Source organism: Actinomyces radicidentis, from assembly GCF_001553565.1.
Lineage (GTDB): Bacteria > Actinomycetota > Actinomycetes > Actinomycetales > Actinomycetaceae > Actinomyces > Actinomyces radicidentis.
In genome coordinates, this window is sequence record NZ_CP014228.1 from 1207862 (window position 1) to 1264125 (window position 56264).

Here is a 56264-nt window from a genome sequence, read left to right on the forward strand (position 1 = left end):
ACACCCCCCAAGGCCGCCTCGACCTCGACCCACGGGCTCGGCTGGCGCGTGAGCCCGCCGAAGGGCGACACCTACTGGTACTTCAGCTGGGGGCCGTCCCGCACGGCGATCGGGCACACGGGCTGGACCGGCACCCTCACCGTCATCGACCCGCAGCGCGACCTCACCGTCACCCTCCTCACCAACCAGCGCCACTCACCGGTGCGGACCCCGGGGGAGAACGACTTCGAGGCCGCCGAGATGGAGCTGAGCGACTACGTGCCGGTCGTCGGCCGCGTCTACCAGGCGCTGCGAAGCGCCTGACGCCCGTACCCTGGGCCCATGAGCGAGTACTTCGTGGGACGCGGCGAGAACGGGAACGACGCGGGCGGCGACCCCCTCGAGCCCCCGGTCCCCGGCCTGCCCCCCGAGGCCGATGACGCCGCCGTGGCGGGAGCCGCCGGTCCCGCCGAGCCCGAGCACGTCCGCTTCGGCATTCCCTTCAACGGCGTGGTCCCCGTCTGGCACGACGGCACCGAGATCACCTGGCACCGCCCCGCCGACGGCACCGACCCCGCGAACCTCCTCGGCCTCGGCGACGTCGAGACCGAGCCCGGCCCCTCGCCGACACCGGAGGGCTGGTCCGAGCGCGTCGAGACCGGCACCCTCGTCCCCGCCGGGTGGGCGGACGACCCCGCCGCCGCGGGCCTCAACTCGGCCACGGATGGCCCCGTCCTGCGCCTCCACCCCGCCCAGCCGACGGGCCGGCGCGCCGGTGCCGTCGAGCGCGGGGCGGGTGCCGTCCTCCCGCTGGGGCCCGCCGTCAGCGTCGAGGAGGCCATGGGCGCCACCGCCGGCGACTTCGACATCATCGGCTTCTCCGTGCACGTCGCCCGCCTCATGCTGCGCGCCGCCCGCGACGGAGCGATCCTCCTGCTCACCCTGCGCGCCCCCCGTGACCCCGAGGCGCACCACCTGCTCTCCGCACCGAGCGAGGTCGACGCCGAGGGCGTCATGCGCTTCCACCTGGGCACGCTCCTCGAGGTGGAGACCGGCGCCTGGTCGCAGGCCACCCACCGCGACGGCATGGCCCTGCTCGACCTCGAGGTCCCCTACGACTCGCTCCTCACCGGCGCGGGGCCGGCCGCCGAGCAGGGGCTCGACGTCGAGAGGCTCGTCGCCCTGGCCCAGCCGGTCGTCGACGCCGTGCTCGCCCCCGGCTTCCCCTTCGCGCTCGGCGCCTCCTTCATCCTGCCGACGCGCTGAGCCGCCGTCGCCGTCGGCGACCGACCCCGGGGAGGAGCCCGCCCGCCGCAGGTGGGACCAAGGGCCCAGTGGGTGCGTGCTCGTGGGCGGAGAGCGGTGTGGACCGCGCCCGGTCCGGTGCGGCGTCGTAACCTGCGACAGGACGTGCACACCACCACGGCGCATGATCACCCCATGCTCTCCGTGACCCAGACGCTCGTCGCGCAGGAGGCCTCCTCGGTCGCCCGCTCCGGCGGCATGCGCCGTCCCCTCCCTTACGTCGTCTCCTCCATGCTCGCCGGCGCCTACATCGGCATCGGCGGCACCTTCATGCTCGCCGCGGCCGGCCCCTTCAAGGCGGCCTCCAGCCCCGCCACCCCGATGGTCTCCGGCGTCGCCTTCTCCATCGGCCTGCTCCTGTGCGTCTTCGGCGGCGCCGAGCTCGGCACGAGCGCCATGATGACCTTCGCCGTCGGCGGCTTCCGCAAGGTCACCGGCTGGGGCAAGGGCCTGGCCGCGCTCGTCGTCATGCTGCTGGGCAACCTCGCCGGCGCGATCCTCCTCTCCGCGATCCTGCGCGGCACCAACATCCTGGCCGCCGACACCGCAGCGGGGAAGATGCTCGCCGGCGTCGTCACCACCAAGGGCGGCCTGCCCGTGGGGACGATCTTCTTCCGCGGCATCATGTGCAACGTCCTCGTCTGCCTCACCATCTGGTGCACCACCCGCCTCGAGAACGAGGTCGCCAAGGCCGTCGCCGTCTTCTCCTTCATCGGCGCCTTCGTCGCCTGCGGCTTCGAGCACGTCGTCGCCAACATGACCTTCTTCGGCCTCGGCCTCATGTACCACGTCGACGGCGCCACCATCGGCCTCGCCGCCCGCAACCTCCTGTGGTCGGGCCTGGGCAACCTGGTGGGCGGCGCGATCTTCGTGGCCGGCGCCTACGTCCTCGCCCACCGCACCGAGGAGGGCTCCGCCGAGGAGAAGGCCGCCCTCGAGGCCGCCGCCCCGGCCCGCGTCCACTGACCCGATCGGGCTAGCCGGACGGGGCCGCCGCCGGCCCCGCCCGACCGGCCCGAACCCCGACCACCGCGCCCCGGCGCGGGAGCTCCGAGAGCCCTGCGCCGGGGCGCCGTCGTGCTCGGAGCGACGGTGGTGGGATCTGCATCTCGTGACGTGCGCTTGAAAGTGCTCCGTCGCAACTTCGCCACCGGTATGTGGACTGGTTCGTGTGCTCCGGCCACCGTGCCCATTTCGTTTCTGCTGGGCAACTTGCTGGGGGTCCGTGCTGGGCACCTGCCCTGCAGGTGGGACCGTCAATATGAGAGGTCGCGGGTCTGCAAGAAACAGTATTGACAATGCCTCGATCCTGATGGTGTCGATATAGTGGCCTGTGGGGTCGGCGGTCCGACATTGGGGCTTGAAACGTGACCTGACCCGGGCCCATTCACGTCAGACCGTCATGGCATCCTTCAGACACGCGCTTGGCGCCGAAGTTGAGCGGCTCTTCACAATTCGGGGTGTATGTGTGGTCTGAATCCGCCGGCTTCGAGGAGTGCGCGGGCGATGTAGTTGGTGAGGTTGCGGAAGCCCAGGGCCAGGCCACGCAGGTGCTCGAGGCGACCGTTCACGGCTTCGGTAGGTCCGTTGCTCGTGCGCGGCCGGTCGAAGTATGCCAGGACGTCGCAGGCGCGTCTGGTCAGGGTGGGGCCGAGCTTGCGCAGTTCTACCAACGCCTCAGGCACACCCTCGGCGAGGGCGTCGATCACGGGACTCATCTCCACGCGGCCAGCTGCCCTGTCGGGGTGACGGTAGGCGCAGATCATGGGCTGGTAGATCCCCCAGGTGCACTCGACTTGCACGTGCCGGTCCCCAGCGAAGAGCTTGTCAAGGCGCTCGTGCTGGCGGTCGGTGAGCAGGTCAGCCCCGGTGCGCAGGGTCGGCCGCGCGGTGTAGAGCGGGTCGCCCTTGCGTCCGCGGTGTCCGTGCAGTTCCTGCTGGACCCGGCGGCGGCACTCATCGAGAGCGTCCCCGGCCAACCGGATGACGTGGAAGGGATCCATAACCGTCACGGCGTGCGCCAGCTCCTCGGTGGTGGCGGTCTTGAAGCCCGCGAACCCATCCATGGCCACGACCTCGATCCCATCGCGCCAAGCCTGGTCCCGCTCGGCCAGCCAGTCCTTGAACGCCTTCTTCGACCGGCCTTCGACCACGTCCAGCAGGCGTGCCGGGCCGGTGTCATCCCTGATCGGGGTGAGGTCGATGATCACGGTGACGTACTTGTCACCGCCCCGGGTGTGCCGCCACACGTGCTCATCGACCCCGACGACCTTGACACCGTCCAGGCGGGTCGGGTCCTCGATGAGCACACGCCGGCCCTCAGCCAGGACCGCGTCGTTGGCGGTGTTCCACGCCACGCCCAGTCCTTGGGCAACTCGGGCCATCGTCAGGTGGCCGACGACGATCCCGACCAGCCCCCACCACAGGCCGGCGCGGGAGATCTTGGCCCGCGGCGGCGCCGCGGCGGTGGTGTCCTGAGGCCACACGTGCGAGCACTCCTTGCAGCGGTAGCGGCGCGCGGTGAGCACCAGCGTGGTAGGGCGCCACCCGAACGGCTCGTGCGCCAACTGCCTGCTCACCGTGTCACGGGGCACGCCCTGGCAGCCGCACCGCCTGCACCAGTCGTCCGGCTCCACGACCCGGCACGTCAGCACGGACCGGTCAGGCTCGAGCAGCTGGCCGGTGACCTCCACACCGAGGCCGTCGAGGCGGGTGAAGGTAGTCAGGTGGGGCGCGTGAAGGTAGCGTCAGGCACGTCGAGGTCTTCCGGACGGGTTGTGTGAGAACTCCCATCATCGGAAGACCTCGACCCTCACCCCGACACCGACGCGCCGCCCCAGGTCGCACCACAGTTACACCCTCATCTGTGAAGAGCCGGGAAACGTGCACCCCGCGTGAGCGGGGATGATCCGGTTAAGCCCCCGCCCATTCGTGACACACCCCAGTGCACCCCGCGTGAGCGGGGATGATCCGCGTCACCGGTGGTCGGGTTGTCGATGTGCCACGTGCACCCCGCGTGAGCGGGGATGATCCGTCGATCTGAATGGAGGCCTCGCGCACCTTCGGGTGGCTGTGTCAAGCTAACCCGGCCCCGGAATGACGGCCTCAATTGGCTCCACCCCGTTACGTGCGGACAGGATCCGTTCGGGATCGGATAGCGGACACCTACCCGCCCGGTTTCGAAGCGAGCCAGCAGGCCCGTGGCACGCGCGTGGGGTTGCGTGCCATGGGGTTGGTGTCAGTGCTGGGGCGGAAAGCGCCTCTTGACGACCCCGCGGGTCACGCCCTTCCAGTCGGTGTTGTCGGTGGCGATGGTGCCCCGTGTGGTGTCCCTGTAGCCGGCCTCGTCGATGTGGGTGGCCTGGCGCGTGGTGTAGTTCCACGGCGCGCCGCTGGCTTCGGAGGTTCGCGTGGCAGCCGCTTCGGGGGCGGGCTCTTGGCGCTCGGGCTGGACGGCCGACGCTTCGGCCTTGGGCTGGACGGCGGGCGCGGGGGTCTGCGGGGTGAACGGGCTGCGTCCTGTGTCGATGGTGTAGCCGTCGACGGAGGTGTAGCCGCGCATGGTTCCTTCCTGGGTTGATCGTTCTAGCGAATGGGTTGGGGTTGGACGTTCGCGGGGGCGGTCGCCCGGGGTCGTGTGGTTGGCCGGGTCACTGGGTGGGTGGTGTGGTGATGGGCGCTCCTGTGGGGGTGAGAAGGCTGGTCAGTGCTGGCTGTCGACGGGGTAGTGTTTGCGCAGCCAGAGGCTGATGTAGACGAGTCCGATGAGTGCCGGGACCTCGATCAGGGGGCCGACGACGCCGGCGAGGGCTTGGCCGGAGGTGACACCGAAGGTGGAGATGGCGACGGCGATGGCGAGTTCGAAGTTGTTGCCGGCGGCGGTGAAGGCGAGGGTGGTGGTGCGTTCGTAGCCCAGGTGCAGACTCCGTCCGAGCAGGTGGCCGATGCCCCACATGACCGCGAAGTAGACCAGGAGCGGCAGGGCGATGCGGACGACGTCGAGGGGGCGGCTGGTGATCTGTTCGCCCTGCAGGGCGAACAGCACGACGACGGTGAACAGAAGCCCGTACAGCGCCCAGGGGCCGATCTTCGGCAGGAAGCTGTGCTCGTAGGTTTCGCGGCCCCAGGCGTTCTCGCCCAGGGTGCGGGTCAGGTATCCGGCGACCAGCGGGATGCCGAGGAAGATCAGGACGCTCTTGGCGATCTGCCAGGCGGAGACGTTCAGGCTGGTCTGCTCGAGGCCGAGCCAGGAGGGCAGGGCGGACAGGTAGAACCAGCCGAGCGCGGCGAAGGCGACGACTTGGAAGATCGAGTTGATCGCGACGAGCACGGCGGCCGCTTCGCGGTCACCGCAGGCCAGGTCGTTCCAGATGATGACCATGGCGATGCAGCGCGCGAGCCCGACGATGATCAGGCCGGTGCGGTAGGTGGGCAGGTCGGCGAGGAAGGTCCATGCCAGCGTGAACATCACCAAGGGACCGACGACCCAGTTCAGCAGCAGGCTGGAGACCAGCATGCGCCGGTCGTGGGTGACGGTCCCGAGCCGGTCGTATCGGACCTTGGCGAGCACCGGGTACATCATCACGAGCAGCCCGATGCTGATGGGCAGCGAGACGCCGTCCACCTCGACGGCGGCCAGCGCCGTGCCGATGCCGGGGACGACACGGCCCAGCAGGAGCCCGACGACCATGGCCGCGAGGATCCACACGGGCAGGTAGCGATCGAGCGTGGACAGCTGCTGCGCCACGGGCGTCCGGGTCGGTGTGGACGGTGGTTCGGTGGTGTTTACGGCCATGACTACCTCACATTGACGATCATCGATATGAACGTCCCTCATCATATAGACAACCGTCAATATGGCAAGTCACGGGGTGTTCGTCGTCGAGATTCAACCCTTTCGGGTGCGTCGGGGTGCGGCCATGGGCTAGGCCGGGTGGAGGTCACCTGTCATGGCGGGGGTGGGGATGGCTTGGCGGCGGCGTGCTGACGATTGGCCCGTCGGGGGTGTGGGCGGGTGGTGAGCGCGCGCTGAGGAACGCCCCCGGGGTTCACGCTCGGCGGGGGCGCTCATTACTGCAGGGGGTCAGGGTTGGGTGCGAGTGCTCGCTGGCTGGTGCTGGGTCACCCATGCCTGCGCGGCGATCTGGATGGCGTCCCAGGGCGAGCCCAGCGGCGGTGTGTAGGCGAGGTCGAGGTCATTGATGCCGGCCACGTCCATGCCGTGGAAGAGCGCGGTGGCGTAGGTGTCGACCCGCTTGGCGGTCCCGGTGGTCAGGTGCCCGACGAGCTGGGCACCTAGCAGCCTGCCGGTGGCGCGGTCGCCGGTGATGCGGATGGTGATGGGGTGGGATCCCGGGTAGTAGGCCTTGTGGTCGTCGGGCGCCGAGGTGGTGCTGGCGGGGTCGAACCCGGCGGCGATGGCTTCGTGCTCCCGCAGCCCGGTGCGGGCTGCGACCAGGTCGAACACCTTGAGCACCTGGGTGCCGATGCTGCCCGCGAATCGGGCGTTGCCGCCCAGCGCGTTCTCGCCGGCGACCCGTCCCTGTTTGTGGGAGGTGGTGCCCAGTGGGAGGTAGGTGGTGCCGAGCAGGCGATGGTGGGTGGCGACGCAGTCGCCGGCGGCCCACACGTGTGGCAGGCCGGTGGCCATCGTCTCGTCGACGAGCACCGCACCGCGGGGCCCGGTCTGGGCTCCAGATCGGACGAGCAGGTCGGTCTCGGGGGTGACACCGACCACGACCAGAACGAGGTCCACATCCCACGACAGGGCTTCGCCGTCTCTGGCCTGACCGGTCACGTGCAGGCCGTCAGCACCCTTGGCTATGCCGGTGACGCTCGTACCGGTGTGGATATCGACCCCGTGCCGCACGAGTTCGGCATGGACGAGGGTACCGAGTTCGGGGTCGAGGGTGGACAGTACCTCTGGGGCGGCCTCGACCTGGGTGACGTGGATGCCGCGGGTGGTGAGGCCTTCGGCCATCTCCAGGCCGATGTAGCCGGCGCCGACAACCAAGGCGGTGCGCGGCTGCAGCTTCTCGAGGGAGTCGCCCAGGGCGAAGGTGTCGCCCATGGAGTGCAACAGGTGGACGCCGTCGGCGGCGCCGAGGGTGTCGAGTCCGGTGATCGGGGGACGCACGGGCCGGGCGCCGGTGCCGACCACCAGCGCGTCGTAGTCGACCAGGGCGGGGGTGTCGTCGGGTCCGATGGCCTCGAGCTGACGGGCGTCGACGTCGATGCGGGTGGCGCGCGTGTCGAGCAGCAGGTGCAGGCCCGCGGCCTCCAGGTCGGCGCGGGTGCGGTGTGCCAGGTGGTGCCAGTCTCCGACCTCGCCGGAGATGTAGTAGGGGATCCCGCAGATGGAGAAGTTCGGGTAGGCGTCGGCCACCACGACGGTGACCTCGGTCGACGGGTCGAGTTCGCGGGCACGTAGCCCCGCGGAGATGCCGGCATCGCTGCCGCCGACGCACACAACGTGCATGGGGTTGTCCTTTCGGGTCGCCGGGCCTCAGCCCAGCATGGCGAGGTACTCGTGCAACGCGGCCAGCCCTTCGGGTCGCGGGGTGAAGTGCGCCCACTTGCCGCGCATTTCCTTGTCCACCAGCCCGGCCTCGACCAGCTTCTTCAGGTGGTGTGACAGCGTCGGCTGGGTCACGCCGAACACCTCGGGCATGTGACACGCGCACACGCTGGAGCACCGGCTGGCCGCGATGTGGTGCAGGATCCGCAGCCGCACCGGGTCAGCGAGCGCCTTGACGACGAGCGCAACCCGTTCCGCCTGCTCCATCGAGATCGTGCCGCCACCCGGCGCGCAGGCCTCGGCGGCGGCCATCGGGGCTTCCAGCAGTTCGGTCATGCAGACATGCTACCCGCTCATATTGACACCTGTCGATATGTGTGCCACGCTCACTCATATCGACGGTCATCAATGCGTGATGGTCGTCCTCCACCCGAGTCGGAGGTTTCCCATGCCCGTCATCCGTGTCTTCGAACCTGCACTGTGTTGCAACACCGGGGTCTGCGGCCCCGACCTCGACCAGGAGCTGGTCGACTTCACCGCCGCGGTCAACGCCCTCAAGGCGCAGGGGGTGGATGTCCACCGCGCCAATCTGGCCAGCGAGCCGGCGCAGTTCGCGGAGCACCCCGTGGTCGTCAAGTTCCTGCAGGCCGCCGGCTCCGAGGGGCTACCCCTGACGCTGGTCGACGACGTCACCGTGCTGGCCGGCCGCTACCCGCGCCGCGACGAGCTGGAGCGCTACGCCGGCCTGAACCCGACGAAGGACGCCCAGCCCCAGGGCGGATGCTGCGGCCCGCAGCAGGAAGCCCCCGCCGCGTCCACTGGCTGCTGTGGGCAGCCCGCCACTACCAGCACCGTGTCCGGCTGCTGCTGACCCCGACTCGAGCTTTCAGGAGATTGTGGTGACCCAGTTTCTCGACAACCCGCCCCGGCACTTTTTCTTCACTGGCAAGGGCGGTGTCGGCAAGACCAGCATCGCGTGCGCCACGGCCGTGCACCTCGCCCACCAGGGCAAGCGGGTGCTGCTGGTCAGCACCGACCCGGCGAGCAACATCGCCCAGGTGTTCGGTGCCACCATCGGCAACAAGATCACCCCGATTCCGCAGGTGCCCGGCCTCGACGCGCTGGAGATTGACCCCGACGAGGCCGCTGAGGCCTACCGCAACAAGATCCTGGAACCGGTGCGCGCGGTCCTGCCCATCAAGGAGATCGAGGCCATCACCGAGCAGCTGTCGGGCTCCTGCACCACCGAGATCGCCTCGTTCAACGAGTTCACCGACCTGCTCGCCGACACCCAGGCCACCGCCGGCTACGACCACGTCATCTTCGACACCGCCCCCACCGGCCACACCATCCGCCTGCTGCAGCTGCCCGGCAACTGGACCAGTTACCTTGACAACGGCAAGGGCGACGCGTCCTGTCTGGGGCCCATGAGCGGGCTCGAGAAGAACCGCGCCACCTACCGCGCCGCCGTCGAGGCTCTCACCGACCCCACCAGCACCCGCCTGGTGCTCGTCGCCCGGGCCCAGCAGTCCACGCTGCGCGAGGTCGCCCGCACCCTGGACGAGCTCGCCGAGCTCGACATCCACGCCGCCAACCTGGTCGTCAACGGCGTCTTGCCCGCCGCGGCCGCCACCGACGACCTGTCCCGCGCCATCCACGACCGCGAACAGGCCGCGCTCGCTGCCATGCCTGCCGCCCTGGCAGCCCTGCCGCGCGACACGGTGAGCCTCAAGAGCGTCAACATGGTCGGCCTGGAGGCGCTCGCCACCCTGTTCCACGACGAGGACGCCCCGCAGGCCGACGCGCAGGACACCGGCGGGCAGGGCATCGGCCAGCAGCCGTACCTTGCCGGCCTGGTCGACCAGCTCGCCGAGGCCGACCATGGGCTCGTGATGACGATGGGCAAGGGCGGTGTCGGCAAGACCACCGTCGCAGCCGCCATCGCCATCGCCCTGGTGCAGCGCGGCAAGAAGGTCCTGCTCACCACCACCGATCCCGCCGCGCACCTGTCGACCACCCTCGGCAACGACGTCGACGGGCTCGAGGTCAGCGCCATCGACCCTGAGAAGGCCATCCAGGAGTACCGCGACCACGTCATGGCCTCCAAGGGCGCCAAGCTCGACGACGCCGGCCGCGCCGCCCTCGCCGAGGACCTCATGAGCCCCTGCACCGAGGAGATCGCCGTCTTCCAGCAGTTCAGCCGCGCCGTGAACAAGGCCCGCGACCAGTTCGTCATCATGGACACCGCCCCCACCGGCCACACCCTGCTCCTGATGGACGCCACCGGTTCCTACCACCGCGACATCACCCGCCACCTCGACGACGACCAGCGCGGCCACGTCACCACCCCGCTGATGCGGCTCCAAGACCCCGACCACACCAAGATCATCGTGGTCACCCTGCCCGAGACCACCCCCGTCACCGAGGCGCAGGCCCTGGCCAGCGACCTGGAACGCGCCAACATCCACCCGTGGGCGTGGGTCGTGAACAACTCCCTCGCGGCAGCCCACCCCAACAGCCCACTGCTCGCCACCCGCGCACGCTCCGAGCAACAGCAGCTGGACGCGGTGGCCGCCACCACCAACCGCATGGCCGTCATCCCCACCCAGACCCGCGAACCCGTCGGCACGCAACAGCTCACCGCTCTCAGCAACTGACTCAGGGAGTGACGCCTACCCGCCGGACCCAACTGGTGGATCCGGCGGTAGGCGACTGCCTCTTTGCAGGGTGCCACCCGGCCTGTCGGGCTCGGGTGTGGGCGAGGCGGTAGGAGTTGGTGCCGGTTTCGATGATGGTGGCGTTGTAGGTGAGGCGGTCGACGATTGCTGCGCACAGGCGGGGGTCGGTGAAGGTGTCGGTCCAGGCGGAGAAGGACTGGTTGGAGGCGATCGCGATGGCGTTCTTCTCCTCGTGTTCGGTGAGGACCTGGAACAGAAGTTCGGCGCCTCGCCGGTGGAGTTCCATGTAGCCGAGCTCGTCAATGACGAGGAGGTCGACGCGGCCGTAGCGGTTGATGGTCTTGGTGAGTTGTTTCTCGTCGGCGGCTTCGACGAGCTCGTTCACGAGCCGGGTGGCGAGGGTGTATCGGACGCGGTAGCCCTGTTCGGCGGCGGCGGTGCCGAGCGCGATGAGCAGGTGGGACTTGCCGGTGCCGGAGTCCCCGATCAGGCACAGGGGGTCGCCGGGGCGGGGTCGGGTTGGCGTCGGCGCAGGAGTTCGTCGTAGGCGGTGACGGTGGGCAGGGGCCGGGGGTCTTCGGGCAGGTGCGCGATGACGTGGTGCGGGTTGGTGGGGCGTCGGGGTGGCAGGTTCACGACCGTCTCGCCCCTGGTCGGGCTGGCTGGGGCGGGTGTGTGGCCGGTGGCATGGCGGCGGGCTTCGACGGCGACGACGTCGGGGCTGATCGCGCCCACCGACAGGGCCGAGGTGATGCCGGCGATCACCGCGTGGGACGGGAGGGATCGGTGGAGCAGGAGCGCGTCGATCAACGCTTGGGTCCCGGCCACGTCGCCGCTGGTCTTGCGGGCTGCGGCCCAGAACGCGTCGTGGGCCGCGGTGAATGCTCCGGCGGCGCGGGCCTGCGCGAGGGCGGTGGAACCGGGGAACGCGCCGGGCTTGTGCCGCAGCACTTCGAGGTAGTGGTCCAGCTCGACCCGGGTCACGCCACGGGTGCCGAGGCGAGGGTGGGTGGCGAGGACGGTGCGGCCCTCGAACACGACCACGCACGAGGCCCGCGGGGACACGCGGACGCGTTGGCCGATGAGGTGCGCGGGGACGGAGTACTTGACCATGCGGACGGTGATCAGGGCGGAGCGGTCGACGCGGGGGTGCAGGATCAGGCCGGGGTCGAAGTCGTCGGCCGGCAACGGTGCCAGGTGGGGCAGCTCGGCGTGGTGGTCCTGCCCGATCGTGCTCGCGTGCCCGGTGATGCGGCGGGTGTTGTCGTCGTGCTCCCAGGCGCGGATCTTGTCGTTGAGATCGTCCAGGGTGGCGACTTCGGGCATGGGGGTGAGGTGGTTGCGGCGGAACCATCCGACCTCGCCCTCGACGCCGCCCTTCTCGTGGACGCCGTCGATGCCGGGCTGGCAGTAGAACGCGTCGAAGCCGTAGTGGGAGCGGAACAGCACCCAGCGTTCGTTCTCGTCGCGTAGCCGGTCGCCGCCGTGGATGACCTGGACGACGGCGGAGGTGAGGTTGTCGTAGCGGATGTGGCGGGTGGAGATGCCGCCCAGGGCATGGAAGGCCTCGATGTGTCCTTCGAGGAAGGCCTCCTGTCCGCCGGTCGGGTAGACGCGGTGGATGGCCTTGCCGGAGCGGGACAGGCGGTAGACGAACATGTGGCACTTGGTCTTGACGCCGTCCAGGATGACGTAGACCTCGCCGAAGTCGACCTCGGCCTCCGCGCCGGGGGCGTGGTCCTGCGGCACCATCGCCTCCACCCGGCGCCCGGCCTCCAGATCGATCTGCGCGCGCCTGACCCGGACGTAGTCGCGCACCGTGGAGTAGGACAGGTCGGTGGCGCCGTGCTCGTCGCGCAGCCGGGCCAGGATCCTGGTCGCGGTATGGCGCTGCTTGCGCGGCGCGGTCAGGTCATAGGTGAGCGATCTCGTCGATCGCCGGCTTGTACGGGTCCAGGCGCGGTGCTGTGCGGACCGGTTTCTTGCGGGGTGGGGGTTCGGCGGCGGCGAGGGCCTGGCGGACGGTGCGGCGGTGGACTCCGTGTTTGCGGGCGAGCTCGCGGATGGACAGGCCATCGACTCGCGCGTCGTGGCGGATGTCGGCGTACAGCGGCACTCGTGATCCCATCTTGGCTCCCTTGCCCCTGGCGACTGGTTCCCAGTGATGGGGACCAGCGTGAAGGGGTGGGGCCAGTTCAGACCGTCAACACCCCGGCAAGTCGCACGCAGGGCCAGATCAGGCCGTCACAACGGGGCCGAACCAAGCTGGCACAACCATTCGGGTGCACCCCGCGTGAGCGGGGATGATCCCGTGCGGCCCGCGCCGGTGGGCATGGTGGGGCCATGCCCCCCAGCGTAGGCGGGTGTGCCCTAGCTATCGGCACAGACGGGGTCGACGCTTGGAGCCCAATCTGGGCTTCGGCCGAAGCCTCTGACTGAGTGAGTCGCGCTTGCGACGCTGGTAGGTCAGCCCTGTTCCATCGTCTGCGGACGAGGGCGCAATCGCTCGTGGGATAGCGACCGTCAGAGAGAATGCCTGTATGACCCAGATCCGCGACCTGTCCCAGCCCACCACCCCTGACGACGCCGTCCAGCGCCTCATGGCCCAGGAGACCGAGGAGCGACGCGCCACCGCCGCCCCGCCCGAGGCCCTCGGCGAGAGCCAGGGCGCCGACGCTGCCCTGCGCGAGCGCCTCGGTGCCGCCGTCGCGGCGCTGCGCGGCGAGATCCTCGAGCTCTCCCACGACGTCCACGACCACCCTGAGGTCGGCTACACCGAGCACCACGCCATGGCCGCCGTCGCCTCCCTCCTCGAGCGCCACGGCGTCGCCTTCGAGCAGGGCGTCTACGGCATGGAGACCGCGCTGCGCGCGCAGATCGGCTCCGCCGACGCCGGTGCCCCGACGATCGCGATCCTGTGCGAGTACGACGCGCTGCCCGGCATCGGTCACGGCTGCGGTCACAACGTCATGTGCGCTAACTCCGTGGGCGCCTTCCTCGCCCTCGCCGAGCTCGAGGCGGCCGCCCCCGGCACCCTGCCCGGCCGCGTCATCCTCCAGACCACCCCCGCCGAGGAGTCCGACACCGCTAAGGAGCGCCTTGCCCTGGCCGGCATGCTCGACGGCGTCGACGCCGCCATCCAGACCCACTCCTACGCCCGTGACGTCGTCCACCAGACCTGGCTCGGGGTGCGCCGGATGCGCGCCGTCTTCACCGGCGTCCCCTCCCACGCCTCCTCCCAGCCCTTCATGGGCCGCAACGCGCTCGACGCCGCCACCCTCGCCCTCACCGGCATCGGCCTGCTGCGCCAGCAGATCCTCCCGATGGACCGCGTCCACGCGATCGTCGTCGACGGAGGCCAGGTCCCCAACATCATCCCGGAGCGCACCGAGCTGTCCCTCTTCGTGCGCTCCAAGCACCTCGAGACCCTTAAGGACCTCGTGGGTCGGGTCGAGGACGTCCTGCGCGGCGCCGCCCTCATGACCGGCACGGGCCTGGAGATCCTCACGCCCGACTACTCCAGCGAGATGCCGGTGCGCCCCAATGGCCCCCTGTCGGCCGCCTGGACCCGTTCCCAGCGCGAGCGCGGCCGCGACCCGCTGCCCTTCGGCGTCCTGTCCGAGACGGTCGCCGCGGGGACGGACTTCGGCAACGTCTCCCAGCGCGTGCCCGGCATCCACCCGCTCATCGGCGTCACCTCCGGGCCCGCCGTCGCCCTCCACACCCGCGAGATGACGGCGGCCGCCGGCTCCGGGACGGGGGACGCCGCGGCCGTCGACGGCGCCTACGGGCTCGCCGCCGTCGCCCTGGACTGGCTCGTGGACCCCGCGCTGCGCGAGGCCGTCCGCGCCGACTTCGAGGCGAGCGGCGGCGCCGTCGACGTCGCCCGCTTCTGGGACAACTGACGCGGTCCCAGGATCTGCGGCCGGGGCCGCCCCGCCCGGTGGCATACGCAAAACCGGCGCTCTTGGCCCCGATCTGCGGGTCTTCTCCGCAGGTCGGGGCCAAAAGCGCCGGTTCGGCTCGGGTTGCGGCAGATGCTCGGGCGTCTGCGTCCCGTCGCACCCCGCCCCGCGTCAGCCCTGCGCCGGCACGAGCGCGTCGCGCATGACGTCCAGGCCCACGCTGCCCAGCGACAGGGCCCGCGTGTGGAAGCTCTTGAGGGACTCCCCGCGCGCCAGGCACGCGTCGCGCGTCTGCTCCCACAGGCGCTGCCCGACGGCGTAGGACGGCGCCTGCCCCGGCCAGCCGAGGTAGCGGTCCAGCTCGAAGCGCAGGAAGCCCTCGCTCATCGCCACGTTGTGCCGCAGGAAGGCCCACGCGGAGTCGTGGTCCCACGCGCCCTCACCGACCCCTGGCAGGGACGCCAGCTCGGCCGGACGCTCCTTGCCCAGGTGCACGCCGATGTCGAGGACGACGCGCGCCGCCCTCAGCCGCTGCGAGTCGAGGACGCCCATGCGGTCCCCGTCCTCGTCCTGGAAGCCGAGGTCCGCCATGAGCTGCTCGGCGTACAGGGCCCAGCCCTCGCCGTGGCCGCTCACCCAGCAGGCCAGGCGCCGCCAGGAGTTGAGCCGGTCGCGCAGGTAGGTCTGGATGCCGAGCTGGAGGTGGTGTCCGGGCACGCCCTCGTGGAAGACGGTCGTCTTCTCCTGCCAGGTCGCGAAGTCCGTCGTCCCCGCGGGCACGGACCACCACATGCGGCCCGGCCGGGAGAAGTCGTCGGACGGGCCCGTGTAGTAGATCCCGCCGGTCTGGCTCGGGGCGATGCGGCACTCGATGGTGCGCACCGGCTCCGGGATGTCGAAGTGCGTGCCGTCCAGCGCGGCCATGGCGCCGTCGGCGGCCTCCTGCATCCAGGCCTGGAGGGCGTCGGTGCCGTGGAGCTGCCGGGCCGGGTCCGCGTCGAGGCGGTCGAGGGCCTCGCGCACGCTCACCCCGGGACCGTAGAGCCGCTCGGCGATGCCGCGCTGCTCGGCGTCGATGGCGGCGAGGCGCTCGCGGCCCCACTCGTAGGTCTCGTCGAGGTCGACGACGGCCCCCAGGAAGCGGCGGCTGGCGCGCTCGTAGCGCTCGCGGCCCACGCCGTCGGCCTCCCCGGCCAGCGGCAGGATCTCCCGCTCGAGCACCTCGGCGACCTCCGCGTAGCCGGCGCGGGCGACGGCGGCCGCCTCGGCGAGCTCGTCGGTGAGCGCGGTGGGCAGGGCCTCGCCGTCGGCGGTGACGGCGGTGCGCAGGAGGTTGGTGAAGGAGGACGCGGACTCCCCGGCCTGGTCGCGGGCCTGGCCGATGACGGCGCGGACCTGGCGGGCGGCGGCGACGTCGCCGCGGGAGGCGGCCAGGCGCAGCGACTCGGCGTAGCCGGTGAGCGCGCGCGGCACGTCGCGCAGGCAGGAGGCGAAGTCCTCCCAGTCGCCGGTGGTGGCGGTGGGCAGGTTGTCGAAGCCGTCGCGGATCGTCTGGACGGGGGAGGTGAGGACGTTGAGGTAGCTGAGGTCGTCGCCGGCCTCGGAGTCCTCGAGGTCGATGCCGAGGCGCTCGCGCATCGCGGCCACGGTGACGGCGTCGACGTCGTCGGTCGGGGTGACGCCGTCGAGGGCGCTCAGGGTGCGGCGGGCGAGGTCGTCGCGGGCGGCGAGGCCGGCGGGGGAGTAGTCGTCGAGCGCGCCGCGGTGGCCGGGCAGCCCGGTGGCGACGGCGAACTCGGGGGAGAGGGTGGCGAGGCGGTCGACGTGGTCCTCGGCGACGGCGTCCACGGCGGTGGGGGTGCGGGGTCCCTCGGGCAGGGCGGGGTTGGTCATGGGCAGAGCGTAGGTGAGGGGCGTGGAACGGGACGGACCGCGGCCCGGGGCGCGGTGCCGCACGGCCGTGGGGAGGCGCCCCGGAGGTCGCACGGTCGGCCCCGGGGTCGGCGCCCGGCCGTGTGACCGAGGTCGCGAGGCCGTTCGCGCGACGTTGGCGGGGCGTTCGGGCGTCGTTGCCCGTCCGTTGGGTCCCGGTTGAGAACCTCGGGGCATGAGCGAGACCCTGGTACGCGTGTCAGCCACCATCACTCCCTCCGACTTGCCCGAGCCCCTCCGCACCGACGGCCCCTACCGGGTCGCCATGGTCTGCACGGGCAACATCTGCCGCTCCGCCATGGCGGAGGTGGTCCTCGCAGGCCGCCTCGCCGGCGACGGCGTCCCGGACCGCGGCCCCGACGGCGTCGCGGTGACCTCCTCGGGCGTCTCCGACGAGGAGCTCGGCAACCCCATCGACCGCCGCGCCCTGCGGACCCTCGCGGCCGCCGGCTACGGCGAGGGCGACGACGCCGCGGCCGCCGCGGCCGCCCGCGCCATCAGCACCCACCGCGCCCACCGCGTCAGCGACGAGGAGCTGCGCGGAAGCGACCTCCTCCTCGCCATGACCTCGAACCACCTGCGCGAGCTCACCCGCCGCGCCGAGCGCCTCGGCGTCGACACGGACCGGATCCGCATGTTCCGCTCCTACGACCCGGCGGCGCTGGCCGAGCGCCAGGTCATCGCGGACGGCTCGCGCGCTCGCTACTCCCTGGACGTGCCGGACCCCTGGTACGGGACCCAGGCCGACTTCGAGGACACCCTCGAGGTCGTCGAGCGGGTCGTCGGCGCCCTCGAGCCGGCCCTGGCCGAGGTCGCCCGAACCCGCCGCTGACGGCGCAGCACGACGACGGCGGGCCGTCCCGGGGTCTCCCGGGACGGCCCGCCGTGCCGTGGGCGCCGCCGGTGGCGCCGTGCTCGGCCGTGACGGCGCGACTCAGTCGCAGCCGAAGATCCGGCAGTAGTAGTACTCGCCGATGCCGCGGCCGCCCGTCGGGTTGCCGGTGTTGGTCGTCGGCGTCGGAGCCGCCGTCGGCTCGGTCGTGGCCGGGGCGGTCGGCTCCGGCGCCGGGGTCGTGCCGGCGACCGAGGCGACGGCCGCGGCGGCGTCGATGATGCCGGTGCCGCAGGTGCCGGCACCCGTGTCGCAGCTGGCGAGCGGGTAGCTCGTGTCCTGAAGGATCCGCGTGGCCTCCGCCGTCGTGAGCGAGGGCTTGATCTGGGCCATGAGCGCGATGGTGCCCGCGACGTGCGGGGTGGCCCGGCTCGTGCCCTGCATGTAGCCGTAGTCGGCCCCCTGCGGCGTGGTGGTGCCGGAGTCGACGGTGGAGAGGATGCCCTCGCCGGACTTCATGTCGCCGCCGGGAGCGGAGACCTCGACGGTGCTGCCGTAGTTCGAGTAGTAGGCGCGGGCGCCCTGGTCGCCGGTGGAGCCGACGGTGATGACGCTGTCGCAGTTGGCGGGGGTGTCGTCGGCGGCGTCGTCGTCCTCGTTGCCGGCGGCGATGACGATGATCGAGCCGCGCTCGGTCGCTGCGTCGATGGTCTCCTGGTAGTAGCTCGGGCAGTAGCTGGCCGAGCCGCCCAGGCTCATGTTGATGACCTTGGCGGGGTTGTCGTTGTCGGGCACGCCGTTGACGTGGCCGCCGGAGGCCCAGGTGATGCCGTCGACGATGTCCGAGGAGGAGCCGCCGCACAGGCCGAGCACGCGGACGGGCTCGATCCTGGCGTTCGGGGCGACGCCGGCGGTGCCGGTGAAGTTGCTGGTCTGCGCGGCGACTGTGCCGGCGACGGTGACGCCCTCGCCGGTGGCCCTGGACCAGGCGGCGGTCGCGTTCATGCCCCAGCTCGAGGCCGGGCCGAGGTCCCACTGCTTGGAGAACTAGGTGTCGTTCGGCGTGCTGAGGACGGCGAGCGCCGTCATGACGATGTCGGGCTGGACGTACTCGACGGAGGGGTCCGAGCTCAGCGAGCTGACGAAGGCCTGGGCGTCCGCCTCGTCCAGGGTGCTGGAGAGCTGGACGGAGGCGAGGTCGCCGGAGTGGGCGGTGACGGCCTCGACGTCGACGTCGGCGCTCGTGGCGTCGGCGGCCTCGTCGATGGCGGTCGTCGTGGCCGCGGGCAGCTCGCCCTCGACGTCCGTCCCGGCGGACTGGGCGGTGAGGACGTCGGCGGGCTCCGAGTCCGCCTTGTGCTTGACGATGTAGGCGTTCGAGGTCGCCGCGTCGTCCGTGGTGCTCACGGCGGTGCTCGTCGTGTCGACGGGGTCCGTGGCGGGGGCGGCGGTCGCCTGGCCGGCGATCGCGGGAGCGGCGGCGGACAGGGCTCCGGCCGCGAGGAGCCCTGCCGAGGCGGCGGAGAGCAGCGTGCGCGCCCTCCTCGGTGCGAGTGTTCTCATTGGATTTCCTCCTGAGGGGATGGCCCGGGGTGGGCCCGACGGCGGGTCGAGGGAGCCCGCGGGACCAGATCGGTCACGAAAAGGTAACGACACCGATCCATATGTGGCCATAGGGAAAACCAAGAATTTGATAAGTTGCTAAATGGGGTGTGGCGGGACCTCGCCACGCGCCGCTCCCGCGGGCGGTCCCCACGCTCCGACGACGCCCGTGCGCGTCAGGGACCGGGTGCGGGTGCGCCTCGCTGGGGGCTTCGTCGCCGGTTGCCGGCGCGGCCGGCCCTGGAGCCCGCGTCGCCCGGCTCGCCCGTCATCGCGCGACGACGGCCATGCTCCCCGCAGGCTCGCGCGGCCCATGCGCACAGGTGCCGCCCAGCGCCCTCGCGGACGCCGCCCGGCGCACGCACGTCGCGCGCACGGGCCGTGCAGGAGGGGTCGGCCGGGCCCGGGCGCCGGCAGGAGCCCGTCTCAGCCGAGGCGCGCCCGCAGCCAGCCCGTGAGCGCGGCGAGGTAGTCGCTGCGCGCCGGCTCGGGGGAGAGGACCAGGTCGTGGACCCCGCCCGGTACCTGCCGCAGGGTGACGTCGTCGCCCAGGTAGGGCGCGCGCGCGATCATCTGGTCCACGTGCAGGACCACGTCGCTGCACAGCGCGTCCTCGCGCGTCGGGTGGTCCCCGCCCGACGTCGTCGAGCAGCACAGGAGCACCGGCACCGTGATCCCCAGCCCGTGGTGGACGTCGCGCTGGAGACGACGGATCCCCGCCATGAAGCCCGCCCGCGCCGGGAAGGAGGGGGAGGGCTTGAGCGTGAGGTCCCAGTCCCACTCCCCGCCCCACCGCTGGTGCAGGACGCGGGCGTAGAGGTCGTCCTCGACGTCGCCGAGCGCGGCGCCCGCGGCCCAGTCCGTGCCCGCGCCCTCGCCGAGGACCTCGTCGCGCCGGCCGGCCAGCTCGGTGTCGCGCTGCGCGGCCAGCGGCGAGTCGACGATGATCCGGTCCGGGTCGCGGCGCGCCATGAGGTCGATCGCCGCCGAGCCGTAGGAGCGCATGAGCCCGCCGGCCTGGAGGTCCAGCCACGGGGAGTTGAGCGTGACGGCGTCGACCGTGCCCGGGTGGTCCGAGGCCCAGATGACGGCCGAGAGCCCGCCGGTCGAGTGCGCGTTGAGGACGACGACGTCGTGCCCGTGCTCCTCGCGGATGATGCGCAGCGCCTCGGCGATCTCCTCGTCGTGGACGCGCAGGTCCCGCACGTCGTGCGGGGAGCGGTAGCCGAGGCCGGCGCGCCCGCAGGCCCGCAGGTCCAGCCCGTAGAACTCGTAGCCGGCCCCGAGCAGCGCGTCGGAGAGCCCCGTCTGGAAGAAGTAGTCGTTGCGGCCGTGCAGGTAGAGGACGGCCCGCGAGTGGCGCGGCGACTCCCCGGGGGCCGTGGCGGCCTCGCGCTGGTGGACGAGGACGGCGTGGTCGGCGCCGGGAGCGGCGTCGGAGACCGTGACCGGGATGCGGCGGGCCACCCAGGGCTCCCCGAGGATGTCCTCGGCGACGTCGGCGCGGGCGTCGTCGGTGGTGGTGCGCGGGGTCTCCAGGATCATCACGGAGGGATCCTGGCACGCGCCCCGGTGCCCGGGGAGGGGCGACGCACGCGACCGCGAGGTCGTCACGCAAACGTGCCCGCACCGGGACCGGCCTTAGACCGACCGTGCGCACGGACCGGGTGCGGGACGGCCCCGGGCCCCGGGCCCTGCGCGGGGCCGCGGAGGAGCCCGGTCGATCCGCGTGACCTTCGTCCCCCTGAGCGGACGGGGCTTGCCCCTGTGAGCCGAGCCGCCTAGCGTCCTGCCTTGAACCCATCCAGAGCAACCGAGAGACCTGGCTCGTCGACGTTGCAGCAACCCCCGCTCGCGGTGAGGGTGCTTCCGCCAGGACCGATGGAGGAACGAGTGAGCGCATCCCCCGCCCCGACGACGGCGGCCGACGGCCGCATGATCTCCCTGCGCGACGTTCACAAGGTCTACCGCCTGCGCGACGGCTCCGAGGTCCGCGCCCTCGACGGCCTCAGCCTCGACGTGCCCGCGGGGTCCATCCACGGCATCGTCGGCACCTCCGGCGCCGGAAAGTCGACCCTCGTGCGCTGCCTGACCAGCCTCGAGCCCGTCACCTCCGGGACCGTGAGCGTCGCCGGCAAGGACATGTCCTCCCTGTCCGCCCGCGACCTGCGCGACGCCCGTCGCAGCATCGGCATGGTCTTCCAGCACGCCAACCTGCTCGACCAGCGCACCACCGCCCAGAACATCGCCTACCCGCTCGCCATGGCCGGCGTGAGGTCGGGAGAGCGCCGCGGCACCGTCGAGCGCATGCTCGAGCTCGTGGGCCTCGCCGACCGCGGCAGCTCCTACCCCTCGCAGCTCTCCGGCGGCCAGAAGCAGCGCGTCGGCATCGCCCGCGCGCTCGCGGACCAGCCCGCCGTCCTCCTGTGCGACGAGCCCACGAGCGCCCTCGACCCGGAGACCACCCGCTCGATCCTCGAGCTCATCCGCGACGTGCGCGACCGCCTCGGCGTCACCGTCGTCATCATCACCCACGAGATGAGCGTCGTGCGCTCCATCTGCGACTCCGTCTCGCTGCTCGAGGCCGGCCGCATCGTCGAGTCCGGCCCCATCGAGGAGGTCGTCGGCGACGTCACCTCCCGCCTGTCCCACGAGCTCGTGCCGCCGCCGGCCGTCCCCGAGGACGCCGTGGGGGCCCGCGACGCCGTCGTCGACGTCGCGCTCGTCGCCCACCCCGGCCAGCCCGCCGCCTCCCAGGTCCTCGGCCTCGTCGCCCAGCAGGGCGCCGACGTCGCCGCCGGCGTCTTCGAGACCCTCGGCACCGCCCAGGTCGGCCGGCTCGCCCTCACCATCCCCGCCGAGCGACGGGACGCCCTCGTGGACGCCCTCACCGCCGCCGGCGTCCACGCGGAGGTCCGCCGATGAGCACCCTGACCGCCCTGGCCGCCTCCCTCGCCGTCAAGACGCCGGGCCTCGACACGGTGCTCGCCGCCGCGGACGACCGAACCTGGTTCAACAACCCGGTCATCCAGCGCAAGCTCGGCCAGGCCACCTGGGAGACCATCGAGATGACCCTGGTCTCCGGGATCATCACCGTGCTGCTCGGCCTGCTCCTCGGCCTGGCGCTCGTCACCACCGGCAAGCGCGGCCAGCACCGCAACCGGGCCGTCTACGAGATCCTCTCGCAGATCGTCAACATCGGCCGCTCGATGCCCTTCATCATCCTCATGGTCGCGATCGTGCCGCTCACCCGGCTCATCGCCGGGACGTCGCTCGGCTGGCAGGCCGCCTGCGTCCCGCTCACCATCGGTGCCATCCCCTTCTACGCGCGACTGGTGGAGACGGCCATCAACGACGTCGACCACGGCAAGGTCGAGGCGGCCCTCATGATGGGCGCCTCCGGCAGCCAGGTCACCTGGGGGGTCCTCGTCCGCGAGGCCCTTCCCACCCTCATCCAGTCCGCGACGGTCACGATCATCACGCTGCTCGGCTACTCCGCCATGGCGGGCGCCGTCGGCGGCGGCGGCCTGGGCGACCTCGCCATCCAGTACGGCTACAACGGCTACCAGACCGACGTCATGGTCATCACCGTCATCACCATCGTCCTCGTCGTCGCGGTCATCCAGGTCGTCGGCGACCTCCTCGCCCGGCTCGTCGACCACCGCTGACGGCGCCGGCCCCACCGTCCCGACCCACCACCCACCCGAAAGGCACTCGCATGTCGCTCACCATCACCCGTCGCTCCGCCCTCGCCGGCGGCCTCGCCTCCGCCGTCGCCCTCACCCTGGCCGCCTGCGGCAACGACTCCGGATCCTCCTCGGCGGACTCCACCGCCTCGGCCGCCTCCGACGCGACGGCCGTCGCCTCCGAGGCCCCCTTCTACGCCGCCGCCACGGCCGCCCCGGCCGGTGCCGTGGACGTCAAGGACGTCGCCACCAAGGGCATCACCGTCTCCGGCGACACCGCCACCATCAAGGTCGGCGCCTCCCCGGAGCCGCACGTCACGATCCTCCAGTGGGTCCAGGACAACCTCACCGCCGGCACCGGCATCTCCCTGGACATCACGTCCATCAACGACTACCAGACGCCGAACTCCTCGCTGGGCGACGGCTCCCTGGCTGCCAACTTCTTCCAGACGCCGAACTTCCTCAAGCAGCAGATCGACGACAAGGGCTACGACTTCACGGCCACCGCGAAGGTCCACATCGAGCCCATGGGTCTGTACTCTTCGACCGTGAAGTCGGTCGACGACATCCCCGACGGCGGCACCATCATCCTCAACAACGACCCGGCCAACACCGCCCGCGGCTTCCGCCTCCTCGAGACCGCCGGCCTCATCACGGTGGACCCGAGCGTCGAGCTGCTCACCGACGTCGACGTCACCGAGAACAAGAAGAACCTCAAGTTCAAGACGGTCGACGGCGCCCAGGTGGCCCGCTCCATGGCCGACGCCGACGCCGCCTGCATCAACGGCAACTACGCCCTCGAGGCCGGCCTGTCCCCGAAGGACGACGCCCTCGTCCTCGAGCCCGGCGAGAACTCGCCCTACGCCAACGAGCTCGTCGTGCGCACCGCCGACAAGGACAACGCGGCCCTCGCCAAGCTCGCCGCCCTCCTCAACTCCGACGAGCTCAAGAAGTTCATCGAGGAGAAGTGGACCGACGAGTCCGTCATCCCGGCCTTCTGAGCCCCTCTCGTCGAGATCGGGACGTCCTGACCTCGAGATCGGGACGTCCCGAGCCCTCTCGGCCCTCGCGAACGCGCCCGTCGCTCCATCACGGAGCGGCGGGCGCGTCGTTGTTCCCCGTCCGGTGGGCCCGAACAGGGCGACCTCAGTCGACGATGCCGTAGAGGCGGTCGCCGGCGTCGCCGAGGCCCGGGACGATGTAGGAGCGCTCGTTGAGGTGGTCGTCCTCCGCGGCGGTGACGACGGTGACGTTGGCTCGGTCCCCGACGGCCTCCTCGAGGGCCTTGAGGCCCTCCGGGGCGGCGATGAGGCACAGGGCGGTGACGTCGCTGGCGCCGCGGTCCAAGAGGTACTCGATGGCGGCGACGAGGGTGTGGCCCGTGGCGAGCATCGGGTCGATGACGAAGACCTGACGGCCGTCGAGGTCGTCGGGGAGGCGGTTCGCGTAGGTCTCGATCTCGAGGGTGTCGTCGTCGCGGCGCATGCCGAGGAAGCCGACCTCCGCCGTCGGGAGCAGGCGGGTCATGCCCTCGAGCATGCCGAGGCCCGCGCGGAGGATCGGGACGACGATCGGGCGTGGCTCGGCCAGGCGTCGGCAGGTGGTGGTCGTGATCGGGGTCTTGATCTCGACCTCCTCGGTGCGCACGTCGCGCGTGGCCTCGTAGGCCAGGAGGGTCACGAGCTCGTCGACGAGCTGGCGGAAGACGGCGGACGGGGTGGTCTCATCGCGCAGCACGGAGAGCTTGTGGTCGATGAGCGGGTGGTTCGCAACGTGAAGGCGCATGGGGCAAGCCTACGGCGTGGCGGCGGCCACGAACGGCGGACGGGGGCACCGCGCGTGCCGGGCGCCTCGTACGGTCCCGGGGAGACGACGCGAGCGGGCCTCGCCGGACGGATCCGGGGAGGCCCGCTCGTCAGCGCGGTGGCGCTGGGCGGTCCCACCGAGCGCCGTCGGGAGCCCGACGGCGCTGGGTGGCGGCGCGTCAGTAGCTGACGGACTCGCTCGTGCCGAGGTACTCGAGCCAGCGCTCGTAGTGGTCGAGGACGTCGTGGGCGACCTGGTCCGCGGACCAGTCCAGGACGTCGTAGCCGACGCCGCCGCCCCACGGGCGCACCTCGAGGCGGATCGTCGTGTCGTCGGCCTCGTTGAGGCCCGCGCCGCCGTACTGGGGCGCCGGCGTCTCCACCATGCGCACCACGTAGCGGAAGGCCCGGTGGCCCTGGGAGCGCTCGACGGCGTCGGTCTCGGTCTCGCCGTCACGCGCCTCGTTGTTCGGGTCCGTGACGAGGAGCGTGGCGCGGCCGTGGAAGGTGCGGGTGTCGTCGGGGTCCGCGGCCTCCTCGCCCTCGACGTAGACCTCGGCGTCGAGCTGCTCCTTCTCGAGCTCCGCGGCGACGGCCTGGAGGGCCGGGACGATGCGGTTGTCGAGGGCGCGCTGCGCCTGGGCGGGGCTGACGGAGTCGAAGGTGTGGGCGAGGCGGTCTCGCCAGGAGACGCGGCGCAGGCCCGCGGCGGTGCCGGTGAAGCCGAGCTGGCGGTTGCGCATCGCCTGGGAGCGGGCCAGGTCCCAGCTCGCCTCGGCTCGCAGCGCCTTGGAGAGGCAGTAGCCGATGAGGACGATGATGAAGCTGAAGGGCAGCGCCATGACGAGCGTCGCCTGCTGGAGGATGTTGATGCCTCCGGCGAGCAGCATGGCGATGGTGAGGACGCCGGTGAGGGTCGCCCAGAAGATGCGCAGCCACGGGGCGGCGTCCTCGCGCTCGCCCTTGATGCGGCTGGACAGGTTCGACATGACCAGGGCGCCGGAGTCGGCGGAGGTCACGTAGAAGAGGATGCCGACGAAGAGCGACAGGGCGATGAGGATCTTCGAGCCGGGCAGGTCGCCGAGCATGAGGTAGAGCCCCTGCTCGGGCGTCTTGAGGGTGGTCTCCGCGAAGGACTGGTTGCCGGAGCGGATGAGGTCGATGGCGTTGTTGCCGAAGATCGAGACCCACATGACGACGTAGGTGAAGGGGAGCACGAGGGCGCCGGCGACGAACTGGCGGATCGTGCGGCCGCGGGAGATGCGGGCCAGGAACATGCCGACGAAGGCGCCCCAGGTGATCCACCAGGCCCAGAAGAACAGGGTCCAGGAGTTGAGCCACTGCTCAGGGCGGTCGTAGGCGTAGGTCTCCATCGTCAGGTGCGGGAACTGCGTGACGAAGTCGCCGACCGAGCCGATGAGGGAGTCGATGAGGAAGGCCGTGTTGCCGGTGACGAGGACCCACAGGGCCAGGAGGATCGCGAGCAGCACGTTGAGGTTGGACAGGATGCGCACGCCCTTGTCGACGCCGGAGGTCGCGGAGATCGTCGCCATGACGACGCTCAGCGCGATGAGGCCGATCTGGGCGGCCGTGCCCTGGGGGATGCCGAAGAGGATGTCGAGGGCGACGTTGAGCTGGACGACGCCGACGCCGAGGGAGGACGCGATGCCGAAGACGCCGCCGACGAGCGCGGCGACGTCGACGACGTCACCGACCCAGCCCTCGACGCGGTCGCCGAGGATCGGGCGGAGCGTGGAGCGCACGGCGAGGGCGTCGCGACGGCGGTAGGCGAAGTAGGCCATCGCCATGCCCATGATCGCGTAGACGCCCCAGCCGGAGATCCCGTAGTGGAACATCGTGAGGACGACGGCGTTGCGGGCCGCCTCGATGGTCTCGCCGTCGCCGGTGGGCGGGTTCACGTACTGGGCGACCGGCTCGGCGATCGCGAAGAACATGATGCCGGTGCCGATGCCGGCGGCGAAGAGCATGGCCGCCCAGGAGAAGGTGGAGAAGTCCGGGGTGGAGTTGTCCGGGCCGAGCTTGATGCGCCCGTAGCGGGTGACCGCGAGGAGGACGACGAAGACGAGGGCCGCGGTGAGCAGCAGGATGTAGAAGGAGCCGAACCACTTGCCGGCCCAGGCGACGGAGGCGTCGAAGGCGGACTGGACGGCCTCGGGGTCGAGGAATGCGGCGAGGGCGACGCCGGCGATGATGATCGCCGAGGCGATGAAGACGCCCCAGTTGACGGGCTGGCCGTTGAGCTCCTCCTCGGGCGGGTTCGCCGCGGGGCCGGGCTCGTCGTCGGTCGGTGAGGTGAGGACGGGGCGCTGCGCCGTGGGATCGGCGGAGGCGGCCTTCGGGGTGGGGTGCTGGGTCACCGGGTCACTCCATTCGGTTCCGTGGATCACGTTCAGCCTTGCAGCGCTCGGGAGCGCTGGCAAACGGAAGTGCGGAATCGCGCCGAAGACATGACGTGCTCACCCGCTGGGACTTATGGCCTATCCGTGTGTGCGTGTGCAGTAGAGCACAGTTCCGGCGGGCGGGGTGTGCGGGCTCGCCGGGAGGGCGGCGGGGGCGTGCGAGGCTGGTGCCGTGAGCCTGACCGAGGAGCGCTACGGCGCCGCCATGGACCGGGCCCTCGACCTCGCCCGCGAGGCCGCCGGGCGCGGCGAGGTGCCCGTGGGCGCCGTCGTCCTCGGACCCGACGGCGTCGTCCTCGCCGAGGCCGCCAACGCCCGGGAGGAGCGGCGGGACCCGACGGCGCACGCCGAGGTCCGCGCCCTGCGCGCCGCCGGCGCCGCCCTGGGCGACTCGCACCTGGACGGCTGCACCCTCGTCGTCACTCTCGAGCCGTGCACGATGTGCGCGGGGGCGATCCAGCTCGCGCGCGTCGAGCGCGTGGTGCTCGGGGCGTGGGAGCCGCGCACCGGCGCCTGCGGGAGCGTTCGCGACGTGCTGCGCGACCCTCGCGCCAACCACCGCGTCGAGGTCGTGGCGGGGCTGCGGGCGACCGAGGCCTCGGCCCTGCTCGAGGAGTTCTTCGCCGGGAGGCGGTGAGGGGGCGGGCCGCGCGGGGCGGCCCCGTCCGCGATGGCGCGCGGCCGGCGCCGTGGGAGGTGGAGACGGGGCCTGTCTGCGCCCTGCCCGGCCCACGACGCCGTCGGTAGCCTGCCCGCATGAGCGAAGCGAGTGAGAACGTCGGCGGCCCCGACCTGACCATCGAGGAGTTCCGCGAGATCGCCGCCCGCGGCGAGTCCCTCTCCGGCAACCCCCGGATCCAGGCGTTCATGATCGCCGTCGGGGAGGAGAACCGCCGCCTCGCGGCCAGGCTCAACAGCGAGCCGCTCACCATCGCCGAGCGCAACGAGCTCTTCGCGCAGATCACGGGCGAGCCGGCCCCCGAGGGCCTCATGATCTTCCCTCCCTTCACCACCGACTTCGGGCGCAACACACACGTCGCCGAGGGCGTCTTCCTCAACTCCGGGTGCCGCTTCCAGGACCAGGGCGGCATCCGGGTCGGGGCGCGCAGCCTGCTCGGGCACGACGTCGTCCTCGCGACCCTCAACCACGACCTGTCCGTGGCGCGCCGGGGCGAGACGATCCCGGCGCCAATCCGCATCGGGGAGGACGTGTGGATCGGCGCCAAGGCGGTCGTCCTCGCCGGCGTCACCATCGGCGACGGCGCCGTGGTCGCCGCGGGCTCCGTCGTCACGAAGGACGTCCCCGCGCGGACCGTCGTCGGCGGCGTGCCCGCGAAGGTCATCCGCGAGGTGCCGGAGGACTGAGGGGCGCGACGAGCTGGGGTGGCGACGTCGACCCCGCCGTCGGGCCGTGAGCGAGGTCGCAGCGGGTGCTGATTGGGCGACCGGGCACCGGCCGTGTAACCTCGACCCCCGAGGTAGCGTGTCCGAGCGGCCGAAGGTGCAGATCTCGAAAGTCTGTGTGGTTCATAGCCACCCTGGGTTCGAATCCCAGCGCTACCGCCAGTAAGAACCCCGGTACTCCAACGAAAAGTTGGGTGCCGGGGTTCTTCATGTGTAGCGCGTGGAACCCCGTGGGTACACCGTGGGTGCAGCTCATCGCCTCACCTGTGGAGAACCGACCGCGACGGCGGTTGCGGCGGCTAGCCTCACTGCGTGGCGGTGATGGCCTTCGGGGATGAGAGCGTGCGGTGGACGGGCGTGCCGGAGCCCGACTACCTGCTCGGGGCGTACGTGTGCGAGGAGGATGACGACACGCTCACCGACTCCCTCGCCCACTTCGCGCGCGGCTCGAAGCTGCAGCGCGTTGCTGACTACGGGGGTAGCTGGGATCGTAAGGCTCACGACGCGAAGTGATCGACGACACACCAAGAGAGGATTTCACTGCACTCGGGACTCTCCGCTTCATCTCTTGACTCTGTGGCTGATTATTGAACTCTGTGCGAAATATCGAGAAATCCCTCAGAAAAAGGCGTCACTAAACGCATCGCAAACTCGTAAGGTTTTGCTCGAGGGGGGGGGGGGGCGAAGGGCGCGTGACTTCCCGCTTCCAAGGTGCCAGACTGAATACACCGCGACGGGGTCGTCCCGGCGGTCCGGCAATGCCGGTAAACAAAACTCCAAGGAGTTAATTATGACTACCTACTCGAACAATACCAACGGTTCCAGCAACACGAACGGCGCTTGTAGAAGGTGGTACACGGTTATGAACGTAACCTGCGTCATTCTCTCCACAGCAGCAGCGACAATTTCCGCAACATCAGACGTTGCCCACTGGATTCACTGACCTACGACATTGCTTGGCTGAGTGCCAAATAAACGTGTAATGCTGTTCAGTGATACCTGAATAACCGACGTGGGGTGCACGCCTGGCCAGCCGGCCGGACGCGCACCCCACGTGTGTCCGGGGACGGTGGCGTCGCGCTCGCGGGCCACCAGGGCCCGCGAGCGCGACGGGTCAGTGGGTCGGGTGGTGGCCGGTGAGGATGGTGGCGGGGACGGGGAAGGTGGTGGGGTGCCCGTCGTCGTCGAGGTGGTGGGGGTCGGTGAGGGTGACGGTGGGCTCGCCGGTGTTGGTGACGGCGGTGACCTGGCGCCAGGGGTCGCCGGTCTCGGTGCGGGGCGTGGTGCCGAACAGGTCGATGCGCACGAAGGGACCCTCCAGGGTGGTGCGCTGGGAGCGGACCCAGTCGCCGGGGATGATGTCGAGGTCGGCGGGGTTCAGGAGGGTGGCGGTGGGGACCGTGGTCTCGACGTGGACGTCGACGTCCCAGTCGGTCAGGGTGGTGACGATGGTGCGGGCGGCCGCGAGCGCGTCGGTGTCGGTGGGGTTCGTGATGGTGTGGTGCCACTGTCCCCATGCGGGGACCCAGTTCCAGCCCAGGGTGGTCAGGGTGGTGCGCAGGGTCTCGGGCTCGGTGCCGTAGGGGGTGGGGGTGGTCAGGGTGGTGCCGAGCTGGGGGTCGTGGCTGAGGATGGCGCGGGCCATGGTGGTGGTTCCTCTCGTGAGGGGGTGGAGGGCTTGCCTGGGCGGCTTCCCTCTGACATGTCTAATAACTGGAGGGACACGCCCAAGCCCGTCACCCGGCGTGTGTGCGCGGTGATCGGATCGAGTCCCGCGACGCACGTGGTCGTCGCTGCTGCACCCCTCGGGCAAGGCGTCCGCGAGGAGGCGGCGAGACAACGCTCCCTGGCCACCCTCATCAGCGTCCTAGCCGAGGAGTACGGCGTGACCGCTCTGACGCTCGAGCGCCGCCAGTACGTGCAGGACATGGAGGACCAGACGACGGTCAAGGTGGCCCCCCTCAGCCATGCGATCCCCGAGGGTTTCGAGCTGGTGCACCAATTCGGGCAGGAGGATGCGCGCCTGTGGGTGCCCGACCAGGTGCTCGGAGCTTACGGCGACGCGCTTGCGGGCGACTCTCGCGCCTGGGACCTGCTGGCCCGTCAGGTGCAGATCGAGAGAGTCAACCTCGCCTAGGCAGCGCGAACGCCGGGCCCTATGACCTCACAGGAGCACCGGCGTCTACTTCCCTCACCTACCGCAGTAGGGGGCGGTCCCAAGTATTGTCGTGCCGACTCGAGGTGGTCAAGCATGCGTGCCTGAGGGGCACGGCGTCGTCACCGGAGCCGTCAGAACGTCGTCACGGCGGTCTTGTTCATGAGGAAGCCGTGGCCCGACTTCGTCGACCAGACCGTCACGCCGTTCTCCCTCGAGGCGATGACGAAGTCGCCGTAGTAGACGACGCTGCCGTACGCGACGGTCTGCGCGGTCCCCGACTCGTAGTTGGCCATGAGGTTGTCGCCGCGGCTCTCGATGCTCGCCTCGCCGGTCGTGCCGACCCCGTAGCTCCATTGCGAGATGTTCCCGTTCGGGTCCATGCCGCGCCAGGCGCTCTCGGTGGCGCCGCAGCTCGCCGTCGTCGCCGAGACGTCGCAGGCGATGTTGCCCGAGGGTGTCCGGATGAGAGCGAGCGTGTCCCCGCCGTAGGGGCTCGTGTAGATGCCGGTCGCCTCGGTGGCCTCGCTGGGACGAGCACCGCCCGCGCCCGGGTAGGCGCCGTCGACGGGGGCCGCGGCCGCGGAGGTGCTCGACGATGCCGAGCCGTCGGAGCCCGACGTGAAGGAGGAGGCCGGGTCGGGCAGCGCGTAGGCCGGGTCGGGGAGGTTCCCGGACTGGCTGACGCGCTCCGAGTCGGCGTCCCACGCGTAGCGGAGCGTCGCGTCGGGTGTCGTCTTGGCGAGGTCCTGCTGGCTGCCGGCGTTGATGACGTCGTACTCGATCGTCTTGGAGTCGACCTGGCGGATCTGCCCCAGGATGACGCCGTAGGGCTCGGTCTGCGCCGTCGAGTAGAAGCGGCCCTTATGGAACAGCAGCACGTACTGCGCGGACATGGTGCTGCCGTCCGGCTGGTACAACCGGATCGCCGAGAGGTCGGCGCAGGGGTCGAAGGCCGGGCCGCCGTCGAGCACGGCCCAAGAGTGTGCCGTGAAGAGGTCGTCGTGGATCTTCGCCTTGGCGGCCTCGACCGCCTGGTCCTGGGGAGCGGTGCCGCAGGCCTCGTCGTCGACGCTCGCGGACGCGCTCGCCGAGCCCTCGGTCAGCGGGGCGTTCGACGCAGTCGGAGAGGCCGTCGCGCTCGCGGGCGTCGTCGTAGCGGCCGACGACGGCGCTGCGGCGCCGCTCGTGCTGAAGGACGCGCCGCCGCAGCCGACCAGACCGAGGGCGGCCGTGAGGGCAAGGGTGGACAGGGACAGTGCGGAGCGCGTCGTGCGCATGGGATCGCCTCGGAGGTCTGGGGGTGCGTCAGAAGGTCTCGGTGCCGGAGCGGTTCATGAAGGCCCCGTGCCCGGTCTTGTCGTTCCAGCAGGTCAGGCCGGCCTCCTCGGAGGCGCAGACCCAGTCGCCGGAGTAGACGACCTGGCCGTAGTCGACCGTCATGGCCGAACCGCTCGCGAAGGCGGGCGCGTCGCCGCGGGGCCCGACCTCGGGCACGCCGCCGGAGCCGTTCATACCGTCGAGGTAGATCCACCAGTTCGTGTGCCCCGAGCCGGCGGCGACGCCCTCGGGCTGGTCCTCGATGTAGGACAGGACGCCGCAGCCGTTGTTGCCGACGGTGCTGGAGAAGTCGCAGCCGATGTTGCCGCTCGGGGTGACGATCGCGTCGCCGGAGACCGCGACGGCGCTCGCCGGACGGTCGCCGCCGGCGCCAGCGTAGGCGCCCTCGACCGGGGCGGAGTCGGCGGCCGCCGTCGTGGAGGCGGCACTCGAGGAGCTGGAGGCGGTACTGGGCAGCTCCATCTGCGGGTCGAGGATGTCGCCGGTGCGGACGATGGCCTCCTTGTCCGCGTCCCACGTGTAGGTGGAGGTTGCGGTGGAGGTGCCCTCCGTGCTGCCCGCGTACTGCGGAGTCCCGTAGGTGATCGAGATCGTGCTGTCGTCGACCCGGTCCACCGAGTTGACGCCGTTAACCGGTGCCTGACGGGCGGTCGAGACGAAGGTGCCCTTGTGGAAGAGGAGGACCCAACTGGCCGCCGTCGTCGGCATCTCGGCCTGGTGCAGCTCGACCCAGGACAGGGTCGCGCAGGGGTCGTAGGTGCTCGTCGGGTCGTAGTGCGTGTGGTCCCAGCCGTACACGCCGCCGGTGAAGACCTCCCCGTGGTACTTGATGCTGGGCGCGGCGGAGGCGATGGCTTCCTCCGCGGTCCCGGTGCCGCAGGCCTCGTCGTCGGAGGAGGCGGAGGTGCTCGCGCCGGCCTGCGTGAGCGGGGCGTCGGTGGAGGCGGACGAGGCGGAGGCGCTCGCGGAGGCCGTGGTGCCGGCGGAGGCCGAGGCCGCGCCGGAGCCGGAGGTGGAGCCGGTGCCGCCGCAGCCGGCGAGGGACAGTGCGGCGGCGAGGGCGAGCGACGCCAGGGAACGGGAACGGGCCGTGGGGGTCACGGGCGTGTCCTTTCACGCAAGAGGGATGTCAGGGGCGACCCTAGGCAGTTCCTGTGCGTGCGGGGCGGCGTCGACGATACCGAGACCGACCCGGGATGAAACCGCGATGCGCCCGTGATGACGCGGTTTCGCCGGCGCCGCGCTCAGCGGCGGAAGACGACCTCCCCGCCCAGCACCGTCGCCAGCGGCCGCACTGCCCCCAGCGCCTCGGCGTCGAGCCCCAGCGGGTTCTCGCCCAGCACGACGAGGTCCGCGGTCCCGACGCCCACCGGGCCGGCCCCGTCCACGGAGGATGCCAGCGCCTCCTCCGGCGTGAGTCGCTGCTCCGGGGACCACACCTCACCCGTCGGCGTCACGCGCCCGACCCCGGCGGACATCGCCAGCCACGGGTCCAGCGGCGCCACCGGCGCGTCCGAGCCGAGCTCGAGCGCACCGCCCGCGGCGACCATGTCCGCGAAGGCGTAGGCGCGATCCTTCCGTCCCGGCCAGATCCGGTCCACCATCGCCCAGTCGTCGATGAGGTGCGCCGGCTGCACCGAGAAGTGCGCCCCGCAGGCCACGAGCGTCGCCAGTGCGCCCTCGGGCCCGGCGTCCGCCGGCATGAGCTGCGCGTGCTCGATCCGACCCCGCGCGCCCGAGGCTCGGAAGGCGACCGCGGTGTCCGCGATCGCGGCGTCGCCGATCGAGTGGATCGCCACCTCGTAGCCCGCCTCCCGCGCCCGCGTCATGAGCGCCGTCAGCTCCTCCGGCCCGACGTTCGCGATGCCGTGCGGGTGCTCGCCGCCGACCTCCGCCGGGTAGGGGTCGGCCAGGTGCGCGCTCGCGGTCCCGAGGGAGCCGTCGGCGATGATCTTGAGCGGCCCGCGCGTGACGAGGGGCGTGCCGTCCCCGGCCAGCGGCGTCCCCGGCATCGGGTCCCCGGTGCGCAGGCCCGCCGCGATCGACTCCTCGAGCCGGTCCCGGTACACGGCCGAACGGATGCGCGGCACGGCGACGGCGCGGCCGGCCTCCGCTGTGAGGCGGGTCAGCAGCTCACCCCACGACGACGGCGCCGTCCAGGACATGTCGACCACGCCGATGACGCCGCGGGACAGGGTGTCCGCGAAGAGCGCGCGGTAGCCGGACTCGCGGCCCTCGCGGTTGCCGGGGACCTCGTCGAGGCGGTTGACGACGTCGAACCAGACGTCCTCCCGCACGGGCGCGCCCGGGTCGGCGTCGGTGGCGGCGGGCAGCCCGAGGATCCGCAGCGCCGCGGAGTTGAGCCAGCCGGAGTGGAAGTCGCCGGATGCGAGGACGGTCGGGACGTCGCCGGTGACGGCGTCAAGCTCGGCGACCGTGGGGATCCGCGGCCAGTTCGACAGGCGGTGCCCGCAGGCCTGGATGGTGAGGGGCCGGGTGTCGGCGGCCTCGGCGTCGCGCAGCGCGGTGGCGACGAGGACGAGCGCCTCCTCCGCGGAGCGCGTGGTGGTCGTGTCGATGCGGAAGCGCTGGGCGGCCTCCTGGTCGAGGTGGGCGTGGCCGTCCCACAGACCCGGGATGAGGAAGGCGCCCTCGACGTCGAGGACCTCCGTGCCGTCGCCCGCCGCGGACAGGTCGGGGCTGACCTCGCGGACGACGCCGCCCTCCATCAGCAGGTCGACCGGCTCGCGGACCGCTGGGGCCGGCGTGGTGGTGCCCGAGGCTCGCAGGCGGCTCAGCTCGGCCTGGGAGCGGAAGGGGAGCGGGCGGGCGTGGCGGATGAGCAGGCTCATGGGCGCATTGTCCTCGCGGGGCTCTCCAGGCGCGGAGGCTGTCCACCAGGGCGCCTCAGAACTCGCCTGAGCCGTGGGCGCCGGCCATCGTCGCAGGTCAGGGGTCTGCAGCCCCGGCGGTCGGCGGTGCGATCCGTCCCTGAGGCGCCCTCGTGGACAGGTTCCCCCTCAGCCGCGCTTCTTGGTCCCGCGGATCGCCGGGGCCGTCCACGGGTCCTCCGGCCACGCGTGCTTCGGGTACCGGCCGCGCAGCTCCTTGCGCACGTCCTGGTACGGCCCCGCCCAGAAGGAGCGCAGGTCGTCGGTCACCGCGACGGGCCGCCGCGCCGGGGAGAGCAGGTGGATGAGGACGGGGACGCGGCCGTCGGCCAGGCGCGGCGTGTCCGCCCAGCCGAAGCACTCCTGGACGCGCACCGCCAGCACCGGCCGGTCCAGCGGGCGCCAGCCCTCGCCCGTCTCGTCGAGGTACTCGACGCGCACGTGCGAGCCCGAGGGCACCTCGACCCGCTCCGGCGCCAGCTCGTCGAGGCGCCCCGCCTCCGGCCACGGAAGCAGTGCGCGCAGCGCGGAGAGCAGGTCGAGCCGCGCCAGGTCGAAGCGCTTGGAGCGGTGGGCGGCGGCCTCGACGGCGGGGGCGAGCCACTCGTCGGCGCGCGCCAAGAGCGCGTCGTCGTCCATCGCCGGCCAAGGGTCTCCGAGGGCGTCATGGAGGAGCGCGAGGCGGGCGCGCAGCTCGCCGGGCGCGCGGTGGTCGTCGCCGTCCCACGGGAGGAGGTCCAGGCCGTCCCTCCGGCAGGCGTCGACGACGGCGGCCGCGATGGTCTCCGGCGACGGCGCGCTGATCGGCGTGGCCGTGAGCGTGATGGCGCCGATCGCCCGCACGCGCTCGGCGCGGACGCGCCGGCCCTCCCAGCGGGTGCGCTCCTCCTCGACGAGCCAGGGTGCGCCGACGGCGAGCGCGAGCTCCTCGTCGACGGGCGCGGCGGCCCGGATGAGGGCGTCGGAGCGCCCGGGTGCGCGGTCCACCTCCGCGACGGCGAGCCACTCCGCGGAGGAGAGCGCCGTTCCGCGGGGGAGGTGCAGGCCGGTGCCGCCGACGGTCGCGTAGGTCGCCTCCTCGCCGGGAGTCGGTGCGGGACCGCGTCGACGGGCGATCCACTCCGGGTGGGCCAGCGCCGCGACGAGCCCGACGGTGTCGGCGAGGGTGGTGGGGGCGGGCACCACGTGGCCGGGTGCCGCGCTGGGTGAGTCCGCGCCGCTCGAGCGTCCGATCCCGGTGCCGCCCCGTCCGTGGTCCTTGACGGCCCGCTCGAGCCGCTGCGCCTCCGCCCGCCACGCGCCCGAGGCCGCCCCGCCGTCGCGGACCTGCTGGGCGAGCGCCGTGAGGTCGGAGCCAGGGGCTCGCAGGTCCGCGGTGAGCAGCGCCGTCGCCTCCGCGGCCCGCCGCGCCCCGATACGCTCCGCTGCGGCGAGCAGGGCGCGGGCCTCGCGCACCTCCGCGGGCACCGCGCCGACCGCCCGGCCCAGCGCCGTCACGTCGTCGTCGAGCAGGCCCAGGCCGTTCAGGGTCTCCCGTGCGACCGCCATCGCCGGGGCGGGCGGGTCGTCGATCCACGCCAGCCCGGCGCCGTCGGGGGTGCCCCACACGGCCAGCTCGAGGGCCGTGCGGGTGAGGTCCGCGGAGAGGATCTCGGGCGTCGGCGCCTGCGGGGCGCGCGCCCAGTCCACCGGCGAGCAGCAGCGCAGGACGACGCCCGGCCCCTCGCGCCCGGCGCGGCCGGCCCGCTGGACCCCCGCCGAGCGCGACTCGCCGACCGTCACGAGCCCCGAGATGCCGCGGGCGACGTCGAGGCGCGGCTCGCGGGCCAGCGTCCCGTCGACGACGATCCGCACGCCCGGCACCGTCAGGGAGGACTCGGCGACGTTCGTCGAGACGACGACCCGGCGCCCGCCGGGCGCGCTCGGTCGCAGCGCCGCGTCCTGCGCGCTCGCGGACAGGCGTCCGTGCAGGGGCAGGACGTCGACGGCTCCCGCCCCGGAGGAGGGCAGGGTCGAGCGGAGGCGGGCGACGACGTCGTCGACCTCGCGGGCACCCGGCAGGAAGACGAGGGCGTCCCCGGGGAAGTCGGCTAGCGCCCGCTGGGTGGTGGCGGCGACGTGTGCGAGGAACTCCCGCGGGACGCCGCGCGGGCCCAGGCGCGGGGCGCTCGACGGCGGCTCCGCCCAGACCTCCTCGACGGGGTGCAGGGGTGAGGGGACGTCGAGGACCGGCGCGGCCTCGCCGTCGGGGCCCGCGAGCATGACGGGAAGGCGGGCGAGGTCGAGGGTCGCGGACATGGCGACGAGGACGAGGTCCTTGCGCAGGGCCCGGGCGTCGACGAGGAGGGCGAGGAGGAGGTCGGAGTCCAGCGAGCGCTCGTGGACCTCGTCGAGGACGACCGCGGCGACGCCCGGGAGGTCCGGGTCGTGCTGGAGGCGGCGAAGGAGGAGGCCGGCGGTGACGACCTCGATGCGGGTGGCGCCGGAGACCTTGCGGTCGCCGCGCACGGCGTAGCCGACGGTCCGGCCCACCGGCTCACCGAGGAGCTCGGCGAGGCGGCGGGCGGCGGCGCGGGCGGCCACGCGGCGCGGCTGGGTCACGATGACCCGGCCGGCGGCGCCGCCCGGGGAGACGGCGTCGGCGATGAGCGGTGGGACGAGGGTCGTCTTGCCCGTGCCGGGCGGAGCGGTGACGACGGCGCTGGAGCCGGCGCCGGTGAGCAGCGTGCGCAGCCCGGGCAGGCCCGCGACGACGGGCAGGTTCGGGGGAGCGGTGAGCAGGGCGGCGACCGGGTCGCTGCGGTCCGTGGGCTGCTCGGGGCTCATGGCGGCATTCTGCCCCGGCCGGGTCCGTGCCTCCCCTCCGCCGAGATCGGGACATCCTGACCGCGAGATCGGGACATCTGCGCACCGGGTTCGGTCGGCGGTGGCGTCCATCGGCTGTGGGTGAGGCTCGTGGTCGGTTCTCGCGCATTCTGGTCGAGGTGCTGCACCCGGATGGTGGAAGTCCGCGGTTTCCTGCCCGGCCTGTGACAGGAGGCGCCTTGAAGTTGCGAGAACTGGCCATCCCTCGGAGCGTGATGACAAAAACACTTGACACTCCCGCGCGGTCAAGCACACTGGACATGTCAAGCGAGCCTGACATTGGGCCCGCACCTCAAGGATCGAGGTCTCCCATGTGCTCCTCACGCCGCCTCACCGTCCGCGCCGCCGGGCTCCGCTCCATCGGGATGGCGCTGAGCCTCCTCGTCGTCCTCGTCGCCGCTGGCCCGCTCACGGCGCCGCTCGGCCACGCCCACACCGTCGTCGCCGCGCTCCTCCTCGTCCCCGCCCTCGGCTTCATCGTCGCCGCCAGCGTCGACGACGGCCGCGTCATCGCCCTCAAGCGCGCCGCCACCAACCAGGACCGCTGATGGACAACGACGTCCGCACCCTGCGCGAGGCCAAGGGGCTCACGCAGGCGCAGCTCGGCGAGGCGCTCGGCGTCTCCCGCCAGAGCGTCAACTCCATCGAGAAGGGGAAGTACGACCCCTCCCTCCCCCTCGCCATCGCCATCGCGCGCTTCTTCGAGCGCCCCGTCGAGGAGATCTTCCATGCCTGACACCCTGAACACCGCCGCCGGCACCTCCGCCGACGCCGACTCCACCCAGGTCGCTGCGAATCGCGCCCGCAAGCGGCGCGGCCGGTGGCGCGCCCTCGTCTGCTGCGCCCTCCTGGCCGTCACCTGCTGGGCGGCCGCGCTGACGCTCCCCGTGTCCTCGGAGCAGCACGACTTCCTCGTCGGCGTCGCCGCCGGCGCCGGCGTCATGACCCTCGCCTTCGGGGTCGTCCTTTTGCTCGGCCTGCGTGGGCGCGACGGCGCGCTCCCTCGGATGATGACCGGCGAGATCGACGAGCGCGACAAGGCCGTCTGGCTGCGCGCCTGGCAGGCCACGGGCATGGCCGCCTTCGCGGGGGTGCTCCTTGGCGAGGTCGCGATCGTCCTCGGTGCGCCCGCCCAGGCGCCGCTCGCGATCCTGTCCTTCGTCCTCGTGATCGTCCTCTACGGCTCGCACGCGGTCATCGACCGCCGCATGTGACGGCGGGCGCCGCCGTCGGCCCGGACCGCCGACCACCGCGGCGTCGCGCGACCGCCCGCCCACCGGACCGCGCGCGCCCCGCCGCCGCCCGCCGATAGGCTCCCCGTCATGAAGCCCTTCCTCCTCCTGGCCACGCGCGACGACGACGGCCCCGCCGACGCCGAGTACGAGGCCTTCCTCCTGCGCACCGGCCTCGACGAGCGCGACCTCGTCCGCCACCGCCTCGAGGCCGAGCCCATGCCGGAGATCGACCTCGACGACTGGTCCGGGATCATGGTGGGCGGCTCCCCCTTCAACACGACCACCCCGCAGCACGAGAAGTCGGACGTGCAGCTCCGCGTCGAGGCGGAGTTCAACGCCCTGCTCGACCGCGTCGTCGCCGAGGACTTCCCCTTCCTCGGCGCCTGCTACGGCATCGGCACCCTCGCCCGCCACCAGGGCGCCACCATCGACGACCTCTACGCCGAGGAGGTCGACGCCCCCGAGATCACGCTGACCCCGGAGGGGCGCGCCGACCCGCTGTGCGAGGGCATGTCCTCGCCCTTCCGCGCCTTCGTCGCTCACAACGACGCCATCAGCGTCCCGCCGCCGCACGCCGTCATCCTCGCCTCCTCCAAGGACTGCCCGGTCCAGATGCTGCGCATCAAGCGGAACCTCTACGCGACGCAGTTCCACCCCGAGCTCGACGGCGAGGCCTTCGCCCACCGTCAGGCCTTCTACGCGGATCACGGCTACTTCTCGCCGGAGGAGCTGCCGCAGGTGCAGGCGTGGACGCGCGCGCAGGACGTCTCCCAGTCCTGGGCGGTGCTGCGCAACTTCGCCGGGATCTACGGGCGCGACTGAGCGCGGGCGCAGGCCGACGTCGGCCACGGGAATGCCCGGCGGCGCCGGCCCGTTGCCCTGACGGACGCACAAGCAACCGGGAGGGTCCCTCATGTCCCGCATCGTCATCATCGGCGGCCACGGCAAGGTCGCGCTCCTGCTCGCCCCGATCCTCCGCGACGCCGGCCACACGGTCGTCTCCCTCATCCGCGACGCCGACCAGGCCCCCGATATCGCCGCCGTCGGCGCCGAGCCCCTTGTCGTCTCCGTCGAGGACGCCACCCAGCAGGACATCACGGCCGCGCTCATGGGCGCCGACGCCGTCGTCTGGTCCGCCGGTGCGGGTGGCAAGGGCGGCCCGGACCGCACCGACGCCGTCGACCGCCAGGCGGCGATCCGCTCCATGGCCGCGGCCGCCGACGCCGGGGTCAAGCGCTACGTCATGGTCTCCTGGGCCGGCTCCTACGGCGACAAGCCCGTCCCCGAGGACAACGGCCTGTACAACTACGCGATGGCCAAGCTCGACGCCGACAAGCACCTCGTGGGCACGGACCTGGACTGGACGATCGTCGGCCCGGGCACCCTCACCCTGGACGAGCCCTCCGGCGAGATCGAGGTGACCCGCGAGGTCGGCACCGCCGGCGCCCCGACGTCGCGCGCCAACGTCGCCCAGGTCATCGCGGCCGTCCTCGCCGACGACGCCACGATCCACCGCGTCATCCCCTTCAAGGACGGCTCGACGCCGATCGCCGAGGCCGTCCACGACGTCCCCGAGGAGTACGCGGACCTCGACTGAGACCCATCCTCGCGCTGAGTTCGGTCAGTCGGCCCGCTGAGCTCGGGCGGTTCTCCCCAGCCCCGGGGAGGATCGCCCGATCTCGTGGTCAGGACGTCCCGATCTCGCGGAGTCGTGGACGACCGGGCTCAGCGAAGGGGGTGCGGGTGGGACGCGCGGGGGCTCAGCCCAGCAGGGCGTCGGCGACGGGGCCGAGGACCTCGCTCGTGCCGCCCTCGACGCGCACGTCCGCGATCCCGTCGACGGCGGTGCGACCGCGGTTGACGACGACGAGCTGCGCGCCGCGCGCCATCGCCTGGCGCACCACCCACAGCCCGGTGAGCACCGCGAGGCTCGTCCCGGCCACGAGGACGACGTCGCAGTCCTCCGCGGCCTCCATGGCGCCGTCCATCGCGGGCGGCAGGGACTCGCCGAAGAAGACGATGTCCGGCTTGAGCATCCCGCCGCAGGACTCGCACGCGGGCGGCTCGAAGACGCAGGACTCCGCCGCGGCGCGGTCGGCCTCCGGGGTGATCGCGACCTTCCGCGGGTCCGTCTCGACGGGGTAGCCGGGGTTGGCGGCGCGCAGGCGCTCGTCGACCTCCGCGCGCGGGACGACGCGCTCGCACTCGAGACAGACGACGCGGTCGTAGGCGCCGTGCAGCTCCCACACCGTCCGCTGCCCGGCGAGCGAGTGGAGACGGTCGACGTTCTGCGTGGCGACGCCGGTGACGAGCCCGGCGTCCTCGAGGCGCGCGAGCGCGCGGTGCCCGGGCGTCGGCGCCAGGCCCTCGAGCAGGCGCCAGGTCGCGTGGTTGCGGGCCCACACCCACCGGTACCAGAGCGGGTCGGAGACGAAGCGCTCCAGGTCGACCGGCTCGGTCGGAGTCGAGCCGGTGCCGCGGTAGTCGGGGATGCCGGAGTCCGTCGAGATCCCGGCGCCGGTGACGGCGAGCGTGCGCCGCACCGCCATGACCTCCCGGACCGCCTCGACGGCGTCGTCGAGCTCCATCGCCTGCGTCCGCCGCCTCAGTCCTGGGCGAAGCGCTCGACGAAGTTGCGGACGATCCGCCCGGCGACGTTCCCGCCGCTCAGGCGCGCCTCGCTGAGCACGAGCTCGAGCTGGCCGGGGTCGCCGTAGCCGGCGTCGAGGTAGGCGGAGATGCGCTGGGTGACGTGGTCGGCGTCGAGCTCGGGGTTGAACTGCGTGCCGTAGAGGCGCTCGCCGACGCGGAGCATCTGCACGGGGCAGTCCGGGGAGCTCGCGAGGAGCACGGAGTGCTCGGGGACGGCGACGGCGCCCTCATGGTGCCCGACGAAGACCGTGAAGGTCTCGGGGAGCCCGGCCAGGACCGGGTCCCTGCGGCCCTCCTCGGTGACGAAGAGGTCCGCCGCGCCGAGGTCCTCGCCGAAGTCGGTCGAGGTGGCCGTGCCGAGGTGGTTCGCGAGGACCTCGAGGCCGAAGCCGGTCGCGAGGACGGGCACCCCGTCCTTGAGGGCCGTGGCGAGCAGCTCGCCGACCTCCTCCTCGACCCTCACCTGGGTGCGGGTCTTGGCGTCGAAGGGCGTGGAGGCGTTGTACGGGCTGCCGCCGATGATGACGCCGGAGACGGCCTGCGGGTCGAAGGCGTCCGCGAGGTCGACCTCCTCCAGCATGACGTGCGTCAGCTGCTCGGGCTCCAGCCCGCCGTGGGCGCGGAAGGACTCGTACTCGTTCTCCGCGGCCTCGATCTCGGGCCGGGTCGACACCATGATGAAGGGCTTCACGGCGTCACCTTACGGCGCGGCCGCGTCGCGCGGGTGCCATCGACCGGGGATCGGTCCGGGATCCCGCCCGACGACGGACGCCGCCCGGGCGCGCGGGTACCGCCGTCGACGGCACCGCCACCGTCGGCGTCTCAGCGGGTCGCGTAGCTGATGAGCCACCAGGCCCACAGCCAGGCGGCGGTCGCCGCGCTCCCGACGACGACGCCCGTCCACGCCTGCGTCAGTCCCGTGTCCCACGAGCGCCGCAGCCGCCGCAGCGCCCACGCGCCGGTTCCGGCCGCGATCACCCCGACACCCGGGATGAAGGAGAGCAGGGCTGTGACGAGTGCGACGGCGGCGACCGGGTCCGTCCGCGGGACGGGCGCGTTGTAGCCGGGGCGCCCGAAGACGAGCGAGGGGTCGAGGCTCTCGGTGCCCGGGAAGGGCTCCGGGGTGCCGCTGCCCTCGCGGGGCCGTCCGCTCGTCGTGCTCATGGGGCTCATGCTGCCCGATCCTGCCCGGGAGTGGCCGGTGCCGCATCGTCCCGGCGGATGATCGAAATACGCTCGTCTTACACTGGGATCCCGGCAGGGCCGCCGGGTCCTGCCGCGCCACCGCGTCGGTGCACCGGTCGATCAGACCGCCCGACGCCGTCGGCGCCCCCCTCCCCGACAGGAGCACCTGTGCCCTCCACCTCTCCCGCACGCCTCCGCGGCTGGCGCCTCCACGGCGACGGGAAGTCGATCGCCCCCGGTGAGGTCGTCACCCCCGGCGAGCGCCTCACCTGGCCCCGCACCATCGGCATCGGCGTCCAGCACGTCGTCGCCATGTTCGGCGCGACCTTCCTCGTCCCGCTGCTCACCGGCTTCGAGCCCTCCACGACCCTCTTCTTCACGGGCCTGGGCACGCTCCTCTTCATCGCCATCACCGCGGGCCGCCTGCCCTCCTACCTCGGCAGCTCCTTCGCCCTCATCGCCCCCATCGGCGCGGTCACCGGCTACGTCGCCGGCGGCGGCACGGCCATCGACCCGCACCTGGCCTCGCTCGCGCAGGGCGGCGTCATCTTCGCGGGCGCCTCGCTGCTCGTCGTCGGCGTCATCGTCCACTTCGCCGGCGCGGGCTGGATCGACCGCCTCATGCCGCCCATCGTCACCGGCGCGATCGTCTCGCTCATCGGCTTCAACCTGGCGCCCTCGGCGTGGAACAACGTCAAGTCCGCGCCCGTGACGGCCCTCGTCACGATCATCTCGATCCTGCTCATCACGGTCCTGTTCAAGGGCATCATCGGGCGTCTCGCGATCCTCATCGGCGTCCTCATCGGCTACGCCACCGCCTGCGTGCGCGGCGAGGTCGACTTCTCCGCGATCAGCCACGCCGCCTGGGTCGGCGCCCCCGCCTTCCGCGCCCCGGCCTTCGACGTGAGCCTGCTCGGCCTCTTCGTGCCGGTGGTCCTCGTGCTCGTCGCCGAGAACATCGGGCACGTCAAGTCCGTCTCCGCGATGACCGGCGAGAACCTCGACGACGTCACCGGCCGGGCCCTCTTCTCCGACGGCCTGTCCACCATGCTCGCCGGCGCGGGCGGCGGGTCGGGCACGACCACCTACGCGGAGAACATCGGCGTCATGGCCGCGACCCGCGTCTACTCGACGGCCGCCTACGTCGTCGCCGCCGTCACCGCGCTCATCCTGTCGATGCTGCCGAAGTTCGGGGAGGTCATCGCGACGATCCCCGCGGGCGTCCTCGGCGGCGCGGCCACGATCCTCTACGGCATGATCGGCATGCTCGGCGTGCGCATCTGGGTGCAGAACCGCGTCGACTTCTCCGACCCGGTCAACCTCAACACGGCCGCCGTTGCCATGGTCGTCGCCATCGCCGACTACACGTGGCACTGGGGCCAGATGACCTTCACCGGCATCGCGCTGGGCTCCGTCGCCGCGATCGCGATCTACCACGCGATGCGCTGGATCTCCCGCGTGCGCGGCACGAACCTCGAGGAGGCCTCCCCGGCGTCGGCGCCTGCGGGCACCGAGCTCGAGGGGCCGGCCTACTCGCGTCGCGCCCGCCGCTCCCAGGAGGGCTGAGCGAACCCCGCTCGGCGCTGGTCGACCGTCAATGCGCCGCTCGACCGCCTGATCTCTGGAAATCAGACGGTCGAGGAAGGCATAGACGGTCGACCACGGGGACGACCGGAGGGGCCGGGCTCAGCGGGTCACTTAGCGGTGGCGCTCGCCGTGGCGGCGACGCAGCCGACCGGGGACTTGATGGCCGTGCCGGCCTTGAGCTTGGCGATCTCGTCCTCGGCGAGGATGCCCTGCTTGTAGGAGCCGCCCAGGACGACGCTCACGGTGGCGTCGCCGGCGTCCACCGAGCTGTCGAGCTGGACGCGGACGGTGCCCGTGAAGAGCTGGGCGAGCGTGTAGGCGTTGACGAGGCCCGCCTGGGAGGTGGCGATGAGGACGTCGCCGTCGTAGGAGCCCTTGGGCCAGTCGGCGGTCGCGGTGACCTGGACGCCCGCGTCGGAGAGGACACCGGCGACGCCGCCCGCGAGGCCCGTGGTGTCCGTGCCGTTGTAGACGTTCGCCTTGACGCTGGACAGCTCGACGGTCTTCGCGTCCGTGGGCGGGCAGACCTGCGGCTCGACCGTGGCCGTGGGGGCGGCCGTCGCGAAGCCGGGCTCGTAGGGCGCGGGCACCATACCGGTCCAGATCGCGAGGCACACGATCGTCAGGATGGCCATGACGGCGAGGATGCCGCCGATGACCGTCGTCTGGCGGTGCTGGAGCCGACGGCGGTACTCGTCGCGGGAGTCTGCGGGGGAGGTCACCCGCCCAGGTTAGTGGACGACGGCCCCTGCGGCGCTGAGGCCGGGGCGTCCGGAGCGGCTCGCTGGACCGCTCGGCCCGCGGCGCCGGCGCCCGATCGCGGCAGCAGGAACGGGGCCGTGCGGCGCCGGTCGGCGCCGCCGACGGGAGCTCAGGGGGCCGGCGGGGGAGGCGGCGGCGCGAGGAGGGCGCGGCCGTCGTCGTCGAGCTCGAGGACGCGGGCGTGGATGGAGGTGCGGCCCTGGAGGGCCGAGCGCAGCGCGCGGTGCAGCCCGGTCTCGAGGTAGAGCTCGCCGCGCCACAGCACGACGTGGGCGAAGAGGTCCCCGTAGAAGGTGGAGTCGTCGTCGAGGAGGTTGCGCAGGTCGAGGACGGCTCGCGTCGTCGTGAGCTGGTTGAGCCGCACCTGCCGAGGTGCGACGGCCGACCAGGCGCGCTGGTCCACGACCCCGTGCTCGGGGTACGGGGCGGACTCGCCGACGGCCTTGAAGATCACGCTGACATGGTAGCGGGCGGGTCCGACGCGCCCGCGGGGCGTCTCGGCCCGGTCCCGGGCGCCCGCCTCTCAGCGGTGCTGGGTGAGGGGGCCCGTGAGGTAGTGCTGGATGGTGGGGCCGACGGTCTCGACGAGACGGTCGATGCTCGCCGAGGCAATGGGCTCGAGCCGGAAGACGTAGCGGACCATCGCCAGGCCGACGAGCTGGGAGCCCGCCAGGGTGGCGCGCTCGCGGGCCACCTCCGCCGTCATGCCGGTCTGTTGGCCGAGGGCGGCGGCGATGGGCTCGGCGAGCTGCTGGGTCGCGTAGTCCTGGATGGCCTCCGGGGCGCCGTCGTCGGTGGCGATCCAGCGCAGGAGCGCGCGGAAGGTGGCGCCGCCCGCGGAGTCGTCCCACGCCGTCATCGACAGGTGCACGAGGCGCGGGCCGGCGGTGCGCAGGTCGCCCTCGAGGAGGTGGGAGATCTCCTCGCTGGCGCGGATGCGGAGGTTCATGGAGGCGCCGAAGAGGTCGCCCTTGGAACCGAAGTAGTAGGAGACGAGGGCGGGGTCGACACCGGCCGCCCGGGCGACGCCGCGGATCGTCGTGCGCGCGAAGCCCTGCGCGAGGAAGGAGGACCGGGCGGCCCCGAGGATGGCCTCCTGGGTGGGGCTGAGCGAGTCGTCGTCGCCGTGGTGCGCGCGACCGGGGCGGGGGCCCCGACGCCGGTGCGCGTCCTCGGTCGTGGCGTGGTCCGTGCTCGTCATGCCTCGAGGCTAGGCCGGGCCGATGACGCGTCCCGGGTCCGACGTGGTGGGCGGCGGGGGTAGTGCTGAGGGCGTCCCCGCGCGCGGCCCGGAACCCTGCCGGACGGGCCCCGCGGCAGGGGGTGCCGGCCCGGTTCGTCGGGGGATGGGCGGCCCGGCCCGGCACGGCGTGATTGCGAAAGTCGATGGGCGCAATATTCAACGCCGTTCAGTCAGGTGGCGGACCGGCGTGGGTGCTGCCGAGGTTTCCCCTGGTATCGCAGGACAAAACCTCTGGGACTGAGGTCCTGGATCGCGGCTATTTCAACACCGTTGAAGGTCCGAGGAGCCTGCCGTTAGCGTCCGCAGCGACCCCGGAGGAGTACCGACCGCGATCGCCGGGGTCGAGAGGTTGAACGATGAGCGACACCCGGTCCGCCCAGTCCCCGACGTCCCCTGTGCCCGCTGCGCCCGGCACCGCTTCCGGCGCCGTGCCCGCCCCCTCTGCGTCTGGCGCCGTGCCCGCCCCCTCTGCGTCTGGCGCCGTGCCCGCCCCCTCTGCGTCTGGCGCCGTGCCCGCCCCAGCCACGACTCCGTCCCTCCTCGCCGTCCCCCTCGGTATGCCCTCCATGCCCTCCCAGCGCGAGGCCGCCCGGGCCGCGCGCGCCGCCGCGAGCGCCTCCGTCGTCGTCGACCCCGACGCCGCACCCCTGCGCATGGGCCTCGACATCGGCTCCACCACCGTCAAGATCGTCCTCCTGCCCGAGAGGGGCGAGGGCGAGCCCTTCCCCGAGCCCGTCTTCGTCGAGTACCGCCGCCACAACGCCGACATCCGCGGCGAGGTCACCCGTCTGCTGGGCGAGGTCGCCGAGAAGTTCCCCGGCGTGCCCGTGCGCGGCGCCGTCACCGGCTCCGCCGGCCTCTCCCTCGCCGAGGTCATGGACCTGCCCTTCGTCCAGGAGGTCATCGCCGAGACCCAGACCGTCCAGGCGAAGAACCCCGACGCCGACGTCATCATCGAGCTCGGCGGCGAGGACGCCAAGATCACCTACCTCCACCCCACCCCCGAGCAGCGCATGAACGGCACCTGCGCGGGCGGCACCGGCGCCTTCATCGACCAGATGGCGCAGCTCCTCCACACCGACGCCTCCGGCCTCAACGACCTCGCAAGCCGCTACCAGACGCTCTACCCGATCGCCTCGCGCTGCGGCGTCTTCGCCAAGTCCGACCTCCAGCCGCTCATCAACCAGGGCGCAGAGTCCGAGGACCTCGCCGCCTCCGTCCTCCAGGCCGTCGTCAGCCAGACCATCGCGGGCCTCGCCTGCGGGCGCCCCATCAAGGGCCACGTCATGTTCCTCGGCGGCCCGCTCCATTTCCTCCCCGAGCTGCGCAAGGCCTTCGAGCGCACCCTCGCGGACCAGGTCGACTCCTTCACCTGCCCCGAGGACGCCCAGCTCTACGTCGCCGTCGGCGCCGCCCTCATGGCCACCGGCGCCCCGACCCCGGTCGGCGTCTTCGCCCACCGCCTCGCCACCGGGTCGACGGCGGGCCTCGAGTCCCAGCGCATGCGCCCCCTCTTCTCCTCCGACGACGAGCTCGCTGCCTTCCGCGAGCGTCACGCGCAGGCCACCGTCCCGCGCACCGGCTGGCCGGCCGCCCCCGACGGCTGGGACGACACGGGCGCCGAGGACTCCCGGACCTACGCCGACTGCTTCCTCGGCATCGACGCCGGCTCCACCACCATCAAGGCCGTCGTCCTCGACGCGGACGACAACATCTGCTGGGAGCACTACGCCGGCAACGAGGGCGACCCCGTCACCGCCGCCGTCGAGATCCTGCGCCGCATCCATCTCGAGGTGCCCGAGCACGTGCGCATCGTCCGCTCCTGCGTCACCGGCTACGGCGAGGGCATCGTCAAGGCGGCCCTGCGCATCGACGAGGGCGTCGTCGAGACCATGGCCCACTACCGCGCCGCCGCCCACCTCAACCCCGGCGTCACGAGTGTCATCGACATCGGCGGCCAGGACATGAAGTTCCTGCGCATCCGCAACGGCGCCATCGACTCCATCAGCGTCAACGAGGCCTGCTCCGCCGGCTGCGGCTCCTTCCTCCAGACCTTCGCCGCCTCCATGGGCAAGTCCATCCACGAGTTCGCCGAGGACGCCCTCACCGCCGACGCCCCCGTGGACCTCGGCAGCCGCTGCACCGTCTTCATGAACTCCTCGGTCAAGCAGGCCCAGAAGGAGGCCGCCACGCCGGGGGAGATCAGCGCCGGACTGTCCTACTCCGTCGTCCGCAACGCCCTGTACAAGGTCATCAAGCTGCGCGACGCCTCCCAGCTCGGCGAGCGCATCAGCGTCCAGGGCGGCACCTTCCTCAACGACGCCGTCCTGCGGGCCTTCGAGCTCCTCACCGGCCGCGAGGTCGTCCGCCCGGACGTCGCCGGCCTCATGGGCTGCTTCGGCGCGGCCCTCACCGCCCAGCAGACCTACCAGGGCGTTCCCGGCAGCCTCATGACGCTCGCCGAGCTCTCCCGCTTCTCCCTCAAGACCGAGACCGACGTCTGCAGGCTGTGCCAGAACCACTGCCAGCTCACCATCACGACCTTCAACGACGGCCAGCGCCACGTCTCCGGCAACCGCTGCGACCGCGGCGCCACCCAGGAGCGCTGCGCCACCAAGTCGGACATGCCCAACCTGTACGACTGGAAGTACCGCCGCACCTTCGCCTACCGCCGTCTGCGCAAGGGCCAGGACACCCGCGGCGAGATCGGCATCCCGCGCGTGCTCGGCATGTACGAGAACTACCCGCTGTGGTTCACCGTGCTCACCAGCCTCGGCTTCCGCGTCATGCTCTCGGGCCGCTCCAACCACGACCTCTTCGAGAAGGGCATGGACTCCATCCCCTCGGAGAACGCCTGCTACCCCGCCAAGCTCTCCCACGGGCACATCCAGTCGCTCATCGAGAAGGGCGTCCAGACCATCTGGTTCCCCTGCGTCTTCTACGAGCGCAGCCTCGTCGAGGGGGCCGACGACCACTACAACTGCCCGATCGTCGCCACCTACCCCGAGGTCATCCGCAACAACGTCGAGGCCGTCCGCGACGGGCAGGTCCGCATGCTCGCGCCCTTCCTCAACCTCGGTAACCCGGCCAAGCTCGCCGAGCGCCTCGTCGAGGTCCTCGCCGACTGGGACGTCACCCTCCCCGAGGCCCGCAAGGCCGTCGCCGCCGGCTTCGCCGAGGACGCCGCCTTCAAGGCCGACGTCCGCGCCGAGGGCCGCCGCACCCTGGAGTGGATGCGGGCGAACAACCGCAAGGGCATCGTCCTCGCGGGCCGCCCGTACCACATCGACCCCGAGATCAACCACGGCATCCCCGACGTCATCAACACCCTCGGCATGGCCGTCCTCTCCGAGGACTCGATCCTCCCCGAGCCGGTCGGCCTCGACGAGGCCGCCGACGGCGCCGAGCGGAAGGTCGCCGGCGGGGCCCTGTCCCGCACGGTCGCGAGGATCAGGCGGGGCGTCGCCACCGCGGCCGACGCCGTCGCCGGCGCCGTCACCGGGAAGGGCGAGGACCCGCAGGCCCCCGCCGACTGGTCCGACGTCATCGCCGAGGGCCTGCCCAGCCCCGAGGCCGGCGTCGCCGTCGCCGAGGTCTCCCCGAACCTTCGCGTGCGCGACCAGTGGGCCTACCACTCACGCCTCTACCGGGCCGCCGAGCTCGTCACGCGGGCCGACGACCTCGAGCTCGTCCAGCTCAACTCCTTCGGCTGCGGCGTCGACGCCGTCACCACGGACCAGGTCCAGGAGATCCTCGAGAGCGCCGGGGGCGTCTACACGACCCTCAAGATCGACGAGGTCTCCAACCTCGGCGCCGCCACCATCCGCCTGCGCTCGCTCGCCGCGGCGAGCGAGGCCCGCCGTCGTCGCCGCGAGGAGGCCCTCGCCGCCGACGGTGCGGACGAGGCCGACAGCGACGCGACGGTCGTCGTCGACACCACCGAGGGCGCCCGGGGCGCCGCCGCCAAGAAGGAGCCGCTCGAGAACGGCGGCCACTCCGACGGCGCCGACGGGATCGCCCTTCCCGGCCGCCGGCCCGGGCGCGCGCTCCCGGCCGCGACGACCCCGGCCTTCACGGAGGAGATGCGCGAGGAGTACACGATCCTCCTGCCGCAGATGTCCCCGATCCACTTCAAGCCCATCGCACCGCTCATGAAGCGCCTCGGCTACAACCTCGAGCTCCTCGAGGCCGCCACGCGCGAGGACCTCGAGGTCGGCCTGCGCTACGTCAACAACGACGCCTGCTTCCCGGCGATCATGGTCATCGGCCAGCTCATCGGCGCCTTCGAGGACGGCAGCCACGACCCCGACACGTGCGTCGTCGCCATCTCCCAGACCGGCGGCATGTGCCGCGCCACCAACTACGCCGCCATGCTCCGCAAGGGACTGCGCGAGGCCGGCTACCCGCAGGTCCCCGTCCTCGCCGTCTCGCTCCAGGGCATCGAGGAGAACCCCGGCTTCAAGCTGACCCCGACCATGGCGCTCAAGGCCGTCCAGGGCCTCGTCATCGGCGACACGCTCATGACCTGCCTCCTGCGCACGCGCCCCTACGAGCTCGAGCCCGGCAGCGCCAACGCCCTCATGACCCGCTGGCACACCATCACCGGCGAGTGGATGGAGCACAAGGGCCGCTCGGCCACCTGGGGCGGGCGCCTCGGCTACCGCCGCCTCCTGCGCGAGCTCGTCCGCGAGTTCGACGAGCTGCCGCTCACCGACGAGCCCCGCAAGCCGCGCGTCGGCGTCGTCGGCGAGATCCTCGTGAAGTTCCAGCCGGACGCCAACAACCACGTCGTCGACCAGATCGAGGCCGAGGGCTGCGAGGCCGTCGTCCCCGGCCTGCTCGGCTTCCTCCTCAACGGCATGACGACGGCGCAGTGGAAGGCCGACACCTACGGCGTCGGCGAGGACACGGTGCGTCAGAAGAAGATGGGCGTCTGGTTCCTCGAGCAGATGCAGGCCCCGGCCTCCGCCGCGCTCGCGGCCACGCACGGCAAGTTCGACGTCGAGTGCCCCATCACCGAGCTCGCCGAGAAGGCTCAGAAGGTCCTCTCGCTCGGCAATCAGGCCGGCGAGGGCTGGCTCCTCACCGGCGAGATGGTCGACCTCATCGAGAACGGCGTGCCGAACATCGTGTGCTGCCAGCCCTTCGCCTGCCTGCCCAACCACGTCGTCGGCAAGGGCATGTTCCGAGAGATCCGCCGCCAGTTCCCCCAGGCCAACATCGTCGGCATCGACTACGACCCGGGCGCCAGCGAGGTCAACCAGCTCAACCGCATCAAGCTCATGATCTCCACGGCCTTCATGATGCGCGAGCAGCAGCCGGAGATGGACGCGCAGGAGCGGGCCGAGGCCCTCGAGCAGGTCCTCGCCGGCGACGACGCGGCCGCCCTCGACGGCGTGGCCGACGGCCGCTCGATGGCCGAGCTCCTCGCCGACCTCGGTCCCGTGCCGGACGGCACGCCGCAGTCCCCCGACGTCGCCGCGGAGCCCGCGACGGTCCCCGTCTCCGAGCTCGGCGGATCATCGCGCTGAGATCGGGACATCCTGACCTCGAGATCGGCGGCGGGGGGCAGGGGCTCGGTGCGCTGCGCCCGGTCCGTCCGACTCGACTCACGGATCCTCACCGCGCAGCACGGCGGCCCGGTCACCACGGAGGTGACCGGGCCGCCGTGCTCGTCCGTGCCGGGACGGGGGCGTCAGGCCTTGGAGCCCTTCGCGGAGCTCGTGAGGTCGGAGCCGTCCTGGCTCGTGATGACGCAGGAGACGGTGCGGTCGCCGAGAGTCCAGGACGAGGAGGTCGGGGTCAGGGCCGTGGCGGTGAGCGAGGACTCGTCGAGGCTCGTGCCGACGTAGTCGGCGTAGGCGTCGTAGCAGACGTCGGCGGTCTTCTCGTCCATGGCGTCGCCGGTCGGGAAGGAGTCGGCCTCGATGTCGCCGTTCTTGTAGACCTCGTAGAGGTGCGGGGCGGAGCAGTCGACGACGTCGACGGTGTTGACGGTCGCGCCGTCGTCGTCGGTCTCGGTGCCCATGTCGGTGAAGCAGTCGCCGACCTCGAGGTCCTGGGCGGACTTGGTCTCGGCGTCGGCCTCGGTCGCGGCCGCGGAGGCGGAGGAGGGGGCGCTGGAGGAGGAGTCGTCGGAGACGCTGCCGAGGCCGGAGTCGGAGGAGGAGGTGTCGGAGGCGGCGGTGGTCTGGGGGGCCGCCGTGCCGGTGGATCCGTTGGAGTCGTCGGACCCGCAGGCGGCGATGCCGACGGCGAGGATCAGGGCGGTGGGAAGGGCGAGGGCTCGGGTCGTGGTTCGCATGTGAAGAGACTCTCAAAGGATTCGCACTCATACGATGGGGTGAGGTCCCCATAGGGTCTCGAAAGCGTGACGAAGCGCGTGTTCGCGCAGGTCAGAGGGGCTTGACGGGCGCCGTCACGACGCCGTCGGGCTCGGCGTCACGACTGTGCCGCCACCTGAGGCCGCCGAGCCCGTCGTCTGCACGTCCTCGTCAGGCGTGACGAGGCAGAGGACCTCGCGGTCGCCCCGGAGCCAGCTCTCCTCATCGGGCACGAACCACTTGAGCTGGAAGATCGAGGCGCGAGGCGTGTCCCCCGTGAACTCCTGGAAGGCGTCCGTGCAGGCGCCCGTCGCCTCGGTCTTGATCGCCTTCGTGCCGGGGAAGGAGTCGTAGGTCGTGAGCCTCGAGGACTTGAAGGCCTCGAAGGTGTGGGGCTCGGAGCAGGTGACCTTCTCGACGCGGGTGACCGACTCCGTCGTGCCGTCGTCGGGCACGTTGAAGCACTCGCCGACCTCGACCTGGAAGGCGGAGGTGGCCGCCGGCGACGGCGTCGCGGTCGCCTCGCTCGTCGCGCGCCCGGTGCACCCGGCCAGGGCCAGGACGGTCAGGGGGAGGATCGCGACGAGGCGGCGGGCGGAGAAGCGCATGGTCCAAGAGTGCCGCACGCCGGGCGGTCGTTCGTGCGCCTCGTCGGGTGGGTCGCGCACGTCCGTGCGCCCGGGAGGCGGGCTGTGACGGGGCTCTCGATCGTGTCGTGGGGCTGGGTTAGAGTCCCTGCATGAAGAAGCTCATCAACTCCGCGGACACCGTCGTCGCGGACGCCCTGGCCGGCATGGCCCTCGCCCACCCGGACCTGCTCGCCGTCGACCACGAGAACGCCATCGTCTACCGGGCCACCCCCAAGGAGCAGGGCAAGGTCGCCATCGTCTCCGGCGGCGGCTCCGGCCACGAGCCCCTCCACGGCGGCTTCGTCGGCGAGGGCATGCTCGACGCCGCCTGCGCCGGCGCCATCTTCACCTCGCCCGTCCCGGACCAGATCCAGGCCGCCACCGCCGCCGTCGACCGCGGCGCCGGCGTCCTCCACATCGTCAAGAACTACACCGGCGACGTCATGAACTTCGAGATGGCCGCCGAGCTCGTCGAGGCCGAGAACGGCACCGAGATCGCCACCGTCATCACCCAGGACGACGTCGCCGTCGAGGACTCCCTCTACACGGCCGGCCGCCGCGGAGTCGGCGTCACCGTCGTCGTCGAGAAGGTCGCCGGGGCCGCCGCCGAGGACGGCCGCAGCCTCGAGGAGGTCCGCGAGATCGCCCAGCGCGTCGCGGACAACGGCCGCTCCATGGGCATGGCCCTGACCTCCTGCACCGTCCCCGCCAACGGCAAGCCCTCCTTCGACCTCCCCGAGGACGAGATGGAGATCGGCATCGGCATCCACGGCGAGCCCGGCCGTCACCGCGAGAAGGTCACCGACGCCGCGGACGTCGCCCGCCAGCTCGTCGAGCCGATCCTCGCCGAGCTCCCCGAGGGGGACGGCACGGGCGTCATCGCCTTCCTCAACGGCATGGGCGGCACCCCGCTCATCGAGCTCTACGTCATGTACAAGGAGGTCGCCGCCCTCCTCGAGGACGCCGGCGTCACCGTCGAGCGCAGCCTCGTCGGCGACTACATCACCAGCCTCGACATGGCCGGCTGCTCCCTCACCCTCGTCCGCGCCGACGAGGAGATCCTCCGGTACTGGGACGCCCCCGTCCTCACCCCCGGCCTGCGCTCGGGGAAGTGAGGCGGGCCCATGACTGACGTGCTCACCGCCCTCACCGCCGACGACGTCGCCGCCTGGGCCCGCACCGCCTCCGCCGCCGTCGCCGAGCACGCCGAGGAGCTCACCGGGCTCGACGCAGCCATCGGCGACGCCGACCACGGCGCCAACATGAAGCGCGGCTTCGCGGCCGCCGTCGAGGCCCTCGACGCCGCCTCGGAGGGCGACGGCCTCGCCACGCCCTCCGACGTCCTCAAGAAGGTCGCCACCACCCTCATCTCGAAGGTCGGCGGGGCCTCAGGGCCGCTGTACGGCACCTTCTTCCTGCGCGCCGCGACGGCATCCAAGGGCGCGGAGTCCCTTGACGCCGCCGCGCTCGCGGCCGCCGTCGAGGCGGGCGTGGGCGGCATCGCCCAGCGCGGCAAGTCCGAGGCGGGGGAGAAGACCATGCTCGACGCCTGGTACCCCGCCCTCGAGGCCCTCAGAGCCGGCGACTCCCTCGAGGCCGCGACGGCTGCGGCCGCCGACGCCGCCGAGGCGGGCCGTGACGCGACCGTCCCCATGCGCGCCACGAAGGGCCGGGCCTCCTACCTGGCGGAGCGCTCCGAGGGGCATATGGACCCCGGTGCCGCCTCGACCGCGCTCATCGTTCGGGCGCTGGCTGACGTCGTCGCCGGGAACGGGGTGCGCGCGTGACCGGGATCGTCATCGTCTCCCACTCCCGTGAGCTCGCGGAGGCGGCCGTCGGGCTCGCCACCGGGCTCGTCCCCGGCATGGACGTGCGCGTCGAGGTGGCCGCGGGCCTCGAGGACGGCGGTCTCGGTACCGACGCCACCGCGGTCATGGAGGCGATCGAGCGGGCCGACGACGGCTCCGGCGTCCTCGTGCTGGCGGACCTGGGCTCGGGGATCATGAGTGCGGAGACGGCGCTCGAGCTGCTGGAGCCCGAGGTCGCCGAGCGGGTGCGGCTCTCGCCTGCGCCGCTCGTCGAGGGGCTCGTGGGTGCGTACTCCGCCGCCGGCATCGGGCGGGACCTCGACGCCGTGGCCGCGGAGGCCGAGGGCGCCGTCGAGGCGAAGCGCGAGCAGGTCTCCGGCTGACGGGTCCCGAGAACGAGGACGGGCCCTCGGGCCGGGTTGTCTCTCCCGGCCCCAGGGCCTTCGTCGTCGAGGGGCTCGCGTTCCCCGGCTTCCCATGACCCGGGAGGAGCCTTCCTCCTTCGCTGGAGCGAACCGTTCGGGCTCCCTAGGACCCGTGCGGCTCTCGGAACTGGCAGGTCGTCGGGTTCCCCAACCCTCGCTGCCCGTTCCGTCCGCCGGCAGGAACTAGATAACCCGCCCACCCTGGGAGGGCGCCGGGACAGACCCTGTGAAAGGCCTAGGAACGACGGGCGGCTGGTGCGTCAAGGTGAGGCGTCGACGCTGTCGGGGGATGCCGCGCGGCTCGTGAGCCAGGGTGAGCCGGTGCCTCCGTCGGCGGTCCTGTGTCCCTCCCCGCTGAGGATTCTCACTGAGGAAGAAGCCGGCGCGCTGGTCATTCCTGTCGCCATCCATTGATCGATGTCAGCCTCGCGTAGTCGTGTCACATGCGACGGGCGATTCGCGCGCCATTCCGATGAATTCTGAAGGGTGACACCGCTGGGGATTCCATCAATCACTTGACCGTCGATTGGGTTCGATGTATTGTCGTTAACACGTTGCACAAGATGACGCATCAACTCAATGATTGGAGTGTTCAGAATAAATCGTCGTCATTCACGGATTGCCACTCTCGGCGTTGCAGCGCTCTTCCTTGCCGGGGTCGCGGCGCCAGCCTCGGCCGTTGAGTCCGCCTCGTCGTCCGCGACGACGCAGACCGCTGCTGCGCAGTCCCAGAGCCAGGGCTGGGCCAGCAGTTTCTCGCAGGCTCAGGTCCGGGAGACGAGTCAGGGGAGGTTGGTGACCTTCACAGACAGCGAGACTGGTGAAAACTACGCATTCCTGTTCGCGGCTGATGGGGAGGTTTCGGACGTCAGCGGCTCTCGGAGCAACGGGCTCAACGCCGCAGCTCCAGCCGTGTCTCACAACGGCGGTGCGACCGTCCAGAGCATGCTGACCGCCGACGGTTACTACCTCAACCGTGCTGAGACCAAGCAGCTCATCACAGAGGGGAAGCAGTGGGCGTTCGCATATGCGTCGGCGCCGCTCTTGGAATTGGTCAGGCCGCCATCGGCGCGCTCATTGAGAATAACTGGCACGAGG

47 protein-coding genes, 1 tRNA gene, 4 pseudogenes and 1 riboswitch (2 of these 53 running past the window's edge) are annotated in these 56264 nt (G+C 72.0%); of the genes and pseudogenes, 26 read left to right on the forward strand and 26 right to left on the reverse strand.

What is annotated here, in order from left to right:
* The 3 genes and pseudogenes from AXF14_RS14880 to AXF14_RS05070 all read left to right on the forward strand — a co-directional run.
* Positions 1-303, forward strand: a pseudogene (locus AXF14_RS14880) (serine hydrolase); its annotated part reaches 135 nt to the left of the window's first position; the annotation flags it as partial.
* Positions 304-321: 18 nt separating this feature from the next.
* Positions 322-1245 carry a hypothetical protein gene (locus AXF14_RS05065; protein WP_067941375.1) on the forward strand — a complete coding sequence of 308 codons (924 nt, stop codon included), beginning with the start codon at positions 322-324 and terminating at the stop codon, positions 1243-1245.
* Between the two features lie 174 nt (positions 1246-1419).
* Complete coding sequence (locus AXF14_RS05070) at positions 1420-2250, forward strand: formate/nitrite transporter family protein (protein ID WP_067941377.1); 831 nt, start codon at positions 1420-1422, stop codon at positions 2248-2250.
* 482 nt (positions 2251-2732) lie between these two features.
* On the opposite strand, the pseudogene AXF14_RS05075 reads toward AXF14_RS05070, so the two are convergent.
* From AXF14_RS05075 to AXF14_RS05095, 5 genes and pseudogenes are all read right to left on the reverse strand, one after another.
* Positions 2733-4039, reverse strand: a pseudogene (locus tag AXF14_RS05075) (ISL3 family transposase).
* Positions 4040-4522: 483 nt separating this feature from the next.
* Positions 4523-4846, reverse strand: a complete 324-nt coding sequence (locus tag AXF14_RS05080) for a hypothetical protein (protein ID WP_067941381.1) — start codon at positions 4844-4846, stop codon at positions 4523-4525.
* Positions 4847-4987: 141 nt separating this feature from the next.
* Complete coding sequence (gene arsB, locus AXF14_RS05085; protein WP_236756018.1) at positions 4988-6031, reverse strand: ACR3 family arsenite efflux transporter; 1044 nt, start codon at positions 6029-6031, stop codon at positions 4988-4990.
* 336 nt (positions 6032-6367) lie between these two features.
* On the reverse strand, positions 6368-7762 hold the full coding sequence (locus AXF14_RS05090; RefSeq protein WP_067941385.1) for an FAD-dependent oxidoreductase: 1395 nt from the start codon (positions 7760-7762) through the stop codon (positions 6368-6370).
* 27 nt (positions 7763-7789) lie between these two features.
* Positions 7790-8137, reverse strand: coding sequence for an ArsR/SmtB family transcription factor (locus AXF14_RS05095; protein ID WP_002546835.1), 348 nt, complete (start codon positions 8135-8137; stop codon positions 7790-7792).
* 112 nt (positions 8138-8249) lie between these two features.
* On the opposite strand from AXF14_RS05095, the gene arsD reads away from it, so the two are divergent.
* Both arsD and arsA read left to right on the forward strand, forming a co-directional pair.
* A complete protein-coding gene (arsD, locus tag AXF14_RS05100; RefSeq protein WP_150118426.1) occupies positions 8250-8672 on the forward strand; it encodes an arsenite efflux transporter metallochaperone ArsD in 423 nt (140 codons plus the stop codon).
* 28 nt (positions 8673-8700) lie between these two features.
* Positions 8701-10458, forward strand: a complete 1758-nt coding sequence (arsA, locus tag AXF14_RS05105) for an arsenical pump-driving ATPase (RefSeq protein ID WP_067941389.1) — start codon at positions 8701-8703, stop codon at positions 10456-10458.
* A gap of 91 nt (positions 10459-10549) precedes the next feature.
* On the opposite strand, the pseudogene AXF14_RS05110 reads toward arsA, so the two are convergent.
* Positions 10550-10990: pseudogene (locus AXF14_RS05110) on the reverse strand (ATP-binding protein); the annotation flags it as partial.
* Positions 10966-12607 (reverse strand): annotated as a pseudogene (gene istA / locus AXF14_RS05115) (IS21 family transposase). The pseudogenes istA and AXF14_RS05110, both read right to left, overlap by 25 nt.
* Positions 12608-13019: 412 nt before the next feature.
* On the opposite strand from istA, the gene AXF14_RS05120 reads away from it, so the two are divergent.
* The gene (locus tag AXF14_RS05120; RefSeq protein ID WP_067941391.1) at positions 13020-14384 is read left to right on the forward strand and encodes a M20 family metallopeptidase; all 1365 of its coding nucleotides are present in this window, start codon (positions 13020-13022) and stop codon (positions 14382-14384) included.
* 171 nt (positions 14385-14555) lie between these two features.
* Here AXF14_RS05120 and AXF14_RS05125 read toward each other — a convergent pair whose 3' ends face one another.
* Positions 14556-16277 carry a DUF885 domain-containing protein gene (locus AXF14_RS05125; RefSeq protein WP_067941393.1) on the reverse strand — a complete coding sequence of 574 codons (1722 nt, stop codon included), beginning with the start codon at positions 16275-16277 and terminating at the stop codon, positions 14556-14558.
* Between the two features lie 214 nt (positions 16278-16491).
* On the opposite strand from AXF14_RS05125, the gene AXF14_RS05130 reads away from it, so the two are divergent.
* Positions 16492-17148, forward strand: a complete 657-nt coding sequence (locus AXF14_RS05130; protein ID WP_067941394.1) for a low molecular weight protein-tyrosine-phosphatase — start codon at positions 16492-16494, stop codon at positions 17146-17148.
* Positions 17149-17250: 102 nt separating this feature from the next.
* On the opposite strand, the gene AXF14_RS05135 is transcribed toward AXF14_RS05130, so the two are convergent.
* The 3 genes from AXF14_RS05135 to AXF14_RS05145 all read right to left on the reverse strand — a co-directional run bounded on the left by AXF14_RS05135 (position 17251) and on the right by AXF14_RS05145 (position 20295).
* Positions 17251-18153: a S8 family serine peptidase gene (locus AXF14_RS05135; protein ID WP_067941396.1), complete on the reverse strand. Its 903-nt coding sequence runs from the start codon at positions 18151-18153 to the stop codon at positions 17251-17253.
* 42 nt (positions 18154-18195) lie between these two features.
* Complete coding sequence (locus tag AXF14_RS05140; protein ID WP_067941398.1) at positions 18196-18711, reverse strand: hypothetical protein; 516 nt, start codon at positions 18709-18711, stop codon at positions 18196-18198.
* A gap of 465 nt (positions 18712-19176) precedes the next feature.
* Positions 19177-20295, reverse strand: a complete 1119-nt coding sequence (locus AXF14_RS05145) for an alpha/beta hydrolase (RefSeq protein WP_067944041.1) — start codon at positions 20293-20295, stop codon at positions 19177-19179.
* Between the two features lie 252 nt (positions 20296-20547).
* Positions 20548-20638: riboswitch (SAM riboswitch) on the forward strand.
* Between AXF14_RS05145 and AXF14_RS05150 the strand changes: the two genes are divergently transcribed.
* The 3 genes from AXF14_RS05150 (at position 20632) to AXF14_RS05160 (ending at position 23437) form a co-directional block, all read left to right on the forward strand.
* Positions 20632-21675 (forward strand): methionine ABC transporter ATP-binding protein, encoded by a 1044-nt coding sequence (locus AXF14_RS05150; protein WP_067941400.1) that lies wholly within the window; start codon positions 20632-20634, stop codon positions 21673-21675. Its footprint overlaps the riboswitch before it by 7 nt.
* On the forward strand, positions 21672-22418 hold the full coding sequence (locus tag AXF14_RS05155; protein WP_067941402.1) for a methionine ABC transporter permease: 747 nt from the start codon (positions 21672-21674) through the stop codon (positions 22416-22418). The genes AXF14_RS05150 and AXF14_RS05155 overlap by 4 nt, the downstream gene beginning before the upstream one ends.
* A 50-nt stretch (positions 22419-22468) precedes the next feature.
* Positions 22469-23437, forward strand: coding sequence for a MetQ/NlpA family ABC transporter substrate-binding protein (locus AXF14_RS05160; RefSeq protein WP_067941404.1), 969 nt, complete (start codon positions 22469-22471; stop codon positions 23435-23437).
* 145 nt (positions 23438-23582) lie between these two features.
* Here the strand turns inward: AXF14_RS05160 and upp are convergent, their stop codons facing one another.
* Complete coding sequence (gene upp / locus AXF14_RS05165; protein WP_067941406.1) at positions 23583-24221, reverse strand: uracil phosphoribosyltransferase; 639 nt, start codon at positions 24219-24221, stop codon at positions 23583-23585.
* Positions 24222-24420: 199 nt separating this feature from the next.
* A complete protein-coding gene (gene betT, locus AXF14_RS05170; RefSeq protein WP_211260138.1) occupies positions 24421-26619 on the reverse strand; it encodes a choline BCCT transporter BetT in 2199 nt (732 codons plus the stop codon).
* 214 nt (positions 26620-26833) lie between these two features.
* Between betT and AXF14_RS05175 the strand changes: the two genes are divergently transcribed.
* From AXF14_RS05175 to AXF14_RS05185, 4 genes are all read left to right on the forward strand, one after another.
* Entirely contained in the window at positions 26834-27298 is a 465-nt protein-coding gene (locus AXF14_RS05175; RefSeq protein ID WP_390881960.1) for a nucleoside deaminase, read from the forward strand.
* Positions 27299-27417: 119 nt separating this feature from the next.
* Positions 27418-28026, forward strand: coding sequence for a DapH/DapD/GlmU-related protein (locus tag AXF14_RS05180; RefSeq protein WP_084355373.1), 609 nt, complete (start codon positions 27418-27420; stop codon positions 28024-28026).
* A 112-nt stretch (positions 28027-28138) separates the two neighbouring features.
* Positions 28139-28227: transfer RNA gene (locus AXF14_RS13590), tRNA-Ser, on the forward strand.
* 150 nt (positions 28228-28377) lie between these two features.
* Positions 28378-28578, forward strand: a complete 201-nt coding sequence (locus tag AXF14_RS05185) for a hypothetical protein (RefSeq protein WP_067941408.1) — start codon at positions 28378-28380, stop codon at positions 28576-28578.
* Between the two features lie 601 nt (positions 28579-29179).
* On the opposite strand, the gene AXF14_RS05190 is transcribed toward AXF14_RS05185, so the two are convergent.
* Positions 29180-29710: a hypothetical protein gene (locus tag AXF14_RS05190; protein WP_067941410.1), complete on the reverse strand. Its 531-nt coding sequence runs from the start codon at positions 29708-29710 to the stop codon at positions 29180-29182.
* Positions 29711-29950: 240 nt separating this feature from the next.
* Here AXF14_RS05190 and AXF14_RS13595 point away from each other — a divergent pair, with 240 nt between their 5' ends.
* Complete coding sequence (locus tag AXF14_RS13595; protein WP_150118427.1) at positions 29951-30202, forward strand: hypothetical protein; 252 nt, start codon at positions 29951-29953, stop codon at positions 30200-30202.
* 152 nt (positions 30203-30354) lie between these two features.
* On the opposite strand, the gene AXF14_RS05200 is transcribed toward AXF14_RS13595, so the two are convergent.
* From AXF14_RS05200 to hrpB, 4 genes are all read right to left on the reverse strand, one after another.
* On the reverse strand, positions 30355-31500 hold the full coding sequence (locus tag AXF14_RS05200) for an LppP/LprE family lipoprotein (protein ID WP_067941415.1): 1146 nt from the start codon (positions 31498-31500) through the stop codon (positions 30355-30357).
* A 28-nt stretch (positions 31501-31528) separates the two neighbouring features.
* Positions 31529-32662, reverse strand: a complete 1134-nt coding sequence (locus AXF14_RS05205; protein ID WP_067941417.1) for an LppP/LprE family lipoprotein — start codon at positions 32660-32662, stop codon at positions 31529-31531.
* Positions 32663-32805: 143 nt separating this feature from the next.
* A complete protein-coding gene (locus AXF14_RS05210; RefSeq protein WP_084355374.1) occupies positions 32806-34413 on the reverse strand; it encodes an amidohydrolase in 1608 nt (535 codons plus the stop codon).
* A 168-nt stretch (positions 34414-34581) separates the two neighbouring features.
* Positions 34582-37278, reverse strand: coding sequence for an ATP-dependent helicase HrpB (hrpB, locus tag AXF14_RS05215; protein ID WP_067941419.1), 2697 nt, complete (start codon positions 37276-37278; stop codon positions 34582-34584).
* Between the two features lie 350 nt (positions 37279-37628).
* Here hrpB and AXF14_RS05220 point away from each other — a divergent pair, with 350 nt between their 5' ends.
* The 5 genes from AXF14_RS05220 (at position 37629) to AXF14_RS05240 (ending at position 40149) form a co-directional block, all read left to right on the forward strand.
* Positions 37629-37865 (forward strand): hypothetical protein, encoded by a 237-nt coding sequence (locus tag AXF14_RS05220; RefSeq protein ID WP_067941421.1) that lies wholly within the window; start codon positions 37629-37631, stop codon positions 37863-37865.
* Positions 37865-38053 (forward strand): helix-turn-helix transcriptional regulator, encoded by a 189-nt coding sequence (locus AXF14_RS05225; RefSeq protein WP_067941423.1) that lies wholly within the window; start codon positions 37865-37867, stop codon positions 38051-38053. Before AXF14_RS05220 ends, AXF14_RS05225 begins: the two co-directional genes overlap by 1 nt.
* Positions 38046-38531 (forward strand): hypothetical protein, encoded by a 486-nt coding sequence (locus AXF14_RS05230; RefSeq protein WP_067941424.1) that lies wholly within the window; start codon positions 38046-38048, stop codon positions 38529-38531. Before AXF14_RS05225 ends, AXF14_RS05230 begins: the two co-directional genes overlap by 8 nt.
* A gap of 108 nt (positions 38532-38639) precedes the next feature.
* A complete protein-coding gene (locus AXF14_RS05235; RefSeq protein WP_067941427.1) occupies positions 38640-39374 on the forward strand; it encodes a glutamine amidotransferase in 735 nt (244 codons plus the stop codon).
* A 91-nt stretch (positions 39375-39465) separates the two neighbouring features.
* Positions 39466-40149, forward strand: coding sequence for an SDR family oxidoreductase (locus AXF14_RS05240; protein WP_067941429.1), 684 nt, complete (start codon positions 39466-39468; stop codon positions 40147-40149).
* 163 nt (positions 40150-40312) lie between these two features.
* Here the strand turns inward: AXF14_RS05240 and AXF14_RS05245 are convergent, their stop codons facing one another.
* From AXF14_RS05245 to AXF14_RS05255, 3 genes are all read right to left on the reverse strand, one after another.
* A complete protein-coding gene (locus tag AXF14_RS05245) occupies positions 40313-41140 on the reverse strand; it encodes a Sir2 family NAD-dependent protein deacetylase (RefSeq protein WP_067941431.1) in 828 nt (275 codons plus the stop codon).
* 17 nt (positions 41141-41157) lie between these two features.
* On the reverse strand, positions 41158-41895 hold the full coding sequence (locus AXF14_RS05250; RefSeq protein WP_067941433.1) for a glutamine amidotransferase-related protein: 738 nt from the start codon (positions 41893-41895) through the stop codon (positions 41158-41160).
* 131 nt (positions 41896-42026) lie between these two features.
* A complete protein-coding gene (locus AXF14_RS05255; protein ID WP_067944050.1) occupies positions 42027-42368 on the reverse strand; it encodes a DUF4190 domain-containing protein in 342 nt (113 codons plus the stop codon).
* Positions 42369-42557: 189 nt separating this feature from the next.
* On the opposite strand from AXF14_RS05255, the gene AXF14_RS05260 reads away from it, so the two are divergent.
* Positions 42558-43955 (forward strand): uracil-xanthine permease family protein, encoded by a 1398-nt coding sequence (locus AXF14_RS05260; protein ID WP_067941435.1) that lies wholly within the window; start codon positions 42558-42560, stop codon positions 43953-43955.
* Positions 43956-44083: 128 nt separating this feature from the next.
* Here the strand turns inward: AXF14_RS05260 and AXF14_RS05265 are convergent, their stop codons facing one another.
* The 3 genes from AXF14_RS05265 to AXF14_RS13200 form a co-directional block, all read right to left on the reverse strand.
* Complete coding sequence (locus AXF14_RS05265) at positions 44084-44698, reverse strand: LytR C-terminal domain-containing protein (protein ID WP_067941436.1); 615 nt, start codon at positions 44696-44698, stop codon at positions 44084-44086.
* Positions 44699-44847: 149 nt separating this feature from the next.
* On the reverse strand, positions 44848-45192 hold the full coding sequence (locus tag AXF14_RS05270; RefSeq protein ID WP_067941439.1) for a transcriptional regulator: 345 nt from the start codon (positions 45190-45192) through the stop codon (positions 44848-44850).
* A 69-nt stretch (positions 45193-45261) separates the two neighbouring features.
* Entirely contained in the window at positions 45262-45939 is a 678-nt protein-coding gene (locus tag AXF14_RS13200; protein WP_084355375.1) for a TetR/AcrR family transcriptional regulator, read from the reverse strand.
* A 695-nt stretch (positions 45940-46634) separates the two neighbouring features.
* Between AXF14_RS13200 and AXF14_RS05280 the strand changes: the two genes are divergently transcribed.
* Entirely contained in the window at positions 46635-51512 is a 4878-nt protein-coding gene (locus tag AXF14_RS05280; RefSeq protein WP_236756207.1) for an acyl-CoA dehydratase activase-related protein, read from the forward strand.
* A 164-nt stretch (positions 51513-51676) separates the two neighbouring features.
* Here AXF14_RS05280 and AXF14_RS05285 read toward each other — a convergent pair whose 3' ends face one another.
* Both AXF14_RS05285 and AXF14_RS05290 read right to left on the reverse strand, forming a co-directional pair.
* Entirely contained in the window at positions 51677-52285 is a 609-nt protein-coding gene (locus AXF14_RS05285) for a septum formation family protein (protein WP_067941441.1), read from the reverse strand.
* A gap of 114 nt (positions 52286-52399) precedes the next feature.
* Positions 52400-52912 (reverse strand): septum formation family protein, encoded by a 513-nt coding sequence (locus tag AXF14_RS05290; protein ID WP_067941443.1) that lies wholly within the window; start codon positions 52910-52912, stop codon positions 52400-52402.
* 131 nt (positions 52913-53043) lie between these two features.
* Between AXF14_RS05290 and dhaK the strand changes: the two genes are divergently transcribed.
* The 4 genes from dhaK to AXF14_RS13600 form a co-directional block, all read left to right on the forward strand.
* Complete coding sequence (gene dhaK / locus AXF14_RS05295; RefSeq protein WP_067941445.1) at positions 53044-54048, forward strand: dihydroxyacetone kinase subunit DhaK; 1005 nt, start codon at positions 53044-53046, stop codon at positions 54046-54048.
* A gap of 9 nt (positions 54049-54057) precedes the next feature.
* Positions 54058-54720 (forward strand): dihydroxyacetone kinase subunit DhaL, encoded by a 663-nt coding sequence (gene dhaL, locus AXF14_RS05300; protein WP_067941447.1) that lies wholly within the window; start codon positions 54058-54060, stop codon positions 54718-54720.
* On the forward strand, positions 54717-55124 hold the full coding sequence (gene dhaM / locus AXF14_RS05305) for a dihydroxyacetone kinase phosphoryl donor subunit DhaM (RefSeq protein WP_067941449.1): 408 nt from the start codon (positions 54717-54719) through the stop codon (positions 55122-55124). The genes dhaL and dhaM overlap by 4 nt, the downstream gene beginning before the upstream one ends.
* A gap of 837 nt (positions 55125-55961) precedes the next feature.
* Positions 55962-56264 carry the 5' portion of a hypothetical protein gene (locus AXF14_RS13600; RefSeq protein WP_150118429.1) on the forward strand. It continues 3 nt past the right edge of the window, so 303 of the gene's 306 nt are visible here — the first part of the coding sequence; it begins with the start codon at positions 55962-55964; its stop codon lies off the right edge, out of view.

Excerpts from the sequence above, each read along its gene's own strand:
- AXF14_RS05145 (WP_067944041.1), bottom strand. The coding sequence starts at position 20,295 with ATGATCCTGGAGACCCCGCGCACCACCACCGACGACGCCCGCGCCGAC.
- AXF14_RS05140 (WP_067941398.1), bottom strand. The coding sequence starts at position 18,711 with ATGAGAACACTCGCACCGAGGAGGGCGCGCACGCTGCTCTCCGCCGCC.
- AXF14_RS05285 (WP_067941441.1), bottom strand. The coding sequence starts at position 52,285 with ATGCGAACCACGACCCGAGCCCTCGCCCTTCCCACCGCCCTGATCCTC.
- arsD (WP_150118426.1), top strand. The coding sequence starts at position 8,250 with ATGCCCGTCATCCGTGTCTTCGAACCTGCACTGTGTTGCAACACCGGG.
- AXF14_RS05070 (WP_067941377.1), top strand. The coding sequence starts at position 1,420 with ATGCTCTCCGTGACCCAGACGCTCGTCGCGCAGGAGGCCTCCTCGGTC.
- AXF14_RS05230 (WP_067941424.1), top strand. The coding sequence starts at position 38,046 with ATGCCTGACACCCTGAACACCGCCGCCGGCACCTCCGCCGACGCCGAC.
- dhaL (WP_067941447.1), top strand. The coding sequence starts at position 54,058 with ATGACTGACGTGCTCACCGCCCTCACCGCCGACGACGTCGCCGCCTGG.
- AXF14_RS05255 (WP_067944050.1), bottom strand. The coding sequence starts at position 42,368 with ATGAGCACGACGAGCGGACGGCCCCGCGAGGGCAGCGGCACCCCGGAG.
- AXF14_RS05200 (WP_067941415.1), bottom strand. The coding sequence starts at position 31,500 with ATGCGCACGACGCGCTCCGCACTGTCCCTGTCCACCCTTGCCCTCACG.
- AXF14_RS05280 (WP_236756207.1), top strand. The coding sequence starts at position 46,635 with ATGGGCCTCGACATCGGCTCCACCACCGTCAAGATCGTCCTCCTGCCC.
- AXF14_RS05290 (WP_067941443.1), bottom strand. The coding sequence starts at position 52,912 with ATGCGCTTCTCCGCCCGCCGCCTCGTCGCGATCCTCCCCCTGACCGTC.
- AXF14_RS05065 (WP_067941375.1), top strand. The coding sequence starts at position 322 with ATGAGCGAGTACTTCGTGGGACGCGGCGAGAACGGGAACGACGCGGGC.
- AXF14_RS05120 (WP_067941391.1), top strand. The coding sequence starts at position 13,020 with ATGACCCAGATCCGCGACCTGTCCCAGCCCACCACCCCTGACGACGCC.
- AXF14_RS05180 (WP_084355373.1), top strand. The coding sequence starts at position 27,418 with ATGAGCGAAGCGAGTGAGAACGTCGGCGGCCCCGACCTGACCATCGAG.
- AXF14_RS05240 (WP_067941429.1), top strand. The coding sequence starts at position 39,466 with ATGTCCCGCATCGTCATCATCGGCGGCCACGGCAAGGTCGCGCTCCTG.
- AXF14_RS05150 (WP_067941400.1), top strand. The coding sequence starts at position 20,632 with ATGGAGGAACGAGTGAGCGCATCCCCCGCCCCGACGACGGCGGCCGAC.
- AXF14_RS05155 (WP_067941402.1), top strand. The coding sequence starts at position 21,672 with ATGAGCACCCTGACCGCCCTGGCCGCCTCCCTCGCCGTCAAGACGCCG.
- AXF14_RS05130 (WP_067941394.1), top strand. The coding sequence starts at position 16,492 with ATGAGCGAGACCCTGGTACGCGTGTCAGCCACCATCACTCCCTCCGAC.
- AXF14_RS05245 (WP_067941431.1), bottom strand. The coding sequence starts at position 41,140 with ATGGAGCTCGACGACGCCGTCGAGGCGGTCCGGGAGGTCATGGCGGTG.
- AXF14_RS05125 (WP_067941393.1), bottom strand. The coding sequence starts at position 16,277 with ATGACCAACCCCGCCCTGCCCGAGGGACCCCGCACCCCCACCGCCGTG.
- AXF14_RS05090 (WP_067941385.1), bottom strand. The coding sequence starts at position 7,762 with ATGCACGTTGTGTGCGTCGGCGGCAGCGATGCCGGCATCTCCGCGGGG.
- AXF14_RS05095 (WP_002546835.1), bottom strand. The coding sequence starts at position 8,137 with ATGACCGAACTGCTGGAAGCCCCGATGGCCGCCGCCGAGGCCTGCGCG.
- AXF14_RS13200 (WP_084355375.1), bottom strand. The coding sequence starts at position 45,939 with ATGACGAGCACGGACCACGCCACGACCGAGGACGCGCACCGGCGTCGG.
- AXF14_RS05210 (WP_084355374.1), bottom strand. The coding sequence starts at position 34,413 with ATGAGCCTGCTCATCCGCCACGCCCGCCCGCTCCCCTTCCGCTCCCAG.
- upp (WP_067941406.1), bottom strand. The coding sequence starts at position 24,221 with ATGCGCCTTCACGTTGCGAACCACCCGCTCATCGACCACAAGCTCTCC.
- AXF14_RS05080 (WP_067941381.1), bottom strand. The coding sequence starts at position 4,846 with ATGCGCGGCTACACCTCCGTCGACGGCTACACCATCGACACAGGACGC.
- AXF14_RS05225 (WP_067941423.1), top strand. The coding sequence starts at position 37,865 with ATGGACAACGACGTCCGCACCCTGCGCGAGGCCAAGGGGCTCACGCAG.
- hrpB (WP_067941419.1), bottom strand. The coding sequence starts at position 37,278 with ATGAGCCCCGAGCAGCCCACGGACCGCAGCGACCCGGTCGCCGCCCTG.
- AXF14_RS05135 (WP_067941396.1), bottom strand. The coding sequence starts at position 18,153 with ATGAACGCGACCGCCGCCTGGTCCAGGGCCACCGGCGAGGGCGTCACC.
- AXF14_RS05190 (WP_067941410.1), bottom strand. The coding sequence starts at position 29,710 with ATGGCCCGCGCCATCCTCAGCCACGACCCCCAGCTCGGCACCACCCTG.
- AXF14_RS05235 (WP_067941427.1), top strand. The coding sequence starts at position 38,640 with ATGAAGCCCTTCCTCCTCCTGGCCACGCGCGACGACGACGGCCCCGCC.
- AXF14_RS05160 (WP_067941404.1), top strand. The coding sequence starts at position 22,469 with ATGTCGCTCACCATCACCCGTCGCTCCGCCCTCGCCGGCGGCCTCGCC.
- AXF14_RS05220 (WP_067941421.1), top strand. The coding sequence starts at position 37,629 with ATGTGCTCCTCACGCCGCCTCACCGTCCGCGCCGCCGGGCTCCGCTCC.
- dhaK (WP_067941445.1), top strand. The coding sequence starts at position 53,044 with ATGAAGAAGCTCATCAACTCCGCGGACACCGTCGTCGCGGACGCCCTG.